Origin of the sequence: Bacillus pretiosus (assembly GCF_051294775.1) — a bacterium.
GTDB classification, from domain to species: domain Bacteria; phylum Bacillota; class Bacilli; order Bacillales; family Bacillaceae_G; genus Bacillus_A; species Bacillus_A wiedmannii.
Window position 1 is genome coordinate 1,512,578 of record NZ_JBPPHF010000001.1, and the last position, 57,671, is coordinate 1,570,248.

The 57,671-nt window shown below is 34.5% G+C and carries 55 protein-coding genes and 3 pseudogenes (1 of these 58 cut by a window edge); 13 read left to right on the forward strand and 45 right to left on the reverse strand.

The annotated features are described in order from the left end of the window. Positions 1–1,612, reverse strand: the 5' portion of a protein-coding gene (locus ACSG5Z_RS07585; protein ID WP_435711196.1) for a peptidoglycan D,D-transpeptidase FtsI family protein. 542 nt of this gene lie to the left of the window's left edge; 1,612 of the gene's 2,154 nt are visible here — the first part of the coding sequence; its start codon is at positions 1,610–1,612; its stop codon lies beyond the left edge, outside the window. Between the two features lie 281 nt (positions 1,613–1,893). Here ACSG5Z_RS07585 and ACSG5Z_RS07590 point away from each other — a divergent pair, with 281 nt between their 5' ends. Continuing rightward, positions 1,894–2,472, forward strand: coding sequence for a hypothetical protein (locus tag ACSG5Z_RS07590; RefSeq protein WP_097858952.1), 579 nt, complete (start codon positions 1,894–1,896; stop codon positions 2,470–2,472). A 200-nt stretch (positions 2,473–2,672) separates the two neighbouring features. Here the strand turns inward: ACSG5Z_RS07590 and ACSG5Z_RS07595 are convergent, their stop codons facing one another. From ACSG5Z_RS07595 to ACSG5Z_RS07630, 8 genes are all read right to left on the reverse strand, one after another. After that, the gene (locus tag ACSG5Z_RS07595; RefSeq protein WP_142291769.1) at positions 2,673–3,401 is read right to left on the reverse strand and encodes an NAD-dependent protein deacylase; all 729 of its coding nucleotides are present in this window, start codon (positions 3,399–3,401) and stop codon (positions 2,673–2,675) included. Positions 3,402–3,476: 75 nt separating this feature from the next. Then, positions 3,477–4,124 carry a pyroglutamyl-peptidase I gene (gene pcp, locus ACSG5Z_RS07600; RefSeq protein ID WP_097858951.1) on the reverse strand — a complete coding sequence of 216 codons (648 nt, stop codon included), beginning with the start codon at positions 4,122–4,124 and terminating at the stop codon, positions 3,477–3,479. Positions 4,125–4,139: 15 nt separating this feature from the next. After that, positions 4,140–5,102 (reverse strand): DUF979 domain-containing protein, encoded by a 963-nt coding sequence (locus tag ACSG5Z_RS07605; protein ID WP_435711197.1) that lies wholly within the window; start codon positions 5,100–5,102, stop codon positions 4,140–4,142. A 1-nt stretch (position 5,103) separates the two neighbouring features. Beyond that, positions 5,104–5,799, reverse strand: a complete 696-nt coding sequence (locus ACSG5Z_RS07610; RefSeq protein ID WP_061671924.1) for a DUF969 domain-containing protein — start codon at positions 5,797–5,799, stop codon at positions 5,104–5,106. A gap of 22 nt (positions 5,800–5,821) precedes the next feature. Continuing rightward, the gene (pxpA, locus tag ACSG5Z_RS07615) at positions 5,822–6,583 is read right to left on the reverse strand and encodes a 5-oxoprolinase subunit PxpA (RefSeq protein WP_435711198.1); all 762 of its coding nucleotides are present in this window, start codon (positions 6,581–6,583) and stop codon (positions 5,822–5,824) included. A 19-nt stretch (positions 6,584–6,602) separates the two neighbouring features. Further along, entirely contained in the window at positions 6,603–7,592 is a 990-nt protein-coding gene (locus ACSG5Z_RS07620) for a 5-oxoprolinase subunit C family protein (protein ID WP_435711199.1), read from the reverse strand. After that, on the reverse strand, positions 7,583–8,296 hold the full coding sequence (pxpB, locus tag ACSG5Z_RS07625) for a 5-oxoprolinase subunit PxpB (RefSeq protein WP_435711200.1): 714 nt from the start codon (positions 8,294–8,296) through the stop codon (positions 7,583–7,585). Before pxpB ends, ACSG5Z_RS07620 begins: the two co-directional genes overlap by 10 nt. 14 nt (positions 8,297–8,310) lie before the next feature. After that, the gene (locus tag ACSG5Z_RS07630; protein WP_435711201.1) at positions 8,311–9,063 is read right to left on the reverse strand and encodes an IclR family transcriptional regulator; all 753 of its coding nucleotides are present in this window, start codon (positions 9,061–9,063) and stop codon (positions 8,311–8,313) included. A 252-nt stretch (positions 9,064–9,315) separates the two neighbouring features. On the opposite strand from ACSG5Z_RS07630, the gene ACSG5Z_RS07635 reads away from it, so the two are divergent. Continuing rightward, positions 9,316–9,729: a hypothetical protein gene (locus ACSG5Z_RS07635; protein ID WP_060487271.1), complete on the forward strand. Its 414-nt coding sequence runs from the start codon at positions 9,316–9,318 to the stop codon at positions 9,727–9,729. 202 nt (positions 9,730–9,931) lie between these two features. Here the strand turns inward: ACSG5Z_RS07635 and ACSG5Z_RS07640 are convergent, their stop codons facing one another. The 5 genes from ACSG5Z_RS07640 to ACSG5Z_RS07660 all read right to left on the reverse strand — a co-directional run bounded on the left by ACSG5Z_RS07640 (position 9,932) and on the right by ACSG5Z_RS07660 (position 14,389). Beyond that, positions 9,932–10,657: an alpha/beta fold hydrolase gene (locus tag ACSG5Z_RS07640; protein WP_435711202.1), complete on the reverse strand. Its 726-nt coding sequence runs from the start codon at positions 10,655–10,657 to the stop codon at positions 9,932–9,934. A 161-nt stretch (positions 10,658–10,818) separates the two neighbouring features. Further along, positions 10,819–11,370, reverse strand: coding sequence for a signal peptidase I (gene lepB, locus ACSG5Z_RS07645; RefSeq protein WP_088063882.1), 552 nt, complete (start codon positions 11,368–11,370; stop codon positions 10,819–10,821). 23 nt (positions 11,371–11,393) lie between these two features. Next, positions 11,394–12,071, reverse strand: coding sequence for a copper homeostasis protein CutC (locus ACSG5Z_RS07650; protein ID WP_097858945.1), 678 nt, complete (start codon positions 12,069–12,071; stop codon positions 11,394–11,396). Between the two features lie 224 nt (positions 12,072–12,295). Beyond that, positions 12,296–13,441: a stage II sporulation protein P gene (locus ACSG5Z_RS07655; protein ID WP_435711203.1), complete on the reverse strand. Its 1,146-nt coding sequence runs from the start codon at positions 13,439–13,441 to the stop codon at positions 12,296–12,298. A gap of 219 nt (positions 13,442–13,660) precedes the next feature. Next, positions 13,661–14,389, reverse strand: coding sequence for an ArsR/SmtB family transcription factor (locus ACSG5Z_RS07660; RefSeq protein ID WP_262749435.1), 729 nt, complete (start codon positions 14,387–14,389; stop codon positions 13,661–13,663). A 69-nt stretch (positions 14,390–14,458) separates the two neighbouring features. On the opposite strand from ACSG5Z_RS07660, the gene ACSG5Z_RS07665 reads away from it, so the two are divergent. Together ACSG5Z_RS07665 and ACSG5Z_RS07670 are read left to right on the forward strand one after the other, a co-directional pair. Next, on the forward strand, positions 14,459–14,929 hold the full coding sequence (locus ACSG5Z_RS07665) for a DinB family protein (protein ID WP_137014486.1): 471 nt from the start codon (positions 14,459–14,461) through the stop codon (positions 14,927–14,929). Between the two features lie 139 nt (positions 14,930–15,068). Next, the gene (locus tag ACSG5Z_RS07670; RefSeq protein WP_000716630.1) at positions 15,069–15,428 is read left to right on the forward strand and encodes a nuclear transport factor 2 family protein; all 360 of its coding nucleotides are present in this window, start codon (positions 15,069–15,071) and stop codon (positions 15,426–15,428) included. A 136-nt stretch (positions 15,429–15,564) separates the two neighbouring features. On the opposite strand, the gene ACSG5Z_RS07675 is transcribed toward ACSG5Z_RS07670, so the two are convergent. From ACSG5Z_RS07675 to ACSG5Z_RS07715, 9 genes and pseudogenes are all read right to left on the reverse strand, one after another. After that, a complete protein-coding gene (locus ACSG5Z_RS07675) occupies positions 15,565–16,713 on the reverse strand; it encodes an acyl-CoA dehydrogenase family protein (RefSeq protein WP_087984555.1) in 1,149 nt (382 codons plus the stop codon). Positions 16,714–16,866: 153 nt separating this feature from the next. Further along, entirely contained in the window at positions 16,867–17,499 is a 633-nt protein-coding gene (locus tag ACSG5Z_RS07680) for a YdcF family protein (RefSeq protein WP_060487279.1), read from the reverse strand. Positions 17,500–17,828: 329 nt separating this feature from the next. Next, the gene (locus tag ACSG5Z_RS07685) at positions 17,829–18,416 is read right to left on the reverse strand and encodes a GNAT family N-acetyltransferase (RefSeq protein ID WP_060487280.1); all 588 of its coding nucleotides are present in this window, start codon (positions 18,414–18,416) and stop codon (positions 17,829–17,831) included. Positions 18,417–18,881: 465 nt separating this feature from the next. Further along, positions 18,882–20,210, reverse strand: coding sequence for a YjiH family protein (locus ACSG5Z_RS07690; RefSeq protein ID WP_435711204.1), 1,329 nt, complete (start codon positions 20,208–20,210; stop codon positions 18,882–18,884). Between the two features lie 112 nt (positions 20,211–20,322). Next, positions 20,323–21,201, reverse strand: a complete 879-nt coding sequence (locus ACSG5Z_RS07695) for an aminoglycoside phosphotransferase family protein (RefSeq protein WP_435711205.1) — start codon at positions 21,199–21,201, stop codon at positions 20,323–20,325. Positions 21,202–21,205: 4 nt separating this feature from the next. Further along, positions 21,206–21,718: a GNAT family N-acetyltransferase gene (locus ACSG5Z_RS07700; RefSeq protein ID WP_097858938.1), complete on the reverse strand. Its 513-nt coding sequence runs from the start codon at positions 21,716–21,718 to the stop codon at positions 21,206–21,208. A 26-nt stretch (positions 21,719–21,744) separates the two neighbouring features. Next, positions 21,745–22,206 carry a DUF2691 family protein gene (locus ACSG5Z_RS07705; RefSeq protein ID WP_435711206.1) on the reverse strand — a complete coding sequence of 154 codons (462 nt, stop codon included), beginning with the start codon at positions 22,204–22,206 and terminating at the stop codon, positions 21,745–21,747. A gap of 159 nt (positions 22,207–22,365) precedes the next feature. Then, positions 22,366–22,881: pseudogene (locus tag ACSG5Z_RS07710) on the reverse strand (ABC-2 transporter permease); the annotation flags it as partial. 293 nt (positions 22,882–23,174) lie between these two features. Further along, positions 23,175–24,530: an RNA-guided endonuclease TnpB family protein gene (locus ACSG5Z_RS07715; protein ID WP_435711207.1), complete on the reverse strand. Its 1,356-nt coding sequence runs from the start codon at positions 24,528–24,530 to the stop codon at positions 23,175–23,177. A gap of 257 nt (positions 24,531–24,787) precedes the next feature. Between ACSG5Z_RS07715 and ACSG5Z_RS07720 the strand changes: the two genes are divergently transcribed. After that, positions 24,788–25,228: a TetR-like C-terminal domain-containing protein gene (locus ACSG5Z_RS07720; RefSeq protein ID WP_435711208.1), complete on the forward strand. Its 441-nt coding sequence runs from the start codon at positions 24,788–24,790 to the stop codon at positions 25,226–25,228. Positions 25,229–25,283: 55 nt separating this feature from the next. Here ACSG5Z_RS07720 and ppsA read toward each other — a convergent pair whose 3' ends face one another. After that, on the reverse strand, positions 25,284–27,890 hold the full coding sequence (gene ppsA / locus ACSG5Z_RS07725) for a phosphoenolpyruvate synthase (protein WP_435711209.1): 2,607 nt from the start codon (positions 27,888–27,890) through the stop codon (positions 25,284–25,286). A gap of 152 nt (positions 27,891–28,042) precedes the next feature. Next, on the reverse strand, positions 28,043–29,245 hold the full coding sequence (locus tag ACSG5Z_RS07730) for a macrolide family glycosyltransferase (RefSeq protein ID WP_435711210.1): 1,203 nt from the start codon (positions 29,243–29,245) through the stop codon (positions 28,043–28,045). Positions 29,246–29,580: 335 nt separating this feature from the next. On the opposite strand from ACSG5Z_RS07730, the gene ACSG5Z_RS07735 reads away from it, so the two are divergent. After that, a complete protein-coding gene (locus ACSG5Z_RS07735) occupies positions 29,581–30,438 on the forward strand; it encodes an MBL fold metallo-hydrolase (protein WP_435711211.1) in 858 nt (285 codons plus the stop codon). A gap of 703 nt (positions 30,439–31,141) precedes the next feature. Here ACSG5Z_RS07735 and ACSG5Z_RS07740 read toward each other — a convergent pair. From ACSG5Z_RS07740 to cotF, 3 genes are all read right to left on the reverse strand, one after another. Next, positions 31,142–31,966 (reverse strand): cytochrome c oxidase assembly protein, encoded by an 825-nt coding sequence (locus ACSG5Z_RS07740; protein WP_435711212.1) that lies wholly within the window; start codon positions 31,964–31,966, stop codon positions 31,142–31,144. Further along, positions 31,956–32,462, reverse strand: a complete 507-nt coding sequence (locus ACSG5Z_RS07745) for a DUF2243 domain-containing protein (protein ID WP_435711213.1) — start codon at positions 32,460–32,462, stop codon at positions 31,956–31,958. The genes ACSG5Z_RS07740 and ACSG5Z_RS07745 overlap by 11 nt, the downstream gene beginning before the upstream one ends. A 341-nt stretch (positions 32,463–32,803) precedes the next feature. Then, the gene (gene cotF, locus ACSG5Z_RS07750; RefSeq protein WP_435711214.1) at positions 32,804–33,283 is read right to left on the reverse strand and encodes a spore coat protein CotF; all 480 of its coding nucleotides are present in this window, start codon (positions 33,281–33,283) and stop codon (positions 32,804–32,806) included. Positions 33,284–33,781: 498 nt separating this feature from the next. Between cotF and ACSG5Z_RS07755 the strand changes: the two genes are divergently transcribed. Together ACSG5Z_RS07755 and ACSG5Z_RS07760 are read left to right on the forward strand one after the other, a co-directional pair. Next, entirely contained in the window at positions 33,782–34,540 is a 759-nt protein-coding gene (locus ACSG5Z_RS07755) for a YqcI/YcgG family protein (protein ID WP_435711215.1), read from the forward strand. A 91-nt stretch (positions 34,541–34,631) separates the two neighbouring features. Then, entirely contained in the window at positions 34,632–35,258 is a 627-nt protein-coding gene (locus ACSG5Z_RS07760) for a LysE family transporter (protein ID WP_435711216.1), read from the forward strand. A 52-nt stretch (positions 35,259–35,310) separates the two neighbouring features. Here the strand turns inward: ACSG5Z_RS07760 and ACSG5Z_RS07765 are convergent, their stop codons facing one another. The 3 genes from ACSG5Z_RS07765 to ACSG5Z_RS07775 form a co-directional block, all read right to left on the reverse strand. Beyond that, positions 35,311–36,654: an amino acid permease gene (locus tag ACSG5Z_RS07765; RefSeq protein ID WP_435711217.1), complete on the reverse strand. Its 1,344-nt coding sequence runs from the start codon at positions 36,652–36,654 to the stop codon at positions 35,311–35,313. A gap of 14 nt (positions 36,655–36,668) precedes the next feature. Then, complete coding sequence (locus ACSG5Z_RS07770; RefSeq protein ID WP_000872953.1) at positions 36,669–36,821, reverse strand: hypothetical protein; 153 nt, start codon at positions 36,819–36,821, stop codon at positions 36,669–36,671. A 194-nt stretch (positions 36,822–37,015) separates the two neighbouring features. Further along, entirely contained in the window at positions 37,016–37,228 is a 213-nt protein-coding gene (locus ACSG5Z_RS07775; RefSeq protein WP_000069660.1) for an alpha/beta-type small acid-soluble spore protein, read from the reverse strand. 277 nt (positions 37,229–37,505) lie between these two features. Here ACSG5Z_RS07775 and ACSG5Z_RS07780 point away from each other — a divergent pair, with 277 nt between their 5' ends. Further along, positions 37,506–37,982, forward strand: coding sequence for a YndM family protein (locus tag ACSG5Z_RS07780; protein WP_142293610.1), 477 nt, complete (start codon positions 37,506–37,508; stop codon positions 37,980–37,982). A gap of 36 nt (positions 37,983–38,018) precedes the next feature. Here ACSG5Z_RS07780 and ACSG5Z_RS07785 read toward each other — a convergent pair whose 3' ends face one another. Both ACSG5Z_RS07785 and sasP read right to left on the reverse strand, forming a co-directional pair. Continuing rightward, positions 38,019–38,534: a DUF3231 family protein gene (locus ACSG5Z_RS07785; protein ID WP_435711218.1), complete on the reverse strand. Its 516-nt coding sequence runs from the start codon at positions 38,532–38,534 to the stop codon at positions 38,019–38,021. Between the two features lie 292 nt (positions 38,535–38,826). Further along, entirely contained in the window at positions 38,827–39,039 is a 213-nt protein-coding gene (gene sasP / locus ACSG5Z_RS07790; RefSeq protein WP_000002841.1) for a small acid-soluble spore protein, SasP family, read from the reverse strand. A gap of 246 nt (positions 39,040–39,285) precedes the next feature. On the opposite strand from sasP, the gene ACSG5Z_RS07795 reads away from it, so the two are divergent. Then, the gene (locus tag ACSG5Z_RS07795; RefSeq protein WP_435711219.1) at positions 39,286–40,419 is read left to right on the forward strand and encodes a zinc-dependent alcohol dehydrogenase; all 1,134 of its coding nucleotides are present in this window, start codon (positions 39,286–39,288) and stop codon (positions 40,417–40,419) included. A gap of 235 nt (positions 40,420–40,654) precedes the next feature. Then, entirely contained in the window at positions 40,655–41,509 is an 855-nt protein-coding gene (locus ACSG5Z_RS07800; RefSeq protein ID WP_060487291.1) for a manganese catalase family protein, read from the forward strand. Between the two features lie 65 nt (positions 41,510–41,574). Here the strand turns inward: ACSG5Z_RS07800 and ACSG5Z_RS07805 are convergent, their stop codons facing one another. From ACSG5Z_RS07805 to ACSG5Z_RS07830, 6 genes are all read right to left on the reverse strand, one after another. Beyond that, a complete protein-coding gene (locus ACSG5Z_RS07805) occupies positions 41,575–41,916 on the reverse strand; it encodes a YolD-like family protein (RefSeq protein ID WP_435711220.1) in 342 nt (113 codons plus the stop codon). Next, positions 41,913–43,178 carry a Y-family DNA polymerase gene (locus tag ACSG5Z_RS07810; RefSeq protein WP_435711221.1) on the reverse strand — a complete coding sequence of 422 codons (1,266 nt, stop codon included), beginning with the start codon at positions 43,176–43,178 and terminating at the stop codon, positions 41,913–41,915. The genes ACSG5Z_RS07805 and ACSG5Z_RS07810 overlap by 4 nt, the downstream gene beginning before the upstream one ends. A gap of 778 nt (positions 43,179–43,956) precedes the next feature. Then, on the reverse strand, positions 43,957–45,114 hold the full coding sequence (locus ACSG5Z_RS07815; protein WP_435711222.1) for a serine hydrolase domain-containing protein: 1,158 nt from the start codon (positions 45,112–45,114) through the stop codon (positions 43,957–43,959). 497 nt (positions 45,115–45,611) lie between these two features. After that, the gene (locus ACSG5Z_RS07820; protein WP_435711223.1) at positions 45,612–46,943 is read right to left on the reverse strand and encodes an erythromycin esterase family protein; all 1,332 of its coding nucleotides are present in this window, start codon (positions 46,941–46,943) and stop codon (positions 45,612–45,614) included. A 433-nt stretch (positions 46,944–47,376) separates the two neighbouring features. Next, positions 47,377–48,966, reverse strand: coding sequence for a bifunctional metallophosphatase/5'-nucleotidase (locus ACSG5Z_RS07825; RefSeq protein ID WP_435711224.1), 1,590 nt, complete (start codon positions 48,964–48,966; stop codon positions 47,377–47,379). Positions 48,967–49,407: 441 nt separating this feature from the next. After that, positions 49,408–50,244, reverse strand: a complete 837-nt coding sequence (locus ACSG5Z_RS07830; protein ID WP_088063900.1) for an alpha/beta fold hydrolase — start codon at positions 50,242–50,244, stop codon at positions 49,408–49,410. A 506-nt stretch (positions 50,245–50,750) separates the two neighbouring features. Here ACSG5Z_RS07830 and ycaC point away from each other — a divergent pair. Next, on the forward strand, positions 50,751–51,395 hold the full coding sequence (gene ycaC, locus ACSG5Z_RS07835) for an isochorismate family cysteine hydrolase YcaC (RefSeq protein WP_000131218.1): 645 nt from the start codon (positions 50,751–50,753) through the stop codon (positions 51,393–51,395). Between the two features lie 18 nt (positions 51,396–51,413). Continuing rightward, positions 51,414–52,090, forward strand: a pseudogene (locus tag ACSG5Z_RS07840) (amidohydrolase family protein); the annotation flags it as partial. 381 nt (positions 52,091–52,471) lie between these two features. Here the strand turns inward: ACSG5Z_RS07840 and ACSG5Z_RS07845 are convergent. From ACSG5Z_RS07845 to ACSG5Z_RS07870, 6 genes and pseudogenes are all read right to left on the reverse strand, one after another. Then, positions 52,472–53,350 (reverse strand): LysR family transcriptional regulator, encoded by an 879-nt coding sequence (locus ACSG5Z_RS07845; protein WP_098191329.1) that lies wholly within the window; start codon positions 53,348–53,350, stop codon positions 52,472–52,474. Between the two features lie 218 nt (positions 53,351–53,568). Beyond that, positions 53,569–53,934, reverse strand: a pseudogene (locus ACSG5Z_RS07850) (MarR family transcriptional regulator). A 476-nt stretch (positions 53,935–54,410) separates the two neighbouring features. Continuing rightward, a complete protein-coding gene (locus ACSG5Z_RS07855; RefSeq protein WP_435711225.1) occupies positions 54,411–55,361 on the reverse strand; it encodes a magnesium transporter CorA family protein in 951 nt (316 codons plus the stop codon). Positions 55,362–55,635: 274 nt separating this feature from the next. Then, positions 55,636–56,661, reverse strand: coding sequence for a ParM/StbA family protein (locus tag ACSG5Z_RS07860; protein WP_435711226.1), 1,026 nt, complete (start codon positions 56,659–56,661; stop codon positions 55,636–55,638). Between the two features lie 35 nt (positions 56,662–56,696). Continuing rightward, positions 56,697–57,098: a peptidase U61 gene (locus ACSG5Z_RS07865; RefSeq protein ID WP_087984521.1), complete on the reverse strand. Its 402-nt coding sequence runs from the start codon at positions 57,096–57,098 to the stop codon at positions 56,697–56,699. A gap of 85 nt (positions 57,099–57,183) precedes the next feature. Further along, entirely contained in the window at positions 57,184–57,570 is a 387-nt protein-coding gene (locus tag ACSG5Z_RS07870; RefSeq protein ID WP_087984520.1) for a YflT domain-containing protein, read from the reverse strand. Between the last annotated feature and the right edge of the window lie 101 nt (positions 57,571–57,671).

Below are 57,671 nucleotides of genomic sequence, written 5' to 3' on the forward strand. Positions count from 1 at the left end.
GAAGCGGCGTATATGTATCATACTGTCCAATCGCGTAATCAAGTAAAAAACCAGGTATATTATCTGTTCTACCCATTTGTCCAATCGATTCATTCGGTAAGTCAATTCCAGTCGGTACCCCTAAGCCAAACTGTCTAAAGTAGTAGCGCATTTTATTAAATGTCTCTTTTTTAATATCTAACGGATTGTTTGGCACATAATTAATACCTGCCATTTTTAATGCTGTATTAAACATATAAACGTTTGATGAAACTTGTAAAGCTCTTAAATCATCAATATCACCAAAATCTTTCCACGATTTCTTTGGCTTAGTACTACCTTTAAAATACATTGGTGCATCAAAGAAATGCGTATACGGCTTAATTGTTTCAGTTTGATATCCGGCTAATAACGTAGCCCCTTTCACAGTTGACCCTAACTCATAAGAACTTGTCATCGTTCCTAAAGCGAAGTCTTCTATTTGCATGCCGCCATCTTTATTTACAATTTTCTTTCCTGCCATTGATAAAATTTGGCCGTTTTTCGGGTTCATCATTACAACGAACGCACGATCCATCATCGGCTCTGCAGAATGAAATGCTCGTAAATTCTTTTCAAGACTTTGCTCTACTTTTTTCTGTAACTCCATATCTACTGTTAACATTAAATTATTTCCGCTTTTTCCTTCGGTCACTTTTTCAGTTCGAATAATATTTCCTGCTTTATCCGTAATATTTTTAGACTGTTCTTTCGTTCCATGTAATGCATCTTCGTACTGTTTCTCGATGTAACTCTTACCAATGCGATCATTTCGGTTATAATCACGTACTAAATAATAATCTAACTGTTCTCTCGGCAAGCCCTCATTTTCAGTAGAAACGCTACCAAGTATGGAACGAAGTATTTTATCATTTGGGTATTCACGTTCCCAATCCACTGTCGTATCCACTCCTGGCAAAATTGCCAATCTTTCACTTACAATTGCATATTCATTTTGACTTACATCTTTTTTAACAATTTGCGGCGTCATTTTATATCCCGCATTCATCCTACTTTTAATTGCTAGTACTTCTAAATCCTCTTTTGAAAGTTCGCTTAATTCTTCTTGCGTAATTCTTTCACGGCGCAACTCTTCAACTTTTTTATCTAATTCTTTCCCCTCTATCTCTTGCTTCCTAAATGCACTCTCATCTTCTTTCGTTACTTTTTCTGCTGCTCGCTTTTCATTTAACTGCATCCAAAAATCTTTTTTATCTGTTTCTGTCAACTTATTTATATCTTCTGGCGACATTTCAATAAGCTGAGCTAAATTTCTTGCTACTTGTAAAACTTCTTTCGAATCTACTCCTTTCATTTTCGTATATGTAACGGTTCGTAGTGGTTTATTATTTACAATCACTTGACCTTGCCGATCAAACATTTTCCCTCTAGGAACAGGAGTGCTCACCGTTACATCTTCCTTTTTATTCACTTCATTTCTATACGTTTCTCCATCAATGATTTGTACTTTACCTAATTGAATTATAATAGCTGAAAATAAAAGAAAGACGATAAAAAATAGTACATTTAATCGAAAAGGAATATGAGTCTTTTTCTTTTTCGATTGTTTCTTCTGCTCCTTTTTCTGTCTCATTTCGCTCCCTCGCTTCATTCTATTAACATTTCTACATAGAACCATTATGTATCAAATTTATTTATATGATATATATAGAATTTTATATTAATTACTAAAGAAATAAAAGATTTAATTTTCAGTTTTTTAATTTTATGTCCTATTTATTACCATTCCCCTTAATTCGTCATAGCATGAATTTTTTTCTGAAAGAATGAGTGTATACAATTGTTTTTTTCATACCATTCATTTACATTTCTCTGTATACTAACAATAAAAGACATTACTAAGGAGAAAATGAAATGACAGATTCATTCACAATTCATACTAATACGTCATATTGTTTAAACTTTATGATTTATATTCAAAACATTTATCTTAACCAACATGAGAATAAAGAAAATTTGCGGTTTCCTTACATAGCAAAACAATTTAATTTTTCTAATGACTTTGAAGTGAATTTCAAAGAATTATGGCTTACTCTTCGCAAACAAATTACTGACGACAAATATGATTTCCACATTTTTTATGAGGAAAACCATATCTTTTATGAGAAGCTTTTTGACACTCAATTATGTAATGAGGACTCTTTTAAAGAATTACTATGTAGTTTTAAAGTATGGTGGACTAGCATAGTAGGTCAGCATTCATTAGAATGTTCTGTAAGTGAGTATAGTACGCAACTTTATAATGACTTAGTTTTATACTTAAAACAAAACGAAATAGAACCTTTACAACAGCTACACATTAGCTTACTTTATGACGACTGTGTATTCGCTAAAGAAAACATTTCTTCCTATTCTGCTATTTTGCCAACCAAAACCTTTTTTATAGGTTATAGAGATGTGGTTGCTACATTATTAAAATGTTTTAAACAGTGATTACCCAAATAAAAAAACTGAGGTGAATACCTCAGTTTTTTCGATAAAGTGAAACTTTAATCAGTGGGGGTTTTCTTCATCCCCCACTGATTATTAGTTGAACCAATCGGACTTTTATGGGCAGCCCGACCCCCACCTAACTTCTTTGCTTTCGCTGCATTTTGAGGTGGGGGTCTTACTGCCCATTAAAGTGGGATAACTTATTTCATTGAAGATAACCCTTCAACAAACTCACCAATCTTATTTTGAAAAACAAAATCAAAGTTATATTCTTGCCCTGTTAACTCTTCATTTACTAAAATTGTCGTTGCCCCTATTTCCCTCTTTGCGATTTGTGGGAATGAAGCGACAGGTTGTACTTTTAACGACGTTCCCATAACGATAAGTACATCTGTTTCATATAAACGTGTTATCGCATTTTGATATTGCGGCAATGTATCTCCGTATAAAACAACGTCTGGATTTAAAATGAAATTACACTTCTCGCAGCGAGGCACTTCATGATCAATCATATACTGCAAATCATAGCCCACTTTACACTTCGGACAATGTGCTGTTTGAAGTGTTCCATGTAAATCAATGACATGCTTACTACCGCCTAGTTGATGTAAACCGTCAATATTTTGCGTTAAAATCGTAATATCTTTCCCTTGTTCTTCTAATTCAGCTAAAAAGCGATGGCCACGATTTGGTTTATATTGATGAAACGTATTAATTTGAAAGATTTCTTTATAATGCTTCCAAAACTCTTTCGGGCTTCTATTATAATATCCTCTTGATAAATACATCTCCACATTCGCATCAGCATACAATCCATTTGCTGAACGGAAATCGGGGATACCACTTTCCGTACTTGCACCAGCGCCTGTTAACACTGTAATTTTCTTCGCTTTTTCTAAAATTGAACGTACTTCTTCAAATTGTTGCACAAAAATCACCTCTATGTATTTTCCTATACTTATTATACCAGTTGTTTACAGGAGGTGTTGTATGATTCGATTTATTTAATGCGTCGTACCCCCAATTTCAACAATATCCACCTCAACTGTCGTCGTTACCTCAACTGCCAATTCTATCCCTTTACTAATCGTAGAAAGTGACATACTCGGTTGACCTGGATAGTTACTAGCTTGTTCTGGTAAGAACGGAATATGAATAAATCCGCCTTTTATTTTCTTATCCTGTTTCTCTAGTTCATGCATGAGACCGTAGAATAAATGATTACAAACGAATGTACCTGCTGTTTGTGAAACGGAAGCTGGTATGCCTTCTTCTTGCAGTCTTTTTACAATTGCTTTCATCGGAAGTGTAGACCAATAGGCAACTGGTCCTTCTTCTACAACTGGTACATCTACGGGCTGATTCCCTTCATTGTCAGCAATTCTTGCATCATCAACGTTAATTGAGATACGCTCTATCGTAATATCTGGTCTGCCTCCAGCTTGTCCAATACATATAATCATTTCAGGGTTTAGTTCTTCTATATACTCTTTTAATACTTTTATTGATTTATGAAATACCGTTGGGACTTGTTTGCTAATAATCTTGTACTCTCCAATTGTTTTTTCATGTAAACTTTTTGCTACTTCCCAAGCTGGGTTGATGCTTTCTCCGCCGAACGGATCAAATCCTGTTAGTAATACTGTTTTCATAGTTTTCCCTCCTAATTAGAAACGATATACAAGGCCGTACATAATAAACATATTTATGATAAAGATTGAAAGAGCAATTGGTACTTGTGCTTTAATAACTGCATTTTTATCTTTTAGTTCTAAAAGCATCGCCGGAACAATATTAAAGTTTGCTGCCATTGGCGTAAGTAGCGTTCCGCAATATCCAGCAAACATACCGAGCGCTGCCATAATTGCTGGATTTCCGCCGTGCATTTGTACAATTAAAGGTAATCCAATTCCCCCAGTAATTACGGCAAACGCTGCGAAAGCATTTCCCATTACGACTGTAAAGAGCATCATTCCTAAACAATACGCCATAACAGCAACGAACGGATACTCTGTCGGTAACACTTGTCCGACTAAATCAGAAACGACTTGTCCAACGCCAGACTTTGCGAAAATACCGCCAAGTGCCGCTAACATTTGCGGTAAAATAACAGCCCAGCCGACAGCTTGTAATAATCTGCTTCCTTCTTGAACAGGCGTTGTTATTTTCGATTTTGTAATACGCATCGCTGCAATGAATGCAAGTAATGCTCCTAGTGCTAATGCTACTAGCGTTACTTTATCTGGATCAACAAGGGAAACATTTCCCCATTTGATTTTGCCTAACGTTAACGTACCGATAATTGTAAAAATAGGGATTAAAAGTGCAGGCATAAAAATTTTATTTTTTAATTTCTCCGCATGTTTTACACGTTCTTGCACTGGGACTTCCTTTTCCTGAGACTTTGTTACTTTATTTAATGAAGCTAATACGACCATAGCAAGCACGATACAGCCAACATAAAACGAAGGGATTACATTTCCGAATAAAAAGGTAACTGCAAATAGCGCCCAAAATGAGCTAGAACCAAATCGATTTGGATGTTGACGATCAAATGCAATACGAACGGCGATAAAAGCAACGATTATTCCTAATACGTAATAAATTGTATCCATTGTGATGATGTTCATTTTATATTGCCTCCTTCTCTTCTTTTTCTTTTGATGCCATCGTTTTCGCTATATATTTATCAAATCTTCTAAATCTGATCCAGCTTACGATAAGTGCTGATATTGCAGTTGGAATGCCCCAAAGCGCCATATCCCATACACCGACATGCATACCTACTGAATCGAAGAATCCTTTCATTAATAAAATAGCACCAGTCGCGATAAATATATCCTCTCCGAAAAACCATGCTGTATTTTCCGCCGCTGCTGCATTTGCTTTAATTTTTTCTCTTAACTTTTCAGGGAGCTTACCATATTTCCCTTGCGCAGCCCCTTCTGCCATCGGTGCAACAAGCGGTCTTACTGTTTGTGCATGACCACCAATGTTCAGTCCAAGTGCTGCTGATGATTCCCTTATCGTAAAATATGACATTAATACTCTTCCAGTTGTTGCGCCTTTTGATTTCGTAATAAGTGCTTCTGCTCTTTCTTTTAAACCGTAACGCTCTAAAATTCCGATTACCGGTAAAGTTAATATAATTGGCATAGACATATATCTATTTTCTATGAAAAACTTACCGAACAAGCTGATCACATCATAAAAGCTTAATCCCGAAACCATACCCGTAACAATACCTGCAACCATAACTACTAAAAGTGTATTCAATCTAAATAAAAAGCCCACCGCAACAAGTAGTATCCCGATTAATTTAATCATTTCTAGCACTTCCCCCTATTTTTTATTTCGGTGCACAAATAGAAATACCATTAAGTTCGAATGTTCTGTATATTTTTTTCGCAAATTGGACTGCTTTCTCTCCATCACCATGTAAACAAATTGTTTGTGCTTGAACTGCTACTTTCTCTCCGCTCACCGCTCTTACATAGCCTTCTTTCACCATTTGAAGCACTTGCTTTATCGCTTCGTCTTCATTTTTTATGAGCGCATTTTCTTCTGTCCGGCTCGTTAACGTTCCATCTTGCTTATACGTACGATCAGCAAAAGCTTCTTGTACGAGAGTTACATTATATTTTTCCGCACCCTGTATAAACGCCTCGCTATTTGCTAATCCGTAAAGTAATAGATTGGGATTACTATGATAAATTGCCTTCGTGATTGCATCTGCAATTTCCGGATTTGTCGCCGCCATATTATATAGGGCACCGTGCGGTTTTACATGATGCATTTTCCCGCCTGCCGCTTTCACAAAAGCATCTAATGCGCCGATTTGATATAAAACGTAATCGTATACTTCACTTGCTGAAACATTCATGTTTCTTCTTCCAAATCCAATTAAATCAGGAAAACCAGGATGCGCGCCAATTGCTACGTTATGCTGCAGTGCCTTTTCGACCGTTTTCCTCATTACAGTCGGATCACCCGCATGAAAACCACAAGCAACGTTTATAGAGGAAACAAACGGAAGAATTTCATCATCATTCCCCATTTTATAAGCTCCAAAACTTTCTCCTAAATCACAGTTTAAATCGATTGTCGTCACGATGTTTTCCCTCCCAATGTCAGCTTCGTAAAGCGATGAATTTCTTTAATAGATTCATATTTACTTCTTGTTCTATGTACAATTGTTCCGCTTCTTCAAGCGTAATTTTCTCAAATGAAACATAGTCCCCCGGTTTTAGCTGAGAAAGAAGAGGTAAATCTACTGAAATGATATTTCCCATTCTCGGATAGCCACCTGTCGTTTGCCTATCTGCCATTAATATAATCGGCTGTCCACCGTTTGGCACTTGAATCGTTCCGAATGTAACGGGGCTCGATAAAATCTCTTTTTCTTCCACTCTATTTAAAACTTCTCCTTCAACTCTATAACCCATACGGTCAGCGTAATTAGATACTTTATACTCTTTTGTAAAAAATGCCTGTATACTTTCTTCTGTAAATTGATCATATTCAAAATCAGTTATGACACGAAGCTTAGAGTACTTCTTATACTGTGGCAGTATGCTGCTGCTAATTACCCATTTCGTTTTGTTTCGCTCATCGTTTTGTAAGTTTTGAATGCAATGACTCGCCATTTCTGTGTGCGTTCCAATTTGAAAATAATCTCCCTTTTTCAGCATTCTTCCTTCAATACCACCAATTGCAGCACGTATGTAAGTACTTTTGCTTCCCATTATGCGATCAATCTGTATACCACCTGCAAAAGTCACATACGCTCTGCAACCGCTTTTCACTTTCCCAAAACAAAGCATACTACCTTCTTCCGCTAAAATGGGACGCCATAATGGAATTCGCTTCCCATTCAGTAACGGCTCCATATTTGCTCCGCCAATCGCAAGTAAAGTCGTTTTCTTTATTAACAATTTAGGCCCCATAATTGTCATTTCGAGTCCCGCTTCATTCTCTTCATTACCGACTAACATATTGATCATCCGAAGTGCACTTTGATCCATGGCCCCGCCAACTGGTACACCGTATTGTTGATAATGAGCTCGCCCTAAATCTTGGACTGTTGTAAACATTCCTGCATGTAAAACTTCTACATCCATTCTTTAGCCCCCTCAAGTAATACGTACTCTTCCTTCGTTATTGGGATAAATCGTAAATACATACCGCTTTGAATATATGTTGGTGTTTCTTCTTCTGGATTAAATAAGGAGATTGGTGTTCGGCCAATAATATTCCATCCACCCGGTGTTTCAAGCGGATATATACCTGTTTGATTTCCGCCAATCCCTACTGAACCAGCAGGTATTTGTAACCGTGGTGTTTCTTTTCTAGGTGTTTCTAGCTCTTTTGATAGCCCTCCTAAATACGGGAACCCTGGTGTAAAACCTAACATATACACAAAATATGTTGTTTCACTATGTATGCGAATGACATCCTCCGCTCGTAATCCTCTATAATGTGCGACCTCTTCTAAATCAGGTCCATATTCTCCACCGTAGCAAACTGGTATAGAAATATGTTTCGTATCTTGATTCACTTCTTCTTTATACGAATTACACAGCTCTTTTATATATTGGCAGACGTAATTATATGGCCCTTCACTGCTCCCATTTTTCTTCCACACTTCGTATACATTGTAATAAACCGCTAAGGAAGTAAACGTCGGAACGCATTCTACCATTCCTGTAAACGGATGCCGCCTCAACGCTTGAAACAATCGCTGCACTTTTTCGTATGTCTCCATCCCAATTTCTTCACCAAATGTAACAATAATTGCTTGATCCCCTAACGCAGAAAATTTCATCCCACTCCCTCTTTCTATGCTAAAAAGCCGAGTTCTTTCGAAATTCGATGTGCTGTTTCTTTCACCTTCGCAATAAAATATGCAATGTTACTTTCGTTATACTCAATTGCTAATCCCGAAATACTAATACCTGCTACAACCGTTCCATCGCTTGCGAAAATGGGCGCTGCTATAGCCGCTGTATGATTTTCTAACTCAGAGTAGCTAATTGTATGTCCTTCCTTTTTCGCCACTTGTAACACTTCTAGCAATTGTTTCTTATCCACAATTGTTCCATCTGCAAACTGTTTTAAATCCGTTTCCTCTACGTATTTCCGTTTCTCTTCCTCAGAGAAATACGAAAGTAAAATCCTCGGACATGCGCCAGCATAAAGCGGTGCTCTTCTTCCAACAGCTGTATACACGCGTACAGGCTGAACACCTTCCATCTTTTCCACATAAATCGCGTCATTACCATCTTGAATAATTAAATTAACTGCCTGTCCTAAACTATTTCTAAGCTCTTTCATATATGGAATCGCAATATTTCTTACGGATAATCTTTGTGAAACAAGTTGACCGAACCGTAAAAAAACGACTCCTAGACGATACTTCCCCTTCTCATTTTTTTTTAAAAACTCCATTTCTTCTAACGAGCCAATTAAACGATAAACAGATGTTTTCGGCATACTCGTAAGCTGAACCATATCTGTTAAACTTAGCTCTTCATGCTCATAAAACAACTCTAAAATATCCATTGTCTTAACTGCCGTTTTATTTATACTCATTCTATCTCCCTCTTGTTCCGAATTTCGGAACTTAAATTCCGTTTTTCGAAACAAACATATAATTTAAAATTATAAAATATTCTTTTAATTCTATCAATATTTTTTTCAAGCCTATGAACCGATATATTTGTCAGTAGTTTAAAAAACGTAAATAATTAAATGCATTTGTAAATTTTCACATCAAACTATTACATATCCAATATATTTCAATTATCATGATATATGTAAAACAACATATAAGGAGTGTTTCTTTTGAAAAAGTTGCTAGTAATTCCTGCTATTATGTTATCTTTTTGTATAGGTTATAATGTAACATTTGCGACGAATGAAGATACTCATGCAACCGCTACAGTTGCCCAATATCATAAAATAGCGAACGAAGAAATTCATTTTTTCGGATCAAGTATTTCTGGCTTTAACTACTCTCACGGTGATGAATTAAGCCTTTTTGTAAAAAATATAGGCGATTCTCCTTTTAGTTACACTTTATATAACGCTAAAGGTTCTTGGATGATTGACGGAACTTTAAAAACTGGGGAACAAGCAATCAATGAATTTAATATAAATTGGAGTGATTGGCTTCCTGAAGGTGAATACAAAATAAAATTTAGAAATAATGATGGTTCTCTTTCAAAAGTTCAAGTTATAGCAAAACCTAACATTTAAATAAGTAGGACAAAAAAAGATGATTTCTGTATTCCCAGAAGTCATCTTTTTTAAATTCCATTTAATTTGTTAGTATACTTTTTCGCTTCTTTCATGACAAGATTATTTACAAATATTCCGTAATAGATCTAGGCTTGTACTGACCATCTTTATACATCTTTTCAACTCATGTATAATTAATGTCTGAATAATTTTTCAGTCTTTAACTTGACTTTTCTTTCAAAAACTTTAAAATTTCTTGGTTGAATTGTTGGGGATTTTTTCGTGCAAATGTATGTCCCTGTCCAGAAACTGAGACAAATGAAGCATTTGGAATTGTCTTTGCTAAGTATATGGAATGTTTGCGTTTTATAATGTCATGCTCCCCAACCAATATTAAAGTCGGGCAACTTATTTGTTTTAAATCTAATTCTGAGACACCAATATCATGGAGTAACAAACTGAGAATGGATAGTTTCTGCTGTATTTTCTTACTAAATAAGGAAGGAATGAAAACAAAACCATACAATGCATAAATAGCTGCTAACACTAAAAAACGAACTCCACTTGTTTTTGTGTTTCCTGCATTTAAAACGAGTCGATGAACGTATTCGGGATACGAAGTAGTAAACATCATTGCTAAGTTGGCTCCATCGCTAAACCCGAGAAAGTCTGCTTTCCGAATGTTTTCTAAAAGCATTATTGTTTTCAAATCATCGACCATTAGTGGGAAGTTTAAATTTTTGGAGACGTTAGTCGAACGCCCATGCCCACGGCTATCGACTAAGAATATTTGAAAACACTTTTCCAATTCAGGCACCTGCTTAGAGAAATATTTCCCGCTGCCACTATTCCCATGTAACAAAAATAGTGGAAAACCTCGTCCGTTTTTCTCGTAATAAATTTGACTGCCATCTGCCATAATAGCATATTTCCTTTCTTTTTCCACAAAATCACCTACTCGTAATATATATGATCAAGGAGACAAACCTTTTCTTGCTTGCTTCTTAATAGTCTTTTATTTTCAATTGATTTATTATACAAAAAACACCCTATAAAATAGATTTTTTTCGGGTGTCTATTCTATAGGGTATTATATTTCATACTTCTTTATAACGCTCTTACTTGTTTCAACGGCCAGAAAACAGCTTGGCCTTTTCCGACAATTTCATCTTCTGAAATAAATCCGAACATTCGACCGTCTTTTGAAACTTCACGATTATCTCCTAAAACAAACACTTGGCCTTCTGGCACTTTCGTTTTTCCAGTGATTTGTTCTAACGTAAAGTCTGGAGTTAATACACGGCCTGCTGCTTTTTCTTTAAACTCTTTTAAATATGGTTCTTCCATCGCTGTTCCGTTTACATATAAAACATCGTTTTTATACTCCACTGTATCGCCTGGTAAACCAATCACTCGTTTTACTAAATCGTATCCTTCTTTTCCGTGGAAGACGATAATATCAAAGCGATCTAATCCACTTATACTATAACCAATCTTATTCACAAGAACTCGTTCGTTATTTTCTAAAGTAGGCATCATCGATTCACCTTGTACTAATGAAGGTGTAAATAAAACACCGCGAATAATAGCAATTAATACAAGAGTAAATCCTATCGTTTTAGCCCATGAGAATAATTCTTTCTTCGTATTTTCCTTCATCGTTTCTCCTCTTTCTTACGTGTTTATTGTATGATTTGAACTAATTCTTGCACTAAATTAAGATCAATTTCAGAAAAACATGATTTCCCTTCTCTTACCGCTGTACCGACATGAGCTTGCGAAATTCCAGTTTCATCTAGCAATCGCTTTATATTTTCTTTCGTCACGCCAGCTCCAGCAACAAGTTGAATTTGACCATCGCTTACCTTTTGCATTTCTGCAAGCACCGGAATATTCTCTACTATATTTCCTTGTCCACCTGAAGTTAAAACGTGAGTCACTTTATGAAACTTCTTTAAAGTTTTCATCGCTTCTACTGGATTCTCTATATCATCTATCGCTCGGTGATACGTTACATTTATTCCCTCTACAACAGATAGTAAATTCGCTAATTTCTCTTCATCCACTTCATTTCGTTCGTTTAATACACCTAATACAACACCAGCTGCACCTAACTTCTGCGCAATGATAATATCTTCCTTCATCATTTCAATTTCTTCTTCCGTATATGTAAAAGACTTCGCATGCGGACGAATCATTACGTGAATCGGTATATGTACTGCTTCTACCGCTTTTTTAATAAATGCATAACTCGGCGTTAAACCGCCTTCTGTATAAGATGTAATTAATTCAATTCGCTTCCCGCCAGCTCGTTCAATTCGTTTCACATCTTCTAAACATGTTGCAATAACCTCTAGCATGAGATGACCTCTTTTCGTGCTTTTTTCTTATTATACAGTAGCTGAAATAAGAAACATAGCATTCTCCTATAAAACTGTAAAAAGAAGAATGAAAAGAAAGATTTTTTTATTGATTGCCTTCATTGTTAATATTATATTCTACTAAAAAAGGAGTAACCCCTAGAACTTCTGACTAGGTGTCACTCCTTTTTATTTTACAAAAATACTAGGTTTCCCCTATACATTTAGTTATTTTTCTTAGTTACTTCATTATAATAGTGGCTAAATGCTTCTACTAATGCGTCAACTGACGCATACAATTCTTCTGGTGTATTATCTACCCCTCCCATTTCAATAAGTAATGCATTGGGAGAAAGGTCTTGATTATATACTCCGTTCCCGCTTTTACGATCTTTAATAAAAATCCCTCGGCTTAAACCGTAATACTTCTCATCTAAATATGAATTTATTGCCGTTACTATTTTTTTATTTTTTTCATAGTTAGGATTTTCTCGTCCTAAAATAAAATAGAGCCGAGCATAATTCTTTCCGTTAATATTTTTTGTTGTAATATTTTTTCGTGCATCGTCTCTATGAAGGTCCATTGGAAACATAATATTTTTATCTTGTGCTAATTTATCTTGTAATATTTGACGGGATCCTTTGTAAGATTGGGCCCAATTTAAATTTTTATTTCGCAGAAAATCCCTCATATTTGTCGTATCATGTGAAACACCTATTCCTTTTTCTTCTAACTTTTGTTTTAAATAGTTTCCAACAAACGTAATATTCACTTCATTATTTGTACTGGAAGCATCATCGGGTATCGTAGCACCTGGAATGAGAGGAATAAACGCTTCCCAACTATGTGTATGATAAATAAAAACTTTATTTTCACCGTTATTTTGTGTATTTGAATTTTCACCAGTAGAATTGTTTTCTTTCCCACTCTTTGGGTGTTTAATAGCAGTACCTTTATCTTTAATGTTATCTAAAGGAATACTGGATTCTTCAGGAATGTTCGTATAATCTGTTCCTTCTCCAGCAATTAATATTTCCGAATAAAATTGATTCATATTAGGAAGTTCTCTAGTTAATAAACTTCGGAGATCATTTATATTAATGTTTGTAGAAAGTGACAGTAAAAAAGATTCCAAAGACGCTCGTCCTTTTTCTTTATGAAATTCTTCTGCAAAATAACGATTTTCACTTTCTATCATATACATAAGACCTTTAGTAGAATTCGTTCCTAATAACTGATTCATATAAAATGATTTAAATACGCTGGAATTACTAGAAATGAAGAATGAAGTGAGGATACATATAATAGTGAATAAAATACATATCACTACATACCTTGCATTTAATACTTTCAGTTTCACTTTATTCATTTTATATCTCCCTTCATTTACTATATTCTTACGCTTAATTTTCAATGAATATGATTAATAATTTAATAGAACTGCCTCAAACTACTATGTTTTCATTTAACCTCTTTCCGTAAAGCAAATGAGGTTAAAGTTTCCATATACAAATATCATCAAAGATTTTAAAACAAATTAAATAACCTGAGTCTATATAAATATAGAACTCAGGTTATTTAATACTGTTTACTCGATAGGAGTCACTGCATTTTGATGGACTTTTTTATTTTCCATGTCAATGCCTAATTGGTCTTTCAATAATTTCATACCTTTTTTTGTAAGATGGACGGCTCTATTCTTATCCGTTTTTGTAATCCATTCCTGTTCAAAAAATAGTTTTGCTATCGCAGATCCTAACCAACCAGAAATATGGTAGCGTCGTTCACTCCAATCAAGACAAGGTTTTGCAAATACCCTTCTCTTTATATCTGCCGTTTCAATATTTATTCCAAAATTCAGAAACCATTGCTTACCTTGTTCCGTTACAATGTATTCTCCTTCCTTTAAAATTATAAATTCCCTATGTAGTAATTTTTCAGTTATCTCTACACCGAGTCTGCCTGCAAGATGATCATAGCAAGTTCGAGCATAACGAATTTGTTTTAGTTGATCCGATTGTTTTAAAGACCGAACTTGGACTGATGGTGCAATTGTTCCTAACTTTTCAAGAACTTCTGCTACCTCTTGATTAGCAAGTCGATAGTAACGATGTCTACCATGTTGTTCAACTGTAAGTAGATTCCCCTCTACTAATTTAGAAAGATGAGAACTAATCGTTGGATGTGACACCTTTGCCATATAAGCCAATTCGCTAGCAGGTAGTGCCTGATTATTCATTAGACAATCTAAGATAATTGCTCTTGTAGGTTCAGCAATTAGTTTAGCTATATATGAGATATTCGGATATACATTCATATTTCGATGATACCCTAACTATTAAACTGATACAATTATTTTAAGTTTAATAGTAAAGGAGAATGTATTATGAATGCAATTGATCTTAGTATATTAAATTTGAAAGAAACGAGAAGGCGCTCAGAAAAATTATGGAATTCTCTTCCCGATAATTTTCTTAATTGGAAGCCTGATCATGAAGCTATGTCCTTTGGTGAGATGATTCGTCATGTATGGAGCTCAACTTTTTACTATCATATGATTTTAAAAAACAACGGCTCAATAAATGATATACATTTCCCGTATGATGACGAGCCAATTACTTGTATAAAAAAAGAAATTGAATTGGCACAATCGTACTTTACTGACTTCATAGAGTATGTTCAATCCATAAGCATAGCTGAGCTAGATTCAACCCTTATTGATCGAAGCGATGTTGGCTATCAAAGATATTTAGGCGACATGCTATTACGAATTGCCTATCATGATGCGGTCCATGCTGGTCAATTTTTACAATATTTACGAATGATAAACTTTGAAAGACCTTTAATTTGGGATTAAATATAACAAATGTTTACAAAGCTTTCAAACTGGCATTATAATAATACGCAATCAATTATCTAACTAGTCAAAATTCTTCCCGTTAGTTAAAAAGAGCAATTTAGTTGTTGTACGATAATTAATATATGGGGATGATCACGTGAAAAAGCACTCTGAATTAAAAAAGCATTTATGTGAACTGGAGGAAAAACTATTAGAACCTAAAACTCGTACAAATCCAGCAGAACTGGACAAATTACTTGCAGACGACTTTTTTGAGTTTGGAAGTTCGGGAAACGTTTGGTATAAGAAGGATTCTGTTGGTGGAGACGGACTTAGTGTGAGAGAAATGACTCTTTCTAATTTTGAAATATACCCTTTATCGAAGGATACTGTGTTGGCGACATATCTTGTAAGAGATGAAACTAGAATGCAGAATACTTTGCGAAGTTCCATTTGGAAACTGATAGATGGAAAATGGCAAATGTTTTTCCATCAAGGAACACTTACAAAATCATGATAACCATTTATACTAAAAATCTACATCTCAATTTGGTACGTCGTACACATAAAAAGCACGTGTTCGATTACTAATCAAACACGTGCTTTCAAAACAACTATATTGTCCATAAACAATAAAATGTAAGTTAAAAAAACTACGACCGAAACGCCGCATCCGCTAACATAGATAGTGTTGCATCATCCATCGGCGGATTGTGCAATCCTGCTCTGACGTTTAAATAGTAACGATGAAGCGGATTTTTTTCTGATAAACTTTTTGCTCCTACGATGCGCATTGCTTTATCTACAATAGATATTGCCGCATTTGTTACAGCATATTTCACTGCTGCTAGTTCGGCTTGCAATGATAGTTTATCCTCTGCCTCATCGTACTTTTTCGCAATTTGATATAAAAAGACGCGAGCTTGCATAAGCTCAAGTTCTAATTCTCCAACTAATCTTCTAACATTCGGCAATAAACTAATAGAATGATTTAAACTATTTGGCTTGTATGATCCCGCAAACTGAACTGCATAATTTCTTGCTGATTGTGCAATTCCTAAATAACATGCTGGTATATGTAGCAACCAGCCAATACCCTTTTGTTTCACTTTCCCGCCCTTTACATCTGTAAAAAAGCGATTTTCTATCTCTACATTTTGTAAGACAAGGTCATGACTAGCAGTCCCTCGCATCGCAACGCTATCCCACGTTTCTTCAATGGATACACCGAGCATATTTCTCGGAATGACAAACTCTCCAACTTCTTCTCGACCTTCAATACTCGCTGAAATAATAAAATAATCAAGTATTGGCGCCATCGTTGTAAAAGTTTTTCTTCCATTTATAATCCACTTCTCGCCTTGTTGAACCGCTATTGTTTCTGGCTTACCACCACGCGTCGGACTCCCTGTTTTTGGTTCTGTTGCTGCCCGATTAAAGAGTGCACCGTTACGTACTTCTTCGCAAAACCATTTGAACATCTCATCATTCCAAGAGTGATTTTCCGCTAGCTCTTTCACAATGCCAATATGCCAGCCAATCGATAACGCAGTAGCTCCGCAGCCTTCCGCGATTTTCTCTTGAAATAAAACAAAGTCATATAAAGAAATCGCACTACCACCAAATTCCTTCGGTAACGTTAATTTCGTATATCCGATATCTTTCAAATCACTTATATTTTCATACGGAAATGATCCTAATTCACTTAGTTGATGCTCTCTTTCCATGAACTTCGGAATCAATTTATTTATTTGTTCAATAATGAAAGATTGTTCTTCTGTTTCAACAAATGAGAGTGCCATACTATAATCTCCTTTATGTTCGATTCATCAACCGCTCACTTTTTCATTATGATTATATGAAGCTACCTCTCTATTGTTTCACTATTCCGATAAAAATACAATGTTTTTGACCAATAAGAAAAGTTCCCATTTAAAATAGGTTCTTTTCTTATATTAGTCTCCCTTCAATGCCTTTAACGGCAAAGAGGTTACATATCCAATGTACGAGAATAATTCTTTAAAGAAGAATGGTATTTCTGTGTCTAACGTTTTATATGCTGATGTCGGCGTTGGTGAAGCATACGCTTCAATATTAATATGTTTTGCGATTCTCATTGCGCGTTTCATATGAAGTGGATCACTTACAATCGTGTATGTGCGTATTCCGTTCTCTATTCCAACTTCCTTCGCATTCTTTAAGTTTTCTTCTGTGAAAAGGGATTTTGTTTCAATTAAAATATCTTCCTCTTTTACACCTTGTTTCATTGCATATACTCTTGCAGTACGCGCTTCCTCAAGTTCTGCCTCGAACTTTGTACCACCCGTAAAAATAATCTTTTTAATGTTTCCGTTCTTATATAAAGAAATTGCATGATTAATTCTTTCTTTAAATACAGGGGATGGTTTTCCATTCCAAGAAGCCGCTCCTAGTACGATACCAGCATCCGTTTTCATACTATCATCTGTTTTAAAACGATAGCTCCAAATATCGTAAGCTGCATAACTTACATATAAAATAGCAGAACAAATCATTAGTAAAAACACTTGAAAGATTCGTCTTTTCTTACTTTTCTTATTTTCTTTCATTTGTAATTGCCTCCGTACATCATCCATACTTCTATAAAAAACATTTATATCAAATCGTTTTGTTTGAGTTTATTTAAAAGAAGGAACTTTACTTGTTATTTATATATAAAAGGGTTTTCATTTAAAATTGAGGATTATCAATTCATTTTCATTTGCGGTTTTCATTACATGTTTTAAATTCATAAGTTTATTACCATACAACTACATTGTAACGAATTTTTTCTCAGAAGGGAACGATGAAACAAAAGTAATTAAAATAAAGTAGCATTTTGTAAGAAAAAAGGTATATTTTTCATGTATTACGAACAATATACCTTTCAAAACACGAATTATAACTTTTCTTTATACAATTCTAATTTTTCCAATAAACGAGCTTTCACTATTGGCCATTCGCTTGCAATAATACTATACACAACTGCATCTCTCACATGACCACTTGGTAATTTTCTTTCATTTCTAAGCACACCTTCTTTAACTGCTCCTAAACGTTCAATTGCTCGTTGTGCTTTTTCATTTCTTGCATCCGTCTTAATTTGTACTCTCAGCATATGCAATTTTTCAAAAGCATAGTGAAGAAGCATATACTTACACTCTGTATTTATACTCGTACGTTGCACACTTGGATGATACCAAGTCTGCCCTAACTCTACTGTTTTATCTTCTACTGAAATATTATATAAACGTGTACTTCCTACAATCGTATTCGTCTGTTGATCCACTACAACGAAAGGTATTTGAGTACCCTTCCCATAACCCTGTATCGCTTTTTGAACGTATTGCTGCATATCTTGAACACTATCCATTTTAGAAATTAAATACGCCCAAATATCCCGATTTCCTTCTACAATCGAAAACAAAGTTTCGACATCATCACTATCTATTATCCGTAACTTTGCTCTTTCGTGAATTATTTCCATTTGAAAGCCCCCTTTGTTGTTACTATATCATATGAAAATAAAACGTTTTATAAGAATAATAGAATGTATTTAAAACAATTCCTTTTCAAATATATTCTTCTCGTATAAGGCGGGAAAGCTCATCACTGACCTTTAAAAAGGAAAATTTCGATAATTCCCAATAAATGCTATATAATGATAAACGGGAGGGGATAAAAATGCTAGATCAAATTACTTGGGGAACGCCAGGCAGCTTATTATGCTTAGGTTTCTTTTTTGCAGGGCTAGGAATCTTCTTAAGAAGTATGACATCATATTCAAAAAATAAATAAAAACATCACAAAAACAGAAAATAGTATATTTTCACGTTTTAGGATATTTGATTTTCTTAGCATGATAGTGATGTGGGAATACCCCGATTTTAAACAAAAGAAGCCTTCCTTTTACAGAAGGCTTCTTTTGTTAGAGATTTATCTTTTTAAAACTTTAAAGTAACAAATAAGCAATCGGCGTAATAATAAGTAATGTTAATATCGTTCTTTGTACGTAGAGAATAATAAGTTCCGATACTTTTAACGGAATGTCTGTCGATAAAATACAAGGAATGGAAGCTGAGAAGAACAATATAGATGATACCGAAACAACCGCAATGACAAACTTTGTCACAAGTGGTGCACTTACAACTAAAAGAGAAGGTAAAAACATTTCTGCGATACCAACAGATGCCGCTTTAGCAGCTAGTTCTGCTTCTGGAAGCTGTAAAGCCCACGTAAATGGATAGAAAATATAACTGATCCAATCAAATATTGGCGTGAATTTCGCTAAGACGATACCAATTAATCCGACTGACATAATGGATGGTAAAATGCCCATTGTCATGATAAATCCGTCTTTTAAATTTACTGCGATATTTTTCATAATACTTGGTGCAGATTTCGATACTTCTAGCGCATCTTCCCAAGCGCGTTCTAGCATTTTCTCTTTATAAACGGGCTCTGGGAACCCTTCTTCTGTTACATATGTATCTGGTTTTCTACTAAGTGGTGGAATTCTTACGGTGATAGCAGTTACGATGAATGTTACAACAAGAGTAGTCCAAAAATAAACATTCCATAAATGCATAATGTCTAATGTTTTTGCGATGATGATCATAAATGTTGCGGATACTGTAGAAAAACCTGTAGCGATAATAGCTGCTTCTTTTGTCGTATACTTCCCTTCTTTATACACGCGATTCGTAATTAATAAAGCCAACGAATAACTCCCCACAAAGGATGCAACCGCATCAATTGCTGATCGTCCAGGTGTTTTCCATAACGGTCTCATAATCGGACGACAAAACGTACCGATAAATTCTAGTAATCCGTACCCGACTAATAACGCTAAAAAAGCCGAACCAATTGGCACGAGTAAACTTACCGATATTACTAGTTTTTCATACAAAAACGGCCCTACATCTGGTGCAAAGAACCAAGCTGGTCCTACTTTCAAGCAATATAATACACCAAAGACAACACCAACTACTTTTAAACTAGAAAAACAAATGTCTACGATAGATGCATTCCATTTTTTTGTATAAAACGGATAAATTGCACCCATTATCATAACGAGTAGTGCGTAATAAGGTACGACGCTCGGAACCGAAGTCCTGATCCATGATACGATATGATCAATCATAATGGACGAAGCACCATTTATCGTAACTGGTACGAAAAACATAAACACCCCAACTAGACTAGCGAGTATAAACCGAAGAATGATCCCCTTCTCACTCCTTGTCTTAATTACATTCTTTTTTAATTCAATTTCACTCAAAATTCCACACCTCCTATTATCTAAATATTCTGTATAATAATGTTACATTCCTTCTTTCGATTTCTAATATTTAATCATATGAAAAAGCCTATTTTAAAATAGGCTTTTTCTACTACCTCTCATAATCATCCACAATAACTTGAATAACACGATACGATTCTTCTGCCACTATTTTATTACTAGTCTTATTCGCATCATATGTAATTAACGCCTTCCAAAGTGCCCATCCTCTCGCTCTATTCCACATTTCTTCATCTATGCACAATACTCCTTTAAATACGTTTCTGCTACTTTTATCAAAAAATGTCCATGCCATCGCTGCATCACAAGAAGGATCCCCTACTCCTAAAATCCCAAAATCAATTACGGCGCAAAGCTTTCCGTCCTTAACGAGTAAATTTCCTGGTGCAACATCTCCATGAACCCAAACTGGTTTACGCTTCCACGTTGACTGAAGTGCTACATCCCAAAGGTGCTTTAATACAGTTTCATCAAAAACGTCCTTATTATTTTCGATAGCACCTCTCGCTTCTTCATCATATACAGATATAAGCCCGCCTCGGTAAAAATTATGTGCTCCAGCTATCGGTCCATTACTCGCATCAATGGATTGCAATTCTACTAAAAATGCACCTAAGTCCGCCGCAAATTCATTTAAGTCACGAATATTTTGTTTCGTAACTGTTTCGCCCTCTATCCATTTATTAATAGACCAAGGCCATGGATACGATTCAGACGGATTACCTTTCGCAACTGGTGTAGAAATCAGTAAAGAAAGCTCCTTACTTAATATCGGTAACCACTTATTTTCTTTCTCTACTTGTGGTGCATATGCCGCATCACTTGGCAACCTTACACTCATCTCATCCCCTAGATGAAACGTTCTATTATCATGCCCACTAAACTTTACAGGTCTCACTTCTAAATGTGCCCATTCAGGAAACTGTTCCTCTATCAACCTTTTAACTAAAGCAGTAGGAATTTGATTCATCCACTTATCCCCTCCTCTTTTGAAACTTACTAAGTCCTTCTGTACTCCCAACATATTCAAAACCATTTCTCTTATAAAAATCATTCAACGTTCGATTATGTCCAACACAATCTAGTTTCAAAAACTCTTTGTCACAGTACACATTCTCGTCTATCCATTGTAAAATCCACTCTCCGATTCCATTCCCCCTATACTTCCGTTTCACTGCAAATCTATGAATGTATAAAGAATTAGAAACTTCCTCTTTACCAAAAATACGCTCATCCCATTCATTTTGTTTAGGAGATACAGTAACAGTACCGACAATTTCACCTTTTTTCGTAACCACATATGTATATTTCTCTCTTATACACTCTAGTATTTCAGCTCGAGCCTCTCCGCCTAACAAGTACTGCCATTGATCCACTTCTTTATGTTGTAGCCACTGTGCAACTTCTTTTAATAGAATGATAATGCTGTCGCTTTCCTCTTCAGTAGCAGTTCGAATTGTATATTCTTTAACTGTGTTTCGCTCCATATTGCCGTTCTCCTTTCAAATTACTACTATACTGACAAACGCGTTCTACCGTCATTTTCGTCTGTCACGTATTCAACATAAAAACCTTGATTCCGTGCGTTTTCATACATCAATTCAATCGCTTTTTGGTCTTTCGCATAAATGTGTATGTAATCACCGTCTGCTACTAATACGACTACTTCACACTTGCTCTCTGTGAACTCTTCATATGTTTCAATCTCTTCTAATACTTCTCCTTTTGGATACGCTTTCAAATCTGCAAAAATGAGATAATATATGTTGTCTTTTATTAATTTTTTCAATTCTAATCCACTCATTACCTTGTTATCTTCTGAAAATAATTCTGGTCCTAGTCCATCAGGTAATATGAAATAAGATTCCTCGTTTTCCACTCGCCAATCAAATGAAGTAATATCGATTGGCTTTAACACTTTCCAAAGTAGATTGTCATATTCATTTGGAATATCTACAAAAATCCCTCGTTTCATTTGTTCGCTCCTTTCTTGTGTATTGTCGTTTTTGTTTTATACATTATATAACACAATTAACTACTACATCTTAAATATATCTTCTATGTTACCTAGCTTATATCTCAACATAAAAAAAACGCTCCACTACTAGTGAAACGGTTTTTTCTCTACTATTTTTTAAGCATTTACTTCCGTTTTATGTTCCTTTACTACACTACGTTTTAAAGCTGTTCCAAGTATGATAACCATGCTTACTATACCAATCCAAACGAGTACTGTTACAGGTGTACTCCAGCTTAACCCTTTTCCGAAGAAGAATATTTCTCTAAGTCCTTCAATCATAAATCGCATTGGCAACCATGTGTACACCCAATCTTGGTAAAATGGCGACAACATTTCCGGTGCTAACGATAATAACGGTGCCCCAAAGAATAATAAGAGTGCGAATACACCAATTCCTTTTAGTCCAACTAGTGAAAGTACTGCTGATATCATTAAGAAGAAACTAAAGGATGTAATGGATAAAAATAAGGCCGTATCCGTAAAATTCGAAATATTTAATCCTACCATACCATCCGCAATCCATGTAAGCCCAAATCCAATGACAAGTGCCGCGACAGCTCCTGTTATGATTTGTTTTAGTTTTAATACGAAGCTTTCTTTTCTTGTACCTACTGGCATTTTACTTATCGCAGTCAACTACCCCCTCTGAGTTGAAACGTTTCAGTGGGGGCTTGAGTTCGAACGCTAGGTCTTTTCGTCTATCGCTAGACAGTTTGACGCTCTAGCATTCATGCCACCTTATGGTAACACCCCAAGTATGTTTTTGGTTGGTACTGGCAACGAAAGATTGTTTTCCCACTTGTACCACCCTTTCGAAAAAGAGCAGTTCTTCCTTCTGGAAGAAGCCACCACTCAGATGAATCCGGCGTGTGCTACAAGCCCCGACAAGTCGAGTACACATGAATGGATGGTTGACGCACCCACTAAGCTATGCGTGAAGCAACAGCCTTACGTTTTTGCACTTCTAATAGAATCGGCGTTTTCACTTTCAAACTTTCCTCCAATTCTACAACTTTTGATTTTTTCAAGGTATTCAGCGCACCATTAATATCAGCATGGATACATGTTCCTACCTTACTTTGGTACAGACCACGAGTGATTCGTTTGCCGCTAAAGTAATATTGGACTCTATTATCCTTAGACCAAACTGGAACTGGATCTTTATCCAAAAAACTAGCTTTTGAAGTATAGCTTTCTTCTTGTTTCAAAAATCGGATGCCTTCTTTTACACACTTATTCTCAATTGCCGCAATCAATTTATGAAACGGGATTTGCACAAATGTTTGATTATTCTTTTTTCCCATATCAGATTTTTGTTTCCAACCAACGTTATAGCCTACGACAACCGTATCTATGCCTAATGCTTTCACTTTTTTGAACAACAGGCCTATAGTTTGTGAAATGTAACCATTTATTTGTCGTTCACGTTTATGCCAAAGTGCAGCCATTTTGTTCGTTACAATACGTTTTGAAATTCCGTTGTCCATATTTTTCTGTTGGAGGTTACATATCATTTTGTTAAAATATTGGTTTATAGATTTTAATTTTTTCCCATCAATTAAGAATGCATCACCTGTATTGGTTACGCAACTTACTAATCTATCTACACCTAAATCGCAACTCAAAGCGTTACTCGTAGTCGTGGATGGTTGCTTCATTTGAGACACGTGCATCTCATATGTGTAATGCACCTCAAAGAACCGACCTTTTTGCTTCGGTACAATCTCAATGTAGGAGATTTTTTTATTTCTTATATTTTTTGGCATACGTATTTTAATGGGACCGAATTTTTTCCTGAATGCAACACTCATCGGAATGGTCCAATACCCGTTATCATCCACTTTTGGAACTTGATAGATTTCAATAATTCGTTTGTCAGTGGAACGAGAATAATTAGGAAATTTAGGACGACCTGTGAAGGTTTCAGGATTTTTCTTCCACTGTTCCATTGCTTTAAAAAAGCTCTTCACTTCTGTAAATAAGGCTCTACGAATCGCTTGAACAGAGTTTGATTGCATGCCCCAGTAGTTCATATCGGTTTGCATGGCAGTATCTACTTCTTTTACAGTAGCCATCTTGTTATTATTCAGGTAACTTTGTTTTATCGTGTACAATCCAACATTTCGCAATGCTTTTGAACTATGTGACATGCGTTGCAGTAAGCGGAATTCTTTTGCAGTCAAGCAAGCTCGTCCGATATTTTGTTTTTGCGTGAAGCATTGCATGTTTTCTCTTTTCTTTTGTTTACGTAATACTTTCACTGCTTTCTTTCTAGCCATTGTTTTCACCACCTTTCTTAGAGAGTTCATTACTTTTGACACATTCATATTGGGGCCTTCATCGCAAATTCCTATTGGCTCAACTAACAAAATGATTATGATTATTCAATTTCGTTGTCTTACGATCTATTCCCTCCTTATCTAAGGGCAGATTGTATCGTAAGACAAAAGGAACAAACATTCGCCTAGGAACATCGTTATGAACGAAACAAAAGAGTTCAGCCTACCTTCTTGCCGAAAAGGAGAAATTTGATTTAATGACGAAATGCCAAGAAGAAATTATGTATGAGTTTTCTAGCATTGCCAAACAGAGATTGCCTGAAGTTATTGCTGATCTTGGGTCAAACCCTTCCCCAACAATGCCGTTTATACTTATTACTTCTATTCTTGAATTTCTAAATGAAAATAGTGATTTTATGAAAGCAGTATTAAGCCCAAAAGGAGATTTATCTTTCCAAACAAAACTAAAAGACTTTATGTGGAAAACACTATTTGAAGATACGAATGGTGCCCTCATTAATAAGGAAAATTTACTTGTCCCAAGTCAATACTTAGCTTCTTATATGGCATCTGCTCATATAGGTGTCATTCAGCAATGGTTAAATAACGGGCAAAAAGAAACACCTGAGGAAATTGCTCGTATTTTATCAACAATCGCAGTTCATGGACCTTTTTATGCGGCTGGCTTAAAAAAATAAGTCAGCTATATAATAAAAGATCATCCACTATAATAGCGGATGATCTTTTATTTCATTACAACACTTCAATATAACCTTCAGTCCCATGTACCCGAATTCGTTGCCCATCTTTTATTCGTTTCGTAGCATTCTCTACCCCGACGACTGCTGGTAATCCATATTCACGTGCAATCACTGCCCCGTGAGTCATAAGCCCGCCAACTTCGGTGACTAACCCTTTTATAGACACAAATAACGGTGTCCAGCCCGGGTCAGTAAAAGCAGTAACTAATATATCCCCCTCTTCTAAATTCGCATCTTCCATGTTTAAAATAACGCGAGCTCTTCCCTCAATCACTCCTGAAGAAACAGGCAAACCTACAATCGCGTCAGCTGGGAGGTTTTCTCGTTTATATTTACCTGTAATGATTTCTCCATCAGACGTCATAACGCGGGGAGGCGTTAGTTTTTCATATAATTTGTACTCATTTTTTTGTTTATGAATAAGCGCGTAATCTAGTTTATTCGTGCGAACAACTTCGTGCAGTTCTTCAAAGGTTAGATAGTATACATCATCGATTTCATGAATGACACCTCTCTGTACAAGTTGCTCGGCTTCTTTTAATAATGCCTGTTTATATATGAAATAACGATTAATCATGCCGTATTTTGGATATTCACGATAACCGATACAATTACGGATGTTACGAATCATTTGCTTCGTCTCTTCTACTTTTTGTGTACCATCCGGCAAGTGTTGCAATCGATCTACTAACTCTTTTTCTTTTTTCAAAGCTTCTTGCAACCCTTCTTCAAACTTCCGTTTACTAGCGCCAGCTTCAAAGTCTCTTATATTATTTAAAATCATTGGGATAATGATTGTTGGCTTTTCACTCCAGCGCGTTTTCGTAATGTCGATTTCTCCGCTGCATCTCATTCCGTATTTATTTAGAAAAGTTAGAATGGCATCTCGAGTTTTTTCTCCGCCTTTAAATTGAACTAATTCATCTAAAAAGTTATCATTTTCTACATGTTGTAAATACGCAATAACTTCTGGATATGGCCGAATCACATCAGCAACATCGAGTAATGCTAGCCCCATTTCAGACGTAATATTGTTTTGTACGGATTGAGAAAGTGTGTCCGCTGCATTCTTTTCGCCTAGCCATTGCTCCATCTTTTCATTGATCCATGTTGAAGCATCCATACCTGCCATAATGACAGCCATACTTTGCGGATGAAATAATATTTTCTTTAATTGCTGAATGTCTTCCAAAATAAAATCAAGTACATCCACCCCTGATTTCATGTGCATGTTTCGTTCTAACTCTTCGATTGATGCTTCACTATTCTGTATTAAATTCGTAACGATTGCCGGATCATTTTCGATTTCTGGTTGCGAATTTGCAGGTTGCTTACTTTTACTAACACTCTTTTCTTTTTCATCATCCGGCAACAATGTAATAAAATTATCTCGCTCGATTATAGTTGTTAATGCATCTCTTACGAGTGGATCTGATTTTCCTAAAGTGTTTATTAAATAATCTCTGCTAGCAGGTGAAGCTAATTGTTGCGTAGCATCCACAAACAGCCGTCCTCCCGCTTTACGCATAGGAGCATTAGTCGTTAACAGGAAAAAAGATAACCCAAGCGGTTTCATCGCATCGGTCATCATTTGTTGATGGCCAACTGATATATACACATGATTTCCCCCATCATTTTCTTCAGGAATTGGATATAAAGTCGTAATGGGGCGACTTTGGACAATATAAAATGTATCATCCACTAAACACCATTCAATATCTTGCGGACAACCAAAATAAGCTTCAATCTGTCTTCCAATCTGTGCTAGTTGTAAAATTTGTTGTTCAGACAATGTTTGAATTTTTTGCTGAGCCGGATCAATCTGTTTCGTCTCCGTTCCGCCCTCTTTTAAAGCATAAATAGCTAATTTTTTAGTTGCTATCATCTTTCCGGTAATTTCGCCTTCTTTTACTTTATAATTATCGGCAGAGACCAGTCCTGATACTAATGCCTCACCAAGTCCAAAACTGGCATCAATTGATACTACCTTTCGGTTAGAAGTAACCGGATCAGCAGTAAATAAAATTCCCGAAGCCTCAGGGAAAACCATTTTTTGAACGACAACACATATAGAAACTTGATTATGTTCAAAATCATTTTGCATGCGGTACATAACTGCTCGCTCTGTAAATAAAGAAGCCCAGCACTTTCTTACATGCTGCAAAATTGCTTTTTCTCCAATAATATTTAAATACGTATCTTGTTGACCAGCAAATGAGGCATACGGTAAATCTTCAGCCGTAGCACTAGAACGCACGGCATACGCATGTTCATTTCCAAAACGTGAGAGATAATGAGCTACCGCTTCCACTACATCAGTAGGGATTTCTACTGCCATAATGACTTCTCTAATCTTCTTACTCATTTCACCAATTTGAGCTCGCTCTTCCTTTTTCAACTTTGTTAGTTGCTGCAACAAAGTTTGAAGCTCCTCATTTTGCTCGATCGCCTTTTCATATCCTACCGTTGTAACACAAAATCCTTCTGGCACTTGTATCCCTTGAACGCTTGATAACTCCCCTAAATTCAATCCTTTTCCACCAACGAGTGCAAGCTGCGTGTTTTCTATTTCCTGAAAATCGAGAACGAAAGAACTCATTTACCATCTCTCCTTACTATGCATGTGTTCTTGATTGTAGCAGTAGTAAATACGAATAAACAGTCTATTTCGAACTTGATTTACATGATATAATTAAGTTAGGAAGAAAGTAATAAGATGCCCCAGTTGCCGCTTTTTAAAACTGGGGCATCTTATTTAATATCCATATTCATCTTAAATATTTCTATTGTGTCAGCAGCTTTAATATATCCACCAGCATCTTTTAAAGTACATTTGATTTTATGACTATTTTCTAAGTATACATCATTATATAATACCTCCATTACTGTATTATATAATGTCGCTGGAGTAAGATTTTTTAGATTTAATTGTATACCAGCTTTTAAATCTTCTATTCTTTGAGCCACTATCGGTTGATCTCCCATAACTGGTATAACGATCATAGGAACACCAAAATACAAACTTTCACTAGAACTATTCATTCCCCCATGTGTAATAAAAAGATTCGCCTGTTTCAAGACCTCTAGCTGAGGCACATAATTATAAACCTTGAAATTATGTGGAACATTTTTCAATTGGTTAATGTCAATATGTTTTCCTACAGATAATATGATAGTAGCAGGAAAATTTTTAAATGTTTCAAAACATGTATAATAAAAATCCATTTGTTGATTAAATACAGTTCCCATAGAAATATAAATAAGTTTCTCTTCTTCCTTTTGTTTAAAAGTAATTTCTTGCATATCTTTCCGTGATGTAATAGAGGGACCAACAAAAATATAAGAATCATCTAATTCCTCCACATCTGGTTGGAAGAATTCAGATGTATATACAAGAGTAATATTTCCAGCACACGTCATTACATTTTTCTTTTCATTCATAGAAAAACCATATACCTTTTGCCATTTTTCTAGAATACGCGTAACTTCTTGATAGGAAGGTGATGTTTTATCTCCTTCATTGTGATTGTTCATCAGGGCGTTAAATACCTTTTTAGTAACTGCAAATGTTGTACATGAAGAAATTCTAGGTACATTTAGTACTTCAGCTATAATCCATCCTACTGCAAAATTGTTATCATATATTACATAATCATATTTTTCTTCTTCCAGCTCTTCTATAATAATCTTTATTATTTTGTCCATGGATTTTACCATATGTAATAATAGTTCAGAGGGATGTATTTTTCCATTCATTCTTTCCAACATGTCTACTTTTTCTAAAAAATTTTCATATGGACGAAACGAAGCTCCTGTTTTTTCAATCTTCCCCTTATACTCCTCTACACAATAGTAAACAACTTCTTCTCCTCTTTTTACTAATTCTTCAATAAGAGCAAGAGTTGGATTCACATGCCCTTCCCCTGGAAAATTAAACATCAGTACCTTTGCCATATAATAGTTCCTCCTCTAAAATTAAAAATTCCCTATAATAAAGTGCGTTTCTCTCTTCATTTTAATAATGGATACTTGTGATAGTAAATGTAATAAACGAGTAAGAAACAAAGTCGATATACTATAAATTCTCCAAAGATGGATGCCTACTTCAAGTGGAGACTTTCTGAATTGTGACAGAAATAAGTTTGAATATGCACTCTATGTAAGTAAACATAATGTAAAATACTAGAAAAAATGAATGAAATTGTATTTTTAAAACGTCATCCCCAAAAATGGATTTTCAAAATTAGGGAACTATAATGTGTAGGAAAATAACTTAAGGGAGATAAAAAATGGACAATGAAATGAATTATGGAAGTGATTATAAGTTTATTCCAGCAACTTCTATTGAAAGTGGTCATGGCATCGAAGTATTGCCTGATTTATTTTGTTACACGATTCAAATCGTCAACATATGTTTTGTTGGACATCCGCATACCAATGATTTTGTTTTAGTTGATGCTGGAATGCCTACATGTGCAAATGAAATTATCTCTGTCACTAAGAAGCGATTTGGTACAAATAGCCGTCCAAAAGCAATTATTTTAACTCACGGGCATTTTGATCATGTTGGAGGAATAATTGAACTCATTAAGTATTGGGATGTTCCCGTCTATGCCCATCAAATGGAGATACCGTTCTTGACTGGACAGCAAAGCTATCCTGAACCAGATCCAACAGTTGAAGGTGGTATGATAGCGAAAATGTCTCCCCTGTTCCCTAATGAGCCGATTGATTTAGGACATAGCGTAAAAGTACTACCTACAGATGGAACTGTTCCTCATATGCCAGAGTTTAGATGGATTCATACACCAGGGCATACTCCTGGGCATATTTCATTATTCCGAGAAAAAGACCGAACTTTAATTGCTGGGGATGCTTTTGTTACAGTGAAACAGGAATATCTATATAAAGTATTTACTCAGGAACAGGAAATAAGCGGCCCCCCTCGTTATTTAACAACAGACTGGAAAGCCGCTAAAGAATCAGTCATTAAATTAGAAGAAGTAAAGCCTCTGGTCGCTATTACTGGACATGGGATACCAATGTCAGGTGAATTGCTAGCAACAGGCCTTAAAACACTCGTTCAAGAATTTGATAAAATCGCTGTACCCGATTATGGAAAATATGTAGACAAAAAGATACATTAAGCATGAAAATATTTTGTTTATCTTTTCATATTAGTGAATCAAAATATAATAGAGCATTATCATTCAAAAGGTTTTAAACTTAATCTGTTAAACAACTGAATGTAGGCAATATATATATCCTAAGAATAGAACTACTTTTTTGGAATAAAAATCGAGCTTTCGCACACACTATTTATAATAAAGTCTGCTTCTTACCCAGGCTTTATTTCTTACCATTAAAGAGCAGTCATATAAATAACTGCTCTTTTTAATTTTTTAGTATAGGCTTAAATTTTTTGTTCATACTATACTTAACCATGATATAGTTATACTCCTTAAATTCATGGATGTAATTTTCTCGCTGCAGTTAGCTTTTGCTAGCTGCTTTTTATTTATAAATTTTAAAACTCATACAAACTCCATATTTTTAACCATATCCCGAAATTCATTCCTTTTAACCGAGCTGCTAAAGAAGTTTTAATGAAAGTTATTAATATGCTGTGACAGAAGTAAAAGAAATTTATGTAGATAGATTAATGACAAACTGGACTCCATCATCTCATCTTGTATATTTCATAGAAATGATGTAATTAATTCAATGTTAGAGTCTTTAGGATGAACATGGAGATATTTCAATATTGAATAGTTATAACGTAAATTTTAAAAATGAAAATATAATACTCATTTTTATCAAAGTTTCTTTTAAGTACAGTATGATTAAATTTTATTTCAAAGTTTTTAGTTTCAAAAAATCCGATAATCTTATTATATTATTGACTTTCGTTCTCGATTTGCTACTCCTGAACCATTGTAAACAAAGTATAAAAATTAGAACAATATCAACGAAATCCCCACCATAATACATCAGCACGCCCCCAATTTCAGCTTGTTCAGTGACTACACCAGCAGGCGGATGAGCATATATGTATTTCGATAATATCCCATGACCAGCTGATGCAACTATTAAAATAATTGATCGGCATATATAACTATACCTATGGGATATTGGATCAACATAAATCATTGATGTGGTAAACAGGTATCCTGCAATAAAAACATGGAAATGTATGAACAAATGAAGAAGTATACTTTTGTGCATCATCGAGTATAAGTTAGTCGTATAGAGAATCCATAACCCTCCTAAATTAAGCAAGGTTGCGATAATTGGATGAGTAAGGATTTTTAAAGGCCTACTCTTTAGTATACTTGAAAGACGTCGCGCTGTTCCCACATTGAGCGTTCGTAAAAAAAGAGTCATCGGAGCTGCTAATGCTATAAAAATTGGAGCAAACATCCCAAGGAGCAAATGCACAAGCATATGTATTGTGAAGTCATTATGAGCACGATGAGCTAAAGGTCCAACAACTGCTATTGCTACACAAATAAGCCCTAAAACCCAGAAGACACTTCGATATAACGGCCATCGTTTGTACTGACGATTTGATAATACCGTCGATACAACATAAATTATTAATATAATTAAAATGAATACGAATAACGAAAAATCCAATAAACTCCATATTTCGTGATGAAGATGGTTATTGTTCATCTAAACTTTTCCCTCTCAATAATCTTTCATCGGTTCTTGTCTGAAAAACTAGTAGAATTCCAATTAAGACCATTACAGTCGCAATTATATTCCATATTACGTCGTAGATAAGAACATTATTTACGTATCGAATCTGATGTATTTTCATTAGTTTATGTTGAATTATACCGTCATATAATTGAAATCCACCACTACCAAGCATTAACCCGCTCCACCATCTTTTCAACCAAAATGCATTTCTACGGCGAAGATCAGCAACCATGAACAAGGAACCAATCGTTGCAAACCAACTAAAAGCATGAAAAAGACCATCTGAAATCAGTCCAATATCTGTTGTAGATTTATCATAGAAATGGTGCCAATGCAGCAGTTGATGAAAAATAGTTTCATCTATAAAAGCTACTAACCCTAAACCAAACAACATACCTGACCAGAGATTACGGGTCAAATAAACAGAAGAGGTTAAATAGCTTGTATTATCGGTTTTGGTAACCATTAAATCCTACCCTTTCCACTAATGTATATTCTTATTTTTCCCAAAAGAAAAACGTGCTAAACATACTTAGCGCCAAAGGAAACTAATGTTCAGTTAGAAATATCGTATAGATACTTATTCTCTAGCATATTTAATATTTGATTAAAACTCCCTAAAAAACTTTAAGGAGTTCACCATTCTAAAATAGCGTTAGTATAATTTCTTTAGTATTTTCGAATGAATCTATATTTTTATCCTTTAATCAATTTATTAACAATGGAAATTACCATTTAGTATTAACTATTTGATCCTCTATAAATAAACTATAGTTTTTCTCTAATGATAATTTCCATATCTTTATTTTAATATTGCATTTGTATTGCCTTTTGCACATTTTGAACATCATTTTTTAATAGTTGCTTTAAATCGTAAGCTGGATAGTAACCACGTTCATACATAAAGTTAAAAACCTGTGCATGTAATTGTATAGCACCATTTATTTGACGGGTTAAAACTTCTCTAAGTCGGGGTGTTGCAGTTTCAGTAATTGCTATTGCATAGTTTCGAACAGATGTCTTCGCTAACCCAAGCAAATCTCCAGCGTAAAATCCAGTTTCATCACGATGCTGCGCTTGAAATCCAGGAGCATACGGATAAAACTGTACTAACTCTTGTAGATTGTTTTGGATGGCATTTATAGCTTTAATATATAACGATTGAAGTGCTTGATCAGGTACATTTCTAACTGACTTTTTTAATTTGATTAAACCGTTCGCTTGGAATGCTACTAATTCATGTAGATCCAATGTTTCATGCCAAGCTAACTGATTAGGATAAGACATATATGTTCCCCCTTAATATTCATTCATGCTACATTATGCAAAAAAATGTAAAAGGGGCCTATACTACATGAATTCATTTCAACCTAATTTATCATTACTTTCCATTTTCTATGTTAATCACCATAAAATAAACTTAATTCCTCTTCCCTACTTTTTTATATCCTTAATTTTAATTTTCAAAATGACTTCTTCGCCTTTACAATCTATAAATTTAATTTTTTCTTCCTTAAAAATCCCCACTATAATACATCCTTTCTCGTTTCGTTATAAACCATACTAGTTAGAAAATATAAATGTGAACATTGTACCTACATATTTTTTAAATTTTATAGTTACTTAATTTTATATATGATTAAAAATTAAGTAACTACATTGAAGGGGATTCTCTATTAAATCACTTTATTTTTATAGATTAAAAAATAATTATTTTAGCCGTGTTAGTCACCTATTCCTAAATAATTAATAGGCTATATATTATGACTTAGGAGGGATAAAAAGATGACTATAATTTACGATAAAGACTCTTTACAAAAAAATATTACTAACCTTCCACATTGGCAACAAGAAGCTTTCCGTTCTTTTAAATTAAAAATGACAGATAAAAATAAACCTTTCCCTTGTATCCCAGCTCAACACGGCTTTACAGCCAATCACCTCCGGTACGGATTCATTGGTGATCCTAAAGATATGAATACTAGCGCTGATTTTGCTACATTACTTAAAGAATATACAGAATGTTCTAGAGACACAGGGCAATACGCTTCACTTATTGTTTTTATTCATACACCAATAGATTTAAAGCGAGAAACTACCGTTGAGGATTTTGAACATATTTATTGGTCTCTACTTAATACAACTAGCCGTTTGGACGAGATGGAATGGCCTATGCACATTCCAAATGATCCTATGGAAAACACTTGGGAATTTTGCTTTCATAATGAATCATATTTTGTTTACTGCGCTACACCTGCCCATGTCAATAGACGAAGTAGACATTTTTCATGTATGATGCTTGCTTTAACCCCTAGATGGGTTTTACAGGGAATTATGAATTCTGAGAAACGCAGTAGAAAACTAAAAAACTTAATACGTCAACGTCTAGCTGCTTATGACAAAGCTCCTATTCACCCTTCTCTTAAAGATTATGGTGAAAAAGATAATTTTGAATGGCAGCAATATTTCTTACGTGATGATGAAACAATTCCATCCAAGTGTCCGTTTTCTCGAATAATAAAATACTTGCATAAAAATAAGTAATTCACTCTGCTTTTTATTATTTAGTTGTACAAACTTTAACCACTGAATAGATTTAATATAGATCAATTTTAGTGGGAGGAGCATGTTATACGTGGGCATATTTTTAAGCTATGTTTTTTTAGGTTTATCATTATCTGCTCCAATGGGGCCTATTAATGCTGCACAGTTAGAAAAAGGTATTAGGAGTGGTTTTTTTCACGCTTGGATTCTTGGCATAGGAGCCTTACTTGCAGATATTATCTATATGGCGCTTATTTATTTAGGTGTCATTCATTTCCTCGAAAAAGATATTATAAAACTTTTCTTATGGTCTTTCGGCGCTTTTGTTTTAATCTATACAGGTATCGAAAGTTTAAAAAACGCGAATCAAATTAGCATTAGTAATACGAGAAATGATGATTCAATTAGTAAAAGCTTTTTTTCTGGTTTCTTTATGTCTTTATCTAATCCATTAACAATTCTATTTTGGCTTGGAATTTTCGGCTCTATATTAGCAAAAGCCGCTTCTTCCTATAATAAAGAGCAGCTTTTGTTATATAGCTTTGGTACCATTTTAGGTATTTTTATTTGGGATATTACGATGGCAAGTACATCTAGTATATTTCGTAAATTTTTGAATACTCGTATATTGTCTCTTATAACGGTAGTATCTGGAATATCACTTATTATTTATGGATTATATTTTGGTTTTCAAACTTATCAAATTATTTTTCAATAACTTCTATTATTTAGTTCTGACCTACTATTCCTGTTGTGTAAAGAAAGATACTTCATATAACTGTATTCCTTTTTCTTGAGACAAAATGAACAATTATAGTAACAATAATAACTATTCCTAAAAACAACAAACTCACTAGGAAACCAAAACGGGTTGTTTTTTGCAATAGTGTTCCACTAACAGCTAGTGCAATCATAATAAGACCAATAATACTTTTTATCTGCATCCAACCTTTTGGATTCATTAGTCTCCAAAAGGAAAGAAGAATTAAACTCCATGTATATAACAACATTAATCCAGCTGCAGTTGTGACATACTCATATATATTTTTTGGTAGTAATAAAGCACTAAGGATAGAAGCACCAAGTCCAATTATAATAAGAATTAAAGCTGGAAAAGAGATATTTTTCTTGTTTTTTTTAGCAAACATTGCAGGTGCATCACCTTCTTCAGCTAAGTTCATTAATACACTTGTCACTGCAAATAATGAACCAACTAACGTTGAAAAACCCGCTAAAATTAATACTATATTTAAAATAAATGGCACATACGGCAAATTATAGTCTTGTAATGCTATTACAAAAGGACTTTCTTTCGTATTAAACTGGTTTAATGGTACCATCATAATTGCCAACCCTAAAGAGACTACGTAAATAATCGTTAAAATCATTAACATTACTCTACCTGATTTTTGTGCATCTTTAGGGTCTTTAAGTCTTATTGTCATTAACCCCATAATTTCGATTCCTCCAAATGCATAAAATGCATAAATTAGAGAGGACCAAGTACCTTTTAATCCATTTGGGAACCAGTCTTTAAAATTCCGCGGAATTTGCGCTTTATATAAACCACCCTTTATAAATCCTAAAATAACCAAAATAGCAATCACAATGAATCCTATAATAGCCGCGATTTTTATAATAGCCATCCATTTTTCTAAACGTTCGAATATTTTTACCCCTATAAAAATAATTAATATAGCCGCTACTCCATATACAGCAGCAAATATCCATAGTGGTATTTTAGGGAACCAGTAACGTGAAAAGATTCCTAACGCACTTAACTGGCTGCCCATAATAAGCAACTCCGAACACCAATATGTCCATCCGTGACTAAAACCCGCCCAATTTCCAAAAGCTTTTCTTGAATAAATGCGAAACGATCCTTTTTGCGGATCTTCCACAGCCATTTTTGCCAATGCTTCAAATACAATATATGTAGTGAATCCCGTTAAAATCAAAATAAGAATAATTGAAGATCCACCTATTTTAATCCCTATACTGGATCCTAAAAAAAAGCCCGTTCCTATCGTACAACCAATTCCAATAAGTGAGAGTTGCCACCATTTTAAATCTTTTTTTTCTTTCGTTTCGTTCTTAACATCATGGCAGGTCATATTACGATTCTCCTTTATTCATTTTGAGAATGCCCCTCATGATCACTTAAGTACTTCTCAGCAAGCTTTTCAACAACATCAACGACATCATGAGCCTTTATTTTGTGATTTGCTACTCTTTCACTTCCTACAGAAATCTCAACTGTAAATAATGCTTCATATTTCATTTTTTCTGCTCCTTTCGCATCAAATATAACCTCGCATCTTTTATCCTTTTATTACGCAAAAATTAATTATGTATTTAAAACCTTGTAAGTCTAAAAGTTAAACAAATAAATTCGAGTTATAGTTGTAAATCTAAAAAATGTATGAGAAAGGAGAGACGACATGCCTCTCCTCTATATCCATTTTGTATATAAAATTAACGAGTAACTCCACCACCAAGTTGTTGCTCCGCTAATGATACAAGACGTTTTGTAATTTCACCACCAACAGATCCGTTAGCACGAGCTGTTGCGTCTGCTCCAAGTTGCACTCCAAATTCTTGAGCAATTTCATATTTCATTTGATCAAGAGCTTGTTCAGCGCCGCGTACTAATAATTGATTGCTGCTTCCACTGTTATTATTTGACATATTAATTCACCTCCTTCTTCTTTCTTTAATATGTTAAATTACATGCTAAAATATATAGCTAATTAATTGGTAATTACGACCACGAATTCAAAGGTATAATTGATGCACTTTAAGCCCAATATAATAATGTATAGGAGAACGAAATATAACATACGTGCCATGGGATATTCTAAATAGTCCTCCAACACAAAATAAAACGGGTTACGCTATATAAAAGCATAACCCGTTTTCAATGAAATCTTTTATTCCATATACGTTTAAACAATGGAGGAAAATGATGAAACATATTGTTGCTTTATTAATTAAATACACAGCGATAACTGCAGTATTACTAATGGTACTCGGTATCTTTCAAGGCATTTCGATTCCTAGAGTATTACTCATTTCTCTTTTCCTAACAGGAGCTGCCTATTTAATCGGCGATCTCTTCATTTTACCTAAATACGGAAATATGATTGCTACAATGGCAGATTTCGGCTTAAGCTTCTTCGGCATTTGGCTTTTAACATCCTTATTTACAAATTTAGATGCTACTCGTAATATTGGACTTTCTTCATTTATTGCCGCATTAATTATTGGCGGAATAGAGGTTTTCTTCCATATTTATATGAAGAGATTAGTACTGCGTAACGACGATGAATTAAGAAATCACAATCATATTCATCATGATAAATATGCTATGGAAATGTCAGATGAATATATGGATTCTTCTACAATAAATAAATCCAAAGTTGAGGATACATCTAAAAAATAAAAAAGTGGCCAATGCCACTTTTTTTATTTTTGTTTCTTAAGCTTGATCTGAATTTCTTACATGTAACGGAGGTGGAACTACCCACCCTTTTTTCTTACTTAGACGCAGCAAAGTTACACCTGCTTGCGCTTTTTTCATATGAAATTGTCCGAATAGCATCCCTACATCTTCTCGAAGACATTTTCCCATCACTTGACTACATGTCACAAGTCCAGCTGCTAATCCTGTAGCAACAGCTGCTGCTATTTCAGCATCATTAATACGCGCTCCTGGAGGAATATCTTCGATAGATGCAACTGGTCGTTCTGGAGGAGCAGGCGGTAATGCTACGCCATTAACCTTTAAAAGAGTTTTTAACTCTTCTATTTCTGAATTCATATCATTTTCAATTAAGCTTTCTAAAAACTTCTTCAAATCTTCGTCACCTGTGTGATTCATAAATACTTGATGGCTTGCGATTCCACCTTGTGCAGCTAGAAGGTAACTCCAAATATCAAATACTTCTCCGTAATGTAACGGTTCATTTTGAGGGTTTCCACTTAAAATACCCATTTTTAAATTCCTCCCTTTCGAAAATATCATAATAAATATTGATTTCAATATTGAAATCAAACTTTCAAGTATGCTTTTTCCTGCAAAAGATTTTCTATTATGCATGGAAAACACCTTTCCAACACTACGTGTTTATTGTTTAGGAAAGTAGTTTACAAATTAAATACTCAAAGATTATGAAAGAAAATTATCGATAATCTTTGAGTGAGAATCCATTTAATATAAGGGTTTGTTTTTATACATATACAAAAGAAATTGATTTACATGCCTGCTATCTTTTACACTAATTTACTTAACGGTTAGCTCTACCACCAAGTTGTTGTTCAGCCATTGCTACTAAACGTTTTGTGATTTCACCACCAACAGATCCATTTGAACGAGCTGTTGTATCTGCACCAAGTTGTACACCAAACTCTTGGGCAATTTCATATTTCATTTGATCAAGAGCCTGTTCAGCACCTCGAACTAACAATTCATTACGACTTCCACTATTATTGTTTGCCATATCGTTTCACCTCCGATGTTTTTAATATGCTACAAATTATGAAATAATAATTATCCTTTTTGTGGAAATTAGATTATGAATAAATATTGAGTTTCTTCTTAAAATAGGGCAAAAGATATAAGAAAGAAGAGTTGCTATAACGTACTTTTATAACAACACTATGTATAGATTTCTCTTTACTAAAGATTTCTGTTTTGCCAAGAGATACATATAAATTATGAAAAATGATTCCTAAGGAGATATGAGATGAAAGCTGTAACCTATCAAGGACCAAACCAAGTACAAGTTACACAGGTGGATGATGCAAAGTTAGAGAAAAAAGATGATATTATTGTAAAAATTACTTCAACTGCTATTTGCGGTTCTGATTTACATTTATATCAAGGCAACATGTCTTTACCTCCAGGGTATATTATCGGTAATGAGCCAATGGGCATTGTTGAAGAAGTTGGTCCAGATGTTACGAAAGTAAAAAAAGGCGATCGTGTTGTTATCCCCTTTAATGTTGCTTGTGGACATTGTTTTTATTGCCAACATGAAATGGAAAGTCAATGTGATAACTCCAATCCTCATTATGATTCTGGTGGATACTTTGGTTATACAGAGAAATTTGGTAACCATCCAGGCGGACAAGCAGAATATTTAAAAGTTCCTTTTGGAAATTTCACTCCATTTGTTATACCAGAATCATGCGAGCTTGAAGATGAATCTCTACTGTTTTTATCCGATGTTTTGCCAACAGCCTATTGGAGTGTAATAAACGCAGGTGTTAAGCCAGGTGATACTGTTATCGTCCTAGGTTGTGGCCCTGTTGGATTAATGACACAAAAATTCGCTTGGATGCAAGGGGCTAAGCGCGTAATCGCAGTCGATTACTTAGATTATCGGATACATTATGCAAAAAAGATTAACAATGTTGAGGTATTTGAGTTTACAAAATTTCCTGATATGGGAGAACATTTAAAGGAAATCACACATGGCGGTGCCGATGTAGTCATTGATTGCGTGGGCATGGATGGGAAGAAATCGCCACTAGAATTCCTGGAACAAAAATTGAAATTACAAGGTGGAACTCTCGGGCCTATTCAAATTGCTACGAAAGCCGTAAGAAAATACGGAACGGTTCAAATGACGGGTGTTTATGGCGGCAATTATAATGCTTTTCCACTCGGGGCATTTTGGGTTAGAAATATTAATCTTAAAATGGGACAAGCACCTGTTATTCATTTTATGCCGGAACTGTTTGAAAAAATAATAAACAAAGAATTCGATCCAAAAGAAATTATTACACACAAAATCCCCCTTGAAGAAGCGAGCTACGGTTATCAAATTTTCAATAATCGTGAAGATGATTGTATAAAAGTCATTTTAAAACCTTGAAGATACAATTTATTATTCTTCATGAAAAGATAAGATTACACTCCGTAATCTTATCTTTTTTATTACATGCTAAGTAGCTATTCCCCCACTCTCATCTCATATCGAAAATAGTTATTTCAAAAAGACTTTGCATTTTACGGTAACGATTTACTGGTAAAAAAATGAATTAAAGTATTAAGTAACCAATTAGCGGACACGATAACAATGTTAACTAACTTAAAAAGAGGTGTCCTTCATGTTTTATTATAAAGAGGAAATAATTAATATGATTAAGCCGGATAAACCAGACCCAGCTGCTGCAAAAGTTTTACAAGAAATATTAGGCGGGCATTATGGTGAAATGCGTACAATGATGCAATATTTCTTCCAAAGCTCAAATTTTAGAGGTAAAGAGAAGCAATATCGTGATTTACTTCGAGGTGTTTTTTTAGAGGAAATAAGCCATGTAGAACTTGTACAACATACAATTAATCAGCTATTAACTGGATCTGGTGAACCTACGCCAGGAAATGCTGGTATTGACAAAGCACCGCTTGATGAAGCGGTTAAACATGCAAACCCTCACCATTTTATTGTAGGTGCTCAAAGTTCATTGCCTGTTGATGCAGCTGGAAATCCTTGGAATGGATCTTGGGTATATAGTCATGGAAACCTAATTAGCGATTTACTAGATAATGTAGTACTTGAATCTACAGGTGTACTTCAAAAAACTAGAATTTATGAAATGAGTTCTAATCAAACATTTAGAGAAACTCTTGCATTTTTAATTGTTCGTGATAATGCACATCAAAATGCTTTTGCAAAAGCTTTAGAGACATTAGGGGTTGAATGGGGGAAACTCTTCCCTGTGCCGAACTATGATATCAATAAATATCCAGAGTGTAGAAAATATGTAGACATGGGATTCCATAATGCACAATTTAATTTCAGCTTAGATCCAACAAGAATGGGAGAAATATTCCAAGGTGAATCTCCAAGTAGAAATAAAGGAACATTAACAGTAACTGACCCACCAAAAGGTTTTCCTGTACCAGAACTTCCTGAAATGCCAAATGAGCATAGTCCCGGATTAAAAGATATGGATCTTTAAGATCATTATGGCCAACTATTTATTCATGGTTGGCCATAAACCTTTATATGAATTCCAGTTACACTTTATTCCACTTCCATTACATCACCAAACTTAAATATTTTTTGATTACGAAAAGCATCGGTACAAGTAATCGTCTTATTTAATGGATTTATATCAGCTACTGTTATGTAATTTTTATATAGAGAGCCATTTTTATAATATGTAAGTAAAACCTCTTCTTCACCTAAATATGAAATTAACAGCTTATTTTCAATCCTTTCTTTTGCATCTTGCGTTAAGATTGGACGCGGGATCTTTGATTGCTCCTGTATCATGTCTTTAATACAGACGAACTGCTCTGGCATACTAGCAAATGGTTGCCACTTGACCATTCCTCTTCCTTTTGGCATATTAGCATTCATCACGATTTGTGCCCTCCTAATAATGTGTTTCTATATCTTGCTGTTGCGACGCTTGTGTAGGAAATTCCACGTAATATACTGTTCTTACCAAATCGTGTTCGAATTTCGTCCATAACCTTCGTTAATCTCATTTCTTTTTCTCTTTGTATAATGTTATCGAAAAGCGAAATTTGCTCTTCTCCTTCATGTATTAAATTTGTTAAGGAAAGACTTATCGAGCGAATCGGCTCTCCTGTATGCCGTTCGTATAAAAAATATGTACAAACGTTGTAAATGTCCATCGTTAGATTTGTTGCTCTATTTAACGTATGTGCTTTTTTTATTCCTCCCCCGTATTCCCTACTATATCCGACTGAAAAATGAATCGTTTGCGCGTATTTCTTTTCGCTTCTCAATCTGTAACAAACTTCTTCTGCATGCTCTAATAAAATAACGGTGAACTCTTCTATTGAATAATCACGAAATAATATTTGGCTTTTCGCTATAGATGTTGTCGCTGGAACATATTTCTCTGCTATTCTGCTGAAATCAATCCCGTTACTATGCAAGTGTAATTCTTCCCCTATTAAACCAAACGATTGTTTTAAATACTTCAACGGGTACTGCGCTAAATCCCCAATCGTATGTATACCTTTTCGATTTAATTTCATTTCCGTTTTATACGATATACCCCAAAATTTACTGAGTGGTCTAATACTCCATAACTTCTCGGGTATATCGTCATACGTCCACTGCGCTATTCCATCGTTATTCTTTTTCGCTTCCACATCCATCGCTACTTTACTCAATAATAAATTTGGCCCAATACCAATCGTACTTTCGATCCGTGTACGTTCATATATTTCTCGCTTGAACTTTAATGCAAACTCGCACGGATTACTCGCAAACAAATGAATACTCGCGGTCATGTCCATAAAAAACTCATCAATACTATATTGATGAAAATCTTCCGGCGCAACATACTGTAAAGCTAAGCCTGTTATGTAAGTTGAACACTTCATATACGTATGCATAATCGAATTCACAATAATAATATCTGGTCGCTTCGGTATTTCGTACAACCGTGCCATTTTCTTAATTCCTAATGCTTTTAATGGCGGTGTTGCTGCTAATACAATTGATCCACTGCGGTTTACATCACCTACAACAGCCAATTTCGTATATCGTGGATCAAGTCCTTTTTTAATACATGACACGCTTGCATAAAAGCTACGAAGATCTACACATAAAATAATACGATTCGGTAAAAGAGAATAATCATACAAGGTTATCACTCCTAACAAAAGAACGTTTGTTCTTATTATACACGAACCTACGTTCCTTTTGAAGGTATTTTCATGAAAATTTTGGTTAAAATAACCGTTATATCTACGCGCTATCAATTAAGGCGAGAAAAATTATGTATACAAAACCGCTATAATTCCCAATTAACTCATAAATATAAAACTACTAAAACAAACCAATTAAACCTTTATCATCAATAACATACTTTATATAAAGTGAAACTTTAATCAGTGGGGGTCTTACTGCCCATTAAAGCGGGATAAATTCCTTTGTTTCTTATATGTGTGAAGATAATAAAATAAAAAGCAAAGATTTTTATTTTACTTCAGCTTTCTTGTCTCCCATACATATATTCTTCTAAATTTGATTTTTTCTTGTATATTTTTTCAGCAACATCTCCTATATAGCACATGTACCAAGATCCATCCGCATAGCTAGTTACATCCTCCTTTTTTCTATTGTAAATAGCTTCACAATAAAAGCTGTTAAACGAAAAAATTGCGAAGTCTTAAATTAGACTTCGCAATTTATATAAATTTACAATTAGTGACAATACCCATACAAATACAATAGTATATATAATAATCACTCATTATATGTGTTGCTCTTTTAAACGACCAATGCATAAACCAAACCTTTTACTTAGCCATCTCTTATAGTTGGTTTGTGTGTTTCTATATACTTAACCCCCTCTATACTCATTTCAAGCGATAATCTATTCCGATAGAAATTACAAATGATAAAATTTATCTGTTTTTCCTACTTGCTAAATTCAGCAAGTAAAATATCTTTAAAAAATTCCAGATTATGAATGTTTAAACTGTTCGCATTGATAGCAAATGTACGTTTTCCTCCAAGTGTTCCACCAACAAAAGTGGAAAACCCTGGAACGGCACCCCTGTGTCCCCATACCGTAACACCGTTCGGAAGCTTAATTTCAAGAATTCCAAGGCCATATCTAGTTCCCTCTCTTTCTGTAGGAACTGTAGTAAGCATTTGTTTTAGTTGCTGTTCCTTCAGTAATTTGCCACTGAGTAAGTAAGAGAAGAATTTGTTTAAGTCGTCAGCATTAGAAATCATATCTCCATCCGAGCTACCTGGGTTAATATAAGTAACGTCTTTTAGCTCACTGGCTCCGTCTAGTTGCAAATATCCACGTGCATGCTTGGTGCCTGGAATCACGCTTGAATTGCCAGGTAGGAATGTATTTGACAAATCAAGCGGTTCAATAATCCGATTTTCAACCTCTTCCGCATAGCTGTTTCCTGTTACTTTTTCGATAAGGATCCCCAGTATTACGTATCCTGTGTTTGAATAAGACCAACCCTTCCCTGGAGCAAAGTTTGGTGGAAGAGAAATCCCCATCTTTACAAATTCTTCAGCCGTATACGATTTTTTTATATCCGTAATATCAAAATCTTTTGAATTTATATAGTCAGCAATACCACTTGTATGATTCAATAGTTGCCGGATCGTAATCTGGTTACCATCATATCCGTTTCCTTGAATGACACCAGGCAACCATTTTTCAATAGGGTCGTCTAAATTTAAACGGTTCTCTCCAGATAATTGAAGTAGAACTGTTGCAATGAACGTTTTCGTCACACTGCCAATACGAAAGCGAAAATCTGCTTTCATTGGTTTCTTAGTTCTCAGATCCGCTACCCCAGCAGTATAACTCCAAGTTTTACCACCCTTAGAAATTTGAGCGAGTATTCCCGGGTATCCTAGTTGCAGTGTATCCCGCATTGCTTTCTTAACGGAAGTACGATCGCTTTGAGCACTTGTTTGTAACGAACTAGATACATTTTGCGTGGGTTCTGCTTTTACAATTGAGGCTGGTGGTATGTATAACAGAGAACTTCCAGCTATTAAAAGTGCTAGACTTGCACATGTAATTTTACTGCGTGTTTTCATAAAGCATTCCTCTCTTCTATTAAAATTGTATAGATAGTTGATAGCTGTGTCATATACGAACCAAACAGCTATCCATTCTCCCAATGATGAAAAAGCAACAATGCATTTGCAATCATTGTACTCATTATTTTCACAAAACACTCTTGTTACTGATTGTTTTATATGTAGGCCGTACTTCCCCCCCTTCACGCCTCCTTATATTTTTATCCTACACAATGAAAATCTCTTTTTCCTTACCTATCCCTTACGAATTCCTTACATTCGAAATCGTTTCTATAATAATAGGATTGCAGTAGCATCTGTGCTCGAAAGCGCAAAAAAACACCGATGTCGCTTCAGTTTTTTTTCGCGCTTTAAATATTGAATATTCTTTTTACTCTTAACAAGTTTCATTGCTGATTTTTTCTAATATGATTATTTTTCTTGCTATATAACAAAATTTCATAGCGCTATATGAAACATTTATCACGTTGTCATTAAGACATATGATTCTACTTTTATTGATGCACTTGAGATGGACTCACTTTTTGAATTTGAACAAGTATATCAAATGATTTCCCTAATGATATATCAACAGTTTTAGGTATAGTAGGCCCTTCGGTAGTTATCCCCGCGAAAATTGGATGTTGTTCGTTTAACCAAGTTCTTGTCACTCCGTTCGCCTTACGTAAATCAATAAAAAATTGATCTTTTTTAACTTGTCCGAAGGTGTAGTTATAACTGTTTGGATCATCTGATTTTAATGTTCCATAAGGGCCAAATTCACCGTCACTATTATAAACATTATATTGTCCTTCATAAACTGATGTTCCAATAGATACATACCGTTTCCCATAGTATTCTGCTAAATGCTGCCCAGCTACTTTAGGGTATATAAAAGGAATCATATTTGTTTTCGAAACGTGCCCATTATGTCCCCATACAATGGTTTTTCCTAAATGTTCTTCAGTCCACTTCGCATTTTCATACATTGCGATATCATGTTTCAAAAAAATATCCGATGTTTTATCAGGAGGTGACGCTAACATTGTAGTGAACTGTTCAATAATACGGGCATTTTGTTTTATCCATGCGAACTCTTTGGATTTTCCATTTAGATAACTTTTATTTTGTTCTAATAAAGCACTGATTTGTTTAGCATCTGAAATATACTTTTCTTTTTCTTCTTTCGAAAGAATCTCAAAAGTATTCATATCCTTTGTTACAGGAATAAGACCTTTTATCTTCGCTTCTATTCTAGGCACAAGATCTGAATTGTTCCTCTTTACATATTCTATTATATTATTATAAACATTCTCATTTACTGATTGAATATCCATCCCGATGACACGCACTTTAGATTTATGTTTTGGATTAGCATTATATTGCCGAATCCAATCAAGTAAATCCAACATTTCTTTCGTTTTAAATGTAGGTGATAGATGTTGGATTGGGTTTCCCTTACCAGTAAGAACATATCGATCAAGTTCCAAAGCTCTGTCCCACCCCTCTTCTAAAACTAAGTTGGTAAAGCCCTTTTCAGATACTAAGTAATTAACAATACGGTGTTTCATCGTAAAAACTTCATGAGCCCCATGTGTTGCTTCACCTAAACCTACGATTGAAGCTGAACCTACCATATTCTTAAGTGGTTTTAAATCATTAAGAGATGCAGTTGGATTAGTTGTTTTTAAAGGCTTTGCATGTGCTTCTAACCATCCCGCTATTTGATTTGTATTGTAGGGAGCTGTAACAGAAACTTCTATTTTCGAATCTGCATAAGTACTTCCTACAAAATTAGTCAGTATTATAGCAGAAGCACTAAGTGCAATAATTATTTTCTTTTTCATAAAAACCTCCTGAAATACTAATTTATTAATTTTTGACATACTATAAGGACTACCGTTTAATACCATTACCTCTCTTATTACTGTTAAGATACATTTATTCTAATTCCTCAAACTCACTTATTTCTTAATAGGTTCTTAAGAAATCCTTAATTCACTCATACGAATATAAAACTACATGAGCTTCAATCCATTATAGTGTAGTTAATATTGGGCTAATATGAAGTTCCAAATTTTAATTATTTGTAGTCTCTTCATCATAGAGTTAATTTAGGGGTTATTTTTTGTCTACTCCATTGTTTTCTGCACTCTGCATCTAGACGGTATACCCATTGGCCACAGTAAGACTTTATTTCAAGCCCATAAAAAATAGATTACCTGCACACGAAAAAGTTAGCGTACAGGTAATCTATTTGTTTTTGAGACTAATAAAAATCTAATTTATTTTTTGAATTCTTCCATCAATAACAGATTGAATTGGTTCTTTTGATTTTTTTATATAATCTACTAATGCTTCAAAATCAGTTGGTCCTGTTTCAGCATCTTTACCGTTTTTAAAGGATACAAACCCATCTCCACCTGAAGCTAGAAATGCGTTCGCAACGACGCTGTAAGTTTGAGAAGGAATAATTTCTTCTCCATTTGTTAGGCGAATACTTGTTACTTTTTCTCCATTAGGCTTGTTCGCATCCCAAGTGTATTGGATTCCTGAAATTTGAAGCATTCTTGTTATGTCTTTTTGCCATTGTTGATTTAAAATATCACGAATATCTTGACCTGTTAAATTTACTTTTATTAATTGATTTCCGAATGGTTGAATACCATATATCTCTCCCCATGTAATATCACCAGCATCTAAGTCATTACGAATACCACCAGGATTCATAAGTGCAATTTGAGATTGCATTGTTGTACGCTGGGCATCAGCAACTAAATTTCCAAGAGTAGATTCACCAGCCGTATTGAGTTTGCGATCTAGTGGAGCAATAGACTTACCTACAACTTCATTAACAAGAGGTGCGATTTTTGCTTGATATTTCTCCATCTTCTTCTTTATTTTTTTATCAGGCTCCATGCCTTCATGGTAAGTTGTAACAATTTCTGCTTTTTTCTCAACAATATCTTGTGTTTTACGATCAATCTTTACATCAACATCAGCAAAAGCCATACCATAAGAATTTGCTTGTACGACAAGTTTATTATTAACAGTTCCATTTACATAAGTGTGGCTATGCCCACCAAAAATAACATCGACTTCTGGATCAGTCTCATTTGCTAATCGGACGATATCACCATTTGTTACGCCGTTCCCATCTGTTGTACCTCCGTTATGCGCAAGAACAACAATAGATTTAACGCCTAGTTTTTTTAATTGCTTTACGGATTTGTTAATAGCTTCAACTTCATCTGTAATTTCCACATTCTTTAGCATAGTAGGCATAACAAGATTAGGAACATCCGTTGTTACGACTCCGATAAATCCAACAGGAACTCCTTGTACCTTTTTTATAGTGAATGGTGGTAAAAATAAACGACCAGTGGATTTATTATAGAAATTTGCAGCCACATATGGGAATTTTGCTCCTTTAAAATTCCCTGTTTTCTCATGGTATCCACCATAAATAAGGCGATTCATTTCCGCAACACCTTCATCGAATTCATGATTCCCTATAGTTCCAACATCGAATTTCAAATCATTTAGAAATTCAATCGTAGGTTCGTCTTGTAATAATGCTGAAACAGGAGTACTTGCTCCAACAGCATCGCCAGCATGTACCTTTAATGTATTCGGATTTTGTTTTTCACGATCACGTAAATAAGCCCCTAAGTACTCAATACCCCCTGCATCTTTATTGTTAATTTTTTTTACAGTGTCTAGTTGCCCATGAAAATCGTTAATACCGAGCATTTGCACATCTATGTAGCGGTTTGGTTCTGTACTTGCTTGGGCTGAAGGCGCAGCAAATACACTAGTAAAAGTAACTGTACTTAATGCTAAAGCAACTGGAATGATTTTTTTTAACATAAATTTCTCTCCCCTAATTAAAATCTGACATAATACGATGTTATTTTAATATATTAAGAGAATTATTTCTATAAAAATTCAACTAATTATAAAAATTAATAAGATTTTATTGTTTTCTGACAAAACATTTCTTTGTTTTGAGGATTATTCAAAATATTATCTTGATAGTAATATAGCAATCCATCTAAGAGGTCTAAAAAAACTCTAACCAATACATTTTAGCTGTTAAGAAGATTATTCAATTCGAAATTAATGAGTATTTTTCAAGATAACATCTCAATATCAATATTTAAAAATGAATAGAAATTTCATAATGGAAGATTACCGTGGTGCACTACTCCTAATTTAAAAAGATGCTCCTGGATTTATCCAAGAGCATCTTTTATAAAGCTTTATTTTTACTTGTTTATAATTTATCAATTAACAATTATATAGTTGTAATCAGTCCTTTAAAAATGATAGGAGCGCTTCATTAAATTCTTTGGCATGCGTTGCATTTAGCCCATGTGGACCACCCTTTATTAATACTACTTTAGAATTAGGAATTGCTTCATGTGTTAATTTCCCACTATATTCAAATGGTACAGTTGCATCTGAATCACCATGAATAACAAGGGTAGGTATATTAACCTTGGCTAAATCGCCTCTGAAGTCTGTTTTGCTGAAAGCAGCGATACAATCTAGTGTTCCTTTAGGTGATGCACCCGCAGCGATATCCCTATTGTAAAGTCGAAATGGTTCACTAACTAAGTCAGTTCGATCTCCAGCAGCAAAAAATCCTTTCGTAAACTCATCAAGGAATGCTAGGCGATCACTTTTTACTCCATTTTCAAATCCTTGAATTGCTTCATCATCTAATACACCCTCAGGATGATCTGCTGACTTGTAAAGGAATGGTGGTACAGCCCCTGCAAATACAGCCTTCTCCACTCTATTAGTTCCATATTTTCCAATATACCGAGCTACCTCGCCTCCACCCATAGAAAAACCAACAAGTGTGACATTTTGAAGCTCTAAATGTTCTAATAGTTGATGTAAATCAGAAGTAAAGGTATCATATTCATACCCTTCCCACGGCTGAGATGATTTTCCAAAGCCTCGACGATCATATGTTATAACTCTGTACCCAGCCTCAACAAGAGCGGGAACTTGGTATTCCCAAGATCGACCACTTAGCGGCCAACCATGAATGAGTACAACTGGTTTTCCTATGCCATGATCCTCATAATATATCTCAATTGGTGCTTGATTTTCGGTTCCTACAGTAATCTTTGCCATTCTTCTACCCCCAATATTTTAATATATATCCTTTTCTTCAATAATCCGGATGAATCTCGTAACCTATTTATGCACATTTATATTGTGAACTCTATGCATGAAACTCTACTGTTCCGCTGAATTTCTGTTTATGGACAATTCCCCATCTCCTACCTTTTTCATCACGAATTATTTACTGAAAATTCCTCCTATTCAATTCTAATAACAAAAATAGGTAACTATCAATATCGTTCTATCTATAGAATGTATAGGTAAAACCAATCAATTTTATGGTGAAAATAACTATAGTTACCATCTATCCGAATTATAGATAATTTAGAATTGATTAATGAATCGGTTTTCAAATACTATAAATTTGTATAGCGCTTCATATTCTGTGAATGCTGTTATAACTAATATTATCGTTCAGCTTAGTTACAAACTAATCGTAACAAACGAAGAAAATCATGATAATATTTGACTATTTAAACTTTCTTCGATTACTTAATTTTTAGGAGGAATACATAATGACTGATCTCTATTCTCGTATTAACAAAGATGATGCTGTCGTGCTTTTAGTAGATCATCAAACTGGTCTTATGTCCGGACTAGTACGTGACTATGGTGTTGATGAATTTAAGAACAATGTTTTAGCTCTTGCTCACACTGCTAAGTTTTTTGATTTACCAGTTATTTTAACAACTAGCTTTGAAAACGGACCTAATGGACCTTTAATGCAAGAATTGGTTGATCTCTTTCCTCACGCACAAAAAATAGCTCGACCTGGACAAATTAACGCATGGGATAATGATGATTTTGTAAAAGCAATCGAAGAAACTGGAAAAAAACAACTTATCATCGCGGGCGTAGTTACAGACGTTTGTGTTGCTTTCCCGGCACTTTCTGCTATAAAAGCTGGATATGAAGTATTTGCTGTTACTGATGCTTCAGGAACTTTCAGCAAACAAGTTGCAGATGCTGCCAATACTCGTATGGCACATAATGGCGTACAACTTATGAACTGGTTTAGCGTAGCTTGCGAATTACAACGCGATTGGCGCAACGATGTTGAAGGTTTTGGCAATTTACTTGCTAGTAATCTTCCAGGTTATCAAAATATAATTGGAAGCTATTTAGGAGCTCAGCGCGATCTTAGTAAACAAAATGCATAGATGTATTCCAAAGAAATAGCTTTAAATGGCGGTATTGCCATCCAAGACCGCATGGCTTTTCAAGGTGAATACTTTGTTGATTTATACGGAAAGGAAGCTGCAAAGCGTACTCCTCCAATTTATCGTATGTTAGACCTAGGTATACCTGTTGGCGCTGGTAGTGATACAACTAGTGTTTCCAGCTATAATCCTTGGGTTGCTCTTTACTGGATGGTTGCCGGAAAAACCATTGGTGCTCTTTCAATATACGATGAAAAAATAAACTTGATCGAAAAGTAGAACTGGAACTATATTCCAAAGGAAGTGCGTGGTTCTCTGGTGATGAAGGTAAAAAGGGAACGCTTGCAGTAAGTCAGTTTGCTGATATTGCTGTATTGTCTTCTGACTACTTTACTGTGCCAGAGGAAGAGATCAAGAACCTTGAATCATTACTCACCATTATGGGTGGGCAGGTTGTTTATGGAAATGATGAATTTAAAAATTTATCACCTGAATTACCGCTAGTATCACCTGATTGGGCACCGACGGGTGTTTATGGTTATGGGGGTACTAACCTAGCCCAAACTATACTTTCTCACGTTTCCCATGATAACAAGTTACATAGTTGCAGTAATCCCCTCCATCAACACACTCATACTGTAATAGGAAAAGATGGAACTAAATGGGGTATTGGTTGTACTTGCTTTGCTTTCTAAGTCAAAAACACCGGTATAATGTCGGTGGTTTTCTTTCTACAATAAGGGTTTGGAGCCGAAGACGGATCCAAATAGTATTGGTATTAAGATCATAATGGTAATATGGGCTCTATGTAGATTCGAAATAGCAGTATATCCCTAATGGAATCTATTACTATGCGATAAGACCAAAGAGTTAATTGATTAACTTGACTGGTTTTTAACAGCCTTCTCTCCTTGCAAAGTCGGCCCTTTTTCCCTTAAGTAAAAGTCCATGGTATTCCCTTTTGAAGCGACTACACCACACATATAAATCTACTTGCTCTTTGACTTTAATGTAGGTCTTATCCCAAGAATTATGTATCATTTTTAATTCTCACACTATAATCATTATTATTTCTATTATACTGATACTTTTTCAGGATCATTTAACTTTTGCATAAAGATACGTGCTGCAAAACTTAAAAATTTATCATCAAAGTGAATAAGATTAATATCTTGACTTGGTGTCGGATCAATAATACGAACTATACTCAAATTATCATTATTAACAAAGTCAACTAGTGAAAGAGGTATTATGGCAACGCCATGTCCATTATATACAAGGCTCAATAGAGAAATAGAAGATTTTGTTTCTATATTTGCTTCAGATAAAGATAACCCTAAACTCTCACAATATATCTTAATAGATTCACGACAACTACATGAAACCATTATTCTACTCAGCCCTGCTAATTCTCGAAAAGAAACAAATGATTTTTCATTCAAAGGATGTTTTTTTGGAATTACAAGGACGAGCTCTTCGCTATACAAAAGGGTGCTTGTTAATGTGTCTGGAATTTGAGCACTACGTGTGATTCCTAAATCAATATTTTGGTCAACGATTTGATTTACAGCAACTTCGGATTCTATAATTTTTACTATAATGTTGGGATAATGTTGTTGAAACTTCATAATATAAGGTGTTAAATAAGTGAGGTCCTCTAATAAACCTCCTATAGTAATCACACCTCTTTTTACACCCTTTAATTCAAAAATTTCATTATAAACGTCATCAAATTGTTGCATGATAAATTTTCCTTTATCAAATAGCAGCTTACCCGCTTCTGTCATTTTGATACCTCTTCCAACTCGATGAAACAAGGGTGTATCAAGTTCACCTTCTAACACACGTATTTGCTGACTTAAAGTCGGCTGTGAAATACCTAGAACTTCCGCAGCTTTAGTAAAACTATTATTATTACAAACTTGAATAAAATACTCTAAATGACGTAATTCCATTCTTGATACCCACTCTCCGCTTTATGAAAGATTTATAATGAAAAGGACAATATGTATACGTTAACATAACAACTTTATTACCTACTACACTAATTGCAATTACATAATTTTTTTATTTTGTATTACAACAAATTTACTACTATTTATTAATTTTTCCTCCTATTTATTTAATTTATATTTAATTAGGATATTACTAAACAGAAATAACCTCTAAAAACTTACAATTTCCGTGTGTAACATCCTAACTTTTTCAACTCTTTAATTATCATTTCTTCTCCATATAGTCCAAACTATCAAATATTTGCCGAATCCCCTCTTTATGCTGAGGAAAAATAGTATCCATCAATTCAATACCTTCTGAAGTAATTGACGTATACGTGATACTACTACTACTTGCAAATAATATTTTGTCTCCAATTTTTTATAGGCTGATCGCCTTTACTGTATAGTAGCTCAAGCACTGCAAATTCAGTTGGATTAAGTCTATAACTTTTTATATCCTCTTCAATACGCTTAGTGATTGACTGTACTGCCCTTGATAATATAACAAATAACTTTAAAGATAAGCTCTCATCGTTAATCACGTTCCTAATTACCAATCCTTTACAAGTTATCTTGAATTCGAGATTTATTATATTATCGTCAAAATATTATGTCAATAATTCGTTTTAGCTTTATCAAGCCACTTATAATTTATTTCTCAACATAAGACATATGGAATTAGAAGAAAACAATTGTTACTATATAAGTATCTCAATTGCGTTATTTCTTTTAAAGAGAGCTTGTTTTCTAACGCAAGTTCTCTTTTGTCATATTCTAAATTGAATCCGGACAAATTTCAGATGATAAGTCTGCCCATGTATATGGTATAGTTTTTCAACAAAGATTAGAGCCCTCCTTCGTGTAGGAGAGCTCTAATCTTTCATATAAATATTCACCATTTTTATCATTGCGGGGACATCAAAACTTTAACTTAATAGGGATATGGCATTACCCCCATTAATAAATATTACTAACCATATATCTAGGTTAATATCTATCATATTTTTTATAAACAGGATTAATTAGATTTAAAAAAAGATTTCTTTTTCTTTACTCGTAATAAATCACCTGTCCATCCTTTGAATCGCATATATAAATACATCCCCCCTGTTGTAAAAATAATAAATAAGAGAGCGATTAAATAGCTATATTTCCATTCTAGCTCAGGCATATATTTAAAATTCATCCCCCACAATGCTCCTAAGGCTGTCAAAGGCGTACTTACAGCAGTTAATACCGTAAGAGCTTTCATAATTTCATTCCCACGATGAGAAGAAACAACTTCTTGTAAATGAATCATCGTGTCTAATTCTTCTTGGTACTCTTTAACGAGTTGTAATCCACGCTCTAATTTTACGTGCGTTTGTTTATAACAAAGGGTGTTTGTTAGGTTGTCTAACCAAGCTTCCTCCAAGCCTTGTAACACTTCTTGTATTAAGCGAAACACATGTGTGTTCATAAATAATTCATGACGAATATGATAAATTCTTTCTAAAACTGCTATGTTATTATGATGATAAAAATCCCATAACACATTTCTGAAATTGTTTTCAAAATAGTCAACCTTTCGTAAATAGTGAGATATAAATATTGATAAGATAGCACACATTCCTTCAGCAGAACTATTACAATTTTTTATACTCATAGAGAAATTATGTATTAATTTTTGAAAATCCTCTTCCTCTTTTTCTTGGACCGTTATCAATATTCCATGAGCTACAAAATAATGAAGAAATTTTTGGATTTTGGCGTCCTTTTTATCTTGATCATATAAAAACGAACCATATACACAAGTTTGACTTGGTGATAACGTATAAACATATAATCCATTTTCACAAGGAGAACTTATTTTTTTTACAAATTGAGAGAAATAAGATGTTACATCACGAGGTATTATAGAAGAAAGTTTTTCAAGTTCACTAGTTTGCACATGATACCAATCCCATTTCGGCATTTTTATACATTCCACAATATTCTTCCTTTCTGAATAGTTTTATGTTTCATCGAATAATATCCGTAATATGAAATTTATATGTAGGTATTCATGTCTTGGAGGAAAAATTTTTAGATCCTCTAAATTACAAACTAAATGGCATAGGAGGTCTTCTTCTGTTACAAAGAAGACCCCCTATATATTAGTTATTTGGATTCTAAATTTTAAACATTTCCTCTATACAAGCACTTTTTATCTTTTCTTATTTATATGTGGCACGTCTATTTAACGAAATCCATTTTGGTCGTTATTATAATTTAGATTCATATGCAGATTGACTAGTGATGTCGTCAAATACTTGACTTCCAATAATAAAGTATCCATGAAGTGCAGCCTCTTTTGAAGCGTCTACCATACGGAAAGAAGAAATTTCACCTTGCATTTTTTCAATTCGTTTTTTGTGGATGTCTACTATTCCTCCTGTCCAAATAATAGTGTCATACTGGTCTAATTTAAATTGTTCTTGTAATACACACATAACGTCTTGGAAGTGTGTATCCAACTCTTTTTGAATCAAAGTATTGACCTGGCTTGTCTGAGGATTTTCTTCTCGACCTCCATATCCTTTTTCTAATATGTTTGGCATGTCGTTAATGTGCAAGTGATCACTTTCACCGGCATGATTCTGCAGGATATTCTTAATATTTTTCAAAGGCTTGCTACATCCTAGTTCCGTCTCATAATGATTTAAAATGACATTCTGTTTCATATCTGTCATTTCTAATGTACGAAATCCACCATCAATAATTAAGATACGATCTTGTTCCTGAATGATTCCCTCTTTTAAGAAATAGGCATGTAAAGCGACCGGTTGCTGAAGAATCAAAACATTTTCCACCGTAATATTAATAAATTTCCCATCAATTTGTACGGAAGTTTCTTTTTTTAGTGCACGTTGTAATTGCTCATGCTGACTACCAAAACAAGTAACGGGAAGCCCGGTTACAACTAAAGGTAACACGACATTTTCTTTATAATCCTTTGCAATGCAACCAAATATTTGTTGTTTAAACTGTTCGCTTTCATAATAATTTTCTATTTCTTCGTCAAATGGAGGAAGAAATGAAGCGTCAGATTGATGTGCTTCATTTCCCATATAGTACGCAAAGTCTAAGTCTATAAAACTTACCTTTGTTAAATCTTCACTTTCAGCATGATTAGGTACAGGAGCTAGTGTGGCAGCTTCACTCTTAATCGTCACCTCAGAATCTACATCCTGTCGATATGCCCGCTTAGTAAAACCAATTCCTACATCAATTGCATACAGAGATTTCATACTTTTTTCCTCACTTTCTCTTTTTAGAATTAAATCTAAGCACTCTCTTCTTTCCCTTCTTTCATATATTTCTTTTCATTTTCCGTTTTTTCTCCGTCTATGTCCTTACTATTTTGATTTATTTTATTATCCTTTTCATCTTTTTTCTTTTTGTTATTTTCGTTTTCTGTTAAATCTTTAATAGTAGAAATGACAACCGGTGTGGCTGTAAGCAGTTGTGGTAATGTTTGTTTGGCAACATTAGCTGCAGTTACAGAGAATTGTTTACTTGTCTCGGTTACCTTCTCTAATGTTTCCTTTATGTTTCCTTCTTGTAGTTTGTCTTTTACGCTTTTTCCTTTTGTTTGTACAGCTTTCCGATTTTCTTTTTTTAACAGAGAAACCATGACTCCAGTCGTAATCCCAATCACAGCATATTTAAATATTGTATGTTTCATTTTTCTCACCCTTCTCTACTTTTATTTTCTTCCATGCTACAACCTAAAATAATTAACTTATCTATTTATCAGATATTGCAATCTATTAGAGAGAATGATAGTTTTGCGGCTGCCTATCACTCGCCGTTAGTGTTTCAGCTGTTACTAGGAGTAAAATTCTCCCTTGATCTAGTTTTTCTTCATATAAGTTAGCTTCCTCCTTCGACAACCCCATTTCCTCCATTTGATTTCGGAGCTCGTCCCCTTTTTTGGAGAAAAAGTTGATAATACTTGTGCCCAATCCTTGTTCTTTTACTCCAATCGTATTTGTGTTTGTATCATCCGCAATCTTTTTTGTTAGATGTTTTTCATGTGTTAAGACGTAAATGTCATCTTGGTGAATCCCTTGCAATTCTAGCTCTTTTACTTTCATAACTACTTCCTGTTCATTATCATATTCATGAACCACCGGTTTTCTTTCATTCTTATGCATCGTATTTTTCCTCCCTTAGATTTTTTATTTTCTTATTTAGTTGTTATGTAATATGTAATACACCTATTTTAAAGATGTTAAACCTAAATTTTCAAAAAACT

Coding starts and splice junctions, on each gene's coding strand:
- ACSG5Z_RS07590 (WP_097858952.1), top strand. CDS start 1,894: ATGACAGATTCATTCACAATTCATACTAATACGTCATATTGTTTAAAC.
- pcp (WP_097858951.1), bottom strand. CDS start 4,124: ATGAAAACAGTATTACTAACAGGATTTGATCCGTTCGGCGGAGAAAGC.
- ACSG5Z_RS07605 (WP_435711197.1), bottom strand. CDS start 5,102: ATGAACATCATCACAATGGATACAATTTATTACGTATTAGGAATAATC.
- ACSG5Z_RS07610 (WP_061671924.1), bottom strand. CDS start 5,799: ATGATTAAATTAATCGGGATACTACTTGTTGCGGTGGGCTTTTTATTT.
- ACSG5Z_RS07620 (WP_435711199.1), bottom strand. CDS start 7,592: ATGGATGTAGAAGTTTTACATGCAGGAATGTTTACAACAGTCCAAGAT.
- pxpB (WP_435711200.1), bottom strand. CDS start 8,296: ATGAAATTTTCTGCGTTAGGGGATCAAGCAATTATTGTTACATTTGGT.
- ACSG5Z_RS07630 (WP_435711201.1), bottom strand. CDS start 9,063: ATGAGTATAAATAAAACGGCAGTTAAGACAATGGATATTTTAGAGTTG.
- lepB (WP_088063882.1), bottom strand. CDS start 11,370: ATGAAGGAAAATACGAAGAAAGAATTATTCTCATGGGCTAAAACGATA.
- ACSG5Z_RS07650 (WP_097858945.1), bottom strand. CDS start 12,071: ATGCTAGAGGTTATTGCAACATGTTTAGAAGATGTGAAACGAATTGAA.
- ACSG5Z_RS07655 (WP_435711203.1), bottom strand. CDS start 13,441: ATGAATAAAGTGAAACTGAAAGTATTAAATGCAAGGTATGTAGTGATA.
- ACSG5Z_RS07660 (WP_262749435.1), bottom strand. CDS start 14,389: ATGAATGTATATCCGAATATCTCATATATAGCTAAACTAATTGCTGAA.
- ACSG5Z_RS07665 (WP_137014486.1), top strand. CDS start 14,459: ATGAATGCAATTGATCTTAGTATATTAAATTTGAAAGAAACGAGAAGG.
- ACSG5Z_RS07675 (WP_087984555.1), bottom strand. CDS start 16,713: ATGGCACTCTCATTTGTTGAAACAGAAGAACAATCTTTCATTATTGAA.
- ACSG5Z_RS07680 (WP_060487279.1), bottom strand. CDS start 17,499: ATGAAAGAAAATAAGAAAAGTAAGAAAAGACGAATCTTTCAAGTGTTT.
- ACSG5Z_RS07685 (WP_060487280.1), bottom strand. CDS start 18,416: ATGGAAATAATTCACGAAAGAGCAAAGTTACGGATAATAGATAGTGAT.
- ACSG5Z_RS07695 (WP_435711205.1), bottom strand. CDS start 21,201: ATGAATCAAATTCCTACTGCTTTAGTTAAAAGGTTGATAGAGGAACAG.
- ACSG5Z_RS07700 (WP_097858938.1), bottom strand. CDS start 21,718: ATGGAGCGAAACACAGTTAAAGAATATACAATTCGAACTGCTACTGAA.
- ACSG5Z_RS07705 (WP_435711206.1), bottom strand. CDS start 22,206: ATGAAACGAGGGATTTTTGTAGATATTCCAAATGAATATGACAATCTA.
- ACSG5Z_RS07715 (WP_435711207.1), bottom strand. CDS start 24,530: ATGGCTAGAAAGAAAGCAGTGAAAGTATTACGTAAACAAAAGAAAAGA.
- ACSG5Z_RS07720 (WP_435711208.1), top strand. CDS start 24,788: ATGACGAAATGCCAAGAAGAAATTATGTATGAGTTTTCTAGCATTGCC.
- ppsA (WP_435711209.1), bottom strand. CDS start 27,890: ATGAGTTCTTTCGTTCTCGATTTTCAGGAAATAGAAAACACGCAGCTT.
- ACSG5Z_RS07730 (WP_435711210.1), bottom strand. CDS start 29,245: ATGGCAAAGGTACTGATGTTTAATTTTCCAGGGGAAGGGCATGTGAAT.
- ACSG5Z_RS07735 (WP_435711211.1), top strand. CDS start 29,581: ATGGACAATGAAATGAATTATGGAAGTGATTATAAGTTTATTCCAGCA.
- ACSG5Z_RS07740 (WP_435711212.1), bottom strand. CDS start 31,966: ATGAACAATAACCATCTTCATCACGAAATATGGAGTTTATTGGATTTT.
- ACSG5Z_RS07745 (WP_435711213.1), bottom strand. CDS start 32,462: ATGGTTACCAAAACCGATAATACAAGCTATTTAACCTCTTCTGTTTAT.
- cotF (WP_435711214.1), bottom strand. CDS start 33,283: ATGTCTTATCCTAATCAGTTAGCTTGGCATGAAACATTGGATCTACAT.
- ACSG5Z_RS07755 (WP_435711215.1), top strand. CDS start 33,782: ATGACTATAATTTACGATAAAGACTCTTTACAAAAAAATATTACTAAC.
- ACSG5Z_RS07765 (WP_435711217.1), bottom strand. CDS start 36,654: ATGACCTGCCATGATGTTAAGAACGAAACGAAAGAAAAAAAAGATTTA.
- ACSG5Z_RS07770 (WP_000872953.1), bottom strand. CDS start 36,821: ATGAAATATGAAGCATTATTTACAGTTGAGATTTCTGTAGGAAGTGAA.
- ACSG5Z_RS07775 (WP_000069660.1), bottom strand. CDS start 37,228: ATGTCAAATAATAACAGTGGAAGCAGCAATCAATTATTAGTACGCGGC.
- ACSG5Z_RS07780 (WP_142293610.1), top strand. CDS start 37,506: ATGAAACATATTGTTGCTTTATTAATTAAATACACAGCGATAACTGCA.
- ACSG5Z_RS07785 (WP_435711218.1), bottom strand. CDS start 38,534: ATGGGTATTTTAAGTGGAAACCCTCAAAATGAACCGTTACATTACGGA.
- sasP (WP_000002841.1), bottom strand. CDS start 39,039: ATGGCAAACAATAATAGTGGAAGTCGTAATGAATTGTTAGTTCGAGGT.
- ACSG5Z_RS07795 (WP_435711219.1), top strand. CDS start 39,286: ATGAAAGCTGTAACCTATCAAGGACCAAACCAAGTACAAGTTACACAG.
- ACSG5Z_RS07800 (WP_060487291.1), top strand. CDS start 40,655: ATGTTTTATTATAAAGAGGAAATAATTAATATGATTAAGCCGGATAAA.
- ACSG5Z_RS07815 (WP_435711222.1), bottom strand. CDS start 45,114: ATGAAAACACGCAGTAAAATTACATGTGCAAGTCTAGCACTTTTAATA.
- ACSG5Z_RS07820 (WP_435711223.1), bottom strand. CDS start 46,943: ATGAAAAAGAAAATAATTATTGCACTTAGTGCTTCTGCTATAATACTG.
- ACSG5Z_RS07825 (WP_435711224.1), bottom strand. CDS start 48,966: ATGTTAAAAAAAATCATTCCAGTTGCTTTAGCATTAAGTACAGTTACT.
- ACSG5Z_RS07830 (WP_088063900.1), bottom strand. CDS start 50,244: ATGGCAAAGATTACTGTAGGAACCGAAAATCAAGCACCAATTGAGATA.
- ycaC (WP_000131218.1), top strand. CDS start 50,751: ATGACTGATCTCTATTCTCGTATTAACAAAGATGATGCTGTCGTGCTT.
- ACSG5Z_RS07845 (WP_098191329.1), bottom strand. CDS start 53,350: ATGGAATTACGTCATTTAGAGTATTTTATTCAAGTTTGTAATAATAAT.
- ACSG5Z_RS07860 (WP_435711226.1), bottom strand. CDS start 56,661: ATGAAATCTCTGTATGCAATTGATGTAGGAATTGGTTTTACTAAGCGG.
- ACSG5Z_RS07865 (WP_087984521.1), bottom strand. CDS start 57,098: ATGAAACATACAATATTTAAATATGCTGTGATTGGGATTACGACTGGA.
- ACSG5Z_RS07870 (WP_087984520.1), bottom strand. CDS start 57,570: ATGCATAAGAATGAAAGAAAACCGGTGGTTCATGAATATGATAATGAA.